Origin of the sequence: Paraburkholderia terricola (assembly GCF_900142195.1) — a bacterium.
Taxonomy (GTDB): Bacteria; Pseudomonadota; Gammaproteobacteria; order Burkholderiales; family Burkholderiaceae; genus Paraburkholderia; species Paraburkholderia terricola.
In genome coordinates this window covers 114,728-172,398 of the sequence record NZ_FRAB01000007.1, presented here as the reverse complement: position 1 = coordinate 172,398, position 57,671 = coordinate 114,728, and the positions used below count along the sequence as shown (strand labels likewise).

At 64.5% G+C, this 57,671-nt stretch carries 43 protein-coding genes (1 of these 43 cut by a window edge); 19 read left to right on the top strand and 24 right to left on the bottom strand.

Features of this window, described 5'->3' with window-relative positions; translation table 11 throughout:
- The 4 genes from BUE39_RS08715 to BUE39_RS08700 all read left to right on the top strand — a co-directional run.
- Positions 1 to 6,241 carry the 3' portion of a hemagglutinin repeat-containing protein gene (locus BUE39_RS08715; protein ID WP_073428243.1) on the top strand. Its footprint begins 2,789 nt before the window's first position, so only the last 6,241 of its 9,030 coding nucleotides appear in the window; the start codon falls outside the window, past its left edge; it ends in the stop codon at positions 6,239 to 6,241.
- Positions 6,238 to 6,471, top strand: a complete 234-nt coding sequence (locus BUE39_RS34095; protein ID WP_143031917.1) for a hypothetical protein — start codon at positions 6,238 to 6,240, stop codon at positions 6,469 to 6,471. Before BUE39_RS08715 ends, BUE39_RS34095 begins: the two co-directional genes overlap by 4 nt.
- A gap of 707 nt (positions 6,472 to 7,178) precedes the next feature.
- Positions 7,179 to 7,445 carry a hypothetical protein gene (locus BUE39_RS08705; RefSeq protein WP_073428242.1) on the top strand — a complete coding sequence of 89 codons (267 nt, stop codon included), beginning with the start codon at positions 7,179 to 7,181 and terminating at the stop codon, positions 7,443 to 7,445.
- 71 nt (positions 7,446 to 7,516) lie between these two features.
- Positions 7,517 to 9,271 carry a ShlB/FhaC/HecB family hemolysin secretion/activation protein gene (locus tag BUE39_RS08700; protein WP_073428241.1) on the top strand — a complete coding sequence of 585 codons (1,755 nt, stop codon included), beginning with the start codon at positions 7,517 to 7,519 and terminating at the stop codon, positions 9,269 to 9,271.
- Positions 9,272 to 9,714: 443 nt separating this feature from the next.
- Here BUE39_RS08700 and BUE39_RS08695 read toward each other — a convergent pair whose 3' ends face one another.
- The 5 genes from BUE39_RS08695 to BUE39_RS08675 all read right to left on the bottom strand — a co-directional run bounded on the left by BUE39_RS08695 (position 9,715) and on the right by BUE39_RS08675 (position 15,480).
- Positions 9,715 to 11,004: a THUMP domain-containing class I SAM-dependent RNA methyltransferase gene (locus BUE39_RS08695; protein ID WP_073428240.1), complete on the bottom strand. Its 1,290-nt coding sequence runs from the start codon at positions 11,002 to 11,004 to the stop codon at positions 9,715 to 9,717.
- 680 nt (positions 11,005 to 11,684) lie between these two features.
- On the bottom strand, positions 11,685 to 12,383 hold the full coding sequence (locus tag BUE39_RS08690; protein WP_073428239.1) for a PqiC family protein: 699 nt from the start codon (positions 12,381 to 12,383) through the stop codon (positions 11,685 to 11,687).
- On the bottom strand, positions 12,380 to 14,038 hold the full coding sequence (locus tag BUE39_RS08685; RefSeq protein ID WP_073428238.1) for a PqiB family protein: 1,659 nt from the start codon (positions 14,036 to 14,038) through the stop codon (positions 12,380 to 12,382). The genes BUE39_RS08690 and BUE39_RS08685 overlap by 4 nt, the downstream gene beginning before the upstream one ends.
- The gene (locus tag BUE39_RS08680; RefSeq protein WP_073428237.1) at positions 14,031 to 14,681 is read right to left on the bottom strand and encodes a paraquat-inducible protein A; all 651 of its coding nucleotides are present in this window, start codon (positions 14,679 to 14,681) and stop codon (positions 14,031 to 14,033) included. Before BUE39_RS08680 ends, BUE39_RS08685 begins: the two co-directional genes overlap by 8 nt.
- 7 nt (positions 14,682 to 14,688) lie before the next feature.
- Positions 14,689 to 15,480 (bottom strand): paraquat-inducible protein A, encoded by a 792-nt coding sequence (locus tag BUE39_RS08675; RefSeq protein WP_073428236.1) that lies wholly within the window; start codon positions 15,478 to 15,480, stop codon positions 14,689 to 14,691.
- A 418-nt stretch (positions 15,481 to 15,898) separates the two neighbouring features.
- Here BUE39_RS08675 and BUE39_RS08670 point away from each other — a divergent pair, with 418 nt between their 5' ends.
- From BUE39_RS08670 to BUE39_RS08655, 4 genes are all read left to right on the top strand, one after another.
- A complete protein-coding gene (locus BUE39_RS08670; RefSeq protein WP_073428235.1) occupies positions 15,899 to 16,459 on the top strand; it encodes a cytochrome b in 561 nt (186 codons plus the stop codon).
- Between the two features lie 8 nt (positions 16,460 to 16,467).
- Positions 16,468 to 17,031: a YceI family protein gene (locus tag BUE39_RS08665; RefSeq protein WP_073428234.1), complete on the top strand. Its 564-nt coding sequence runs from the start codon at positions 16,468 to 16,470 to the stop codon at positions 17,029 to 17,031.
- Between the two features lie 68 nt (positions 17,032 to 17,099).
- Positions 17,100 to 17,669: a YceI family protein gene (locus BUE39_RS08660; RefSeq protein ID WP_073428303.1), complete on the top strand. Its 570-nt coding sequence runs from the start codon at positions 17,100 to 17,102 to the stop codon at positions 17,667 to 17,669.
- A 281-nt stretch (positions 17,670 to 17,950) separates the two neighbouring features.
- Complete coding sequence (locus tag BUE39_RS08655; RefSeq protein ID WP_073428233.1) at positions 17,951 to 19,228, top strand: MFS transporter; 1,278 nt, start codon at positions 17,951 to 17,953, stop codon at positions 19,226 to 19,228.
- A 111-nt stretch (positions 19,229 to 19,339) separates the two neighbouring features.
- On the opposite strand, the gene secF is transcribed toward BUE39_RS08655, so the two are convergent.
- The 5 genes from secF to queA all read right to left on the bottom strand — a co-directional run bounded on the left by secF (position 19,340) and on the right by queA (position 25,492).
- Positions 19,340 to 20,290, bottom strand: coding sequence for a protein translocase subunit SecF (gene secF, locus BUE39_RS08650; RefSeq protein WP_073428232.1), 951 nt, complete (start codon positions 20,288 to 20,290; stop codon positions 19,340 to 19,342).
- A gap of 18 nt (positions 20,291 to 20,308) precedes the next feature.
- Positions 20,309 to 22,372 carry a protein translocase subunit SecD gene (gene secD / locus BUE39_RS08645; protein ID WP_073428231.1) on the bottom strand — a complete coding sequence of 688 codons (2,064 nt, stop codon included), beginning with the start codon at positions 22,370 to 22,372 and terminating at the stop codon, positions 20,309 to 20,311.
- Between the two features lie 118 nt (positions 22,373 to 22,490).
- Positions 22,491 to 22,820, bottom strand: a complete 330-nt coding sequence (yajC, locus tag BUE39_RS08640) for a preprotein translocase subunit YajC (RefSeq protein WP_073428230.1) — start codon at positions 22,818 to 22,820, stop codon at positions 22,491 to 22,493.
- A 206-nt stretch (positions 22,821 to 23,026) separates the two neighbouring features.
- Entirely contained in the window at positions 23,027 to 24,232 is a 1,206-nt protein-coding gene (gene tgt, locus BUE39_RS08635) for a tRNA guanosine(34) transglycosylase Tgt (protein ID WP_073428229.1), read from the bottom strand.
- A 204-nt stretch (positions 24,233 to 24,436) separates the two neighbouring features.
- Positions 24,437 to 25,492 carry a tRNA preQ1(34) S-adenosylmethionine ribosyltransferase-isomerase QueA gene (gene queA / locus BUE39_RS08630; RefSeq protein ID WP_073428228.1) on the bottom strand — a complete coding sequence of 352 codons (1,056 nt, stop codon included), beginning with the start codon at positions 25,490 to 25,492 and terminating at the stop codon, positions 24,437 to 24,439.
- A gap of 148 nt (positions 25,493 to 25,640) precedes the next feature.
- Here queA and recG point away from each other — a divergent pair, with 148 nt between their 5' ends.
- The 7 genes from recG to ubiA all read left to right on the top strand — a co-directional run bounded on the left by recG (position 25,641) and on the right by ubiA (position 32,980).
- Positions 25,641 to 28,028, top strand: a complete 2,388-nt coding sequence (gene recG, locus BUE39_RS08625) for an ATP-dependent DNA helicase RecG (RefSeq protein ID WP_073428227.1) — start codon at positions 25,641 to 25,643, stop codon at positions 28,026 to 28,028.
- A gap of 121 nt (positions 28,029 to 28,149) precedes the next feature.
- Positions 28,150 to 29,109: a hydrogen peroxide-inducible genes activator gene (locus BUE39_RS08620; RefSeq protein ID WP_073428226.1), complete on the top strand. Its 960-nt coding sequence runs from the start codon at positions 28,150 to 28,152 to the stop codon at positions 29,107 to 29,109.
- A 193-nt stretch (positions 29,110 to 29,302) separates the two neighbouring features.
- Positions 29,303 to 29,425, top strand: a complete 123-nt coding sequence (locus BUE39_RS35880) for a hypothetical protein (RefSeq protein ID WP_268801988.1) — start codon at positions 29,303 to 29,305, stop codon at positions 29,423 to 29,425.
- A gap of 102 nt (positions 29,426 to 29,527) precedes the next feature.
- Entirely contained in the window at positions 29,528 to 30,982 is a 1,455-nt protein-coding gene (locus BUE39_RS08615) for a catalase (RefSeq protein ID WP_073428225.1), read from the top strand.
- 86 nt (positions 30,983 to 31,068) lie between these two features.
- The gene (locus BUE39_RS35135; RefSeq protein ID WP_167363275.1) at positions 31,069 to 31,230 is read left to right on the top strand and encodes a hypothetical protein; all 162 of its coding nucleotides are present in this window, start codon (positions 31,069 to 31,071) and stop codon (positions 31,228 to 31,230) included.
- Between the two features lie 154 nt (positions 31,231 to 31,384).
- Positions 31,385 to 31,873, top strand: coding sequence for a Dps family protein (locus tag BUE39_RS08610; RefSeq protein ID WP_073428224.1), 489 nt, complete (start codon positions 31,385 to 31,387; stop codon positions 31,871 to 31,873).
- A 243-nt stretch (positions 31,874 to 32,116) separates the two neighbouring features.
- A complete protein-coding gene (gene ubiA, locus BUE39_RS08605; RefSeq protein ID WP_073428223.1) occupies positions 32,117 to 32,980 on the top strand; it encodes a 4-hydroxybenzoate octaprenyltransferase in 864 nt (287 codons plus the stop codon).
- 223 nt (positions 32,981 to 33,203) lie between these two features.
- On the opposite strand, the gene proC is transcribed toward ubiA, so the two are convergent.
- The 6 genes from proC to BUE39_RS08575 form a co-directional block, all read right to left on the bottom strand.
- On the bottom strand, positions 33,204 to 34,019 hold the full coding sequence (proC, locus tag BUE39_RS08600; RefSeq protein ID WP_073428222.1) for a pyrroline-5-carboxylate reductase: 816 nt from the start codon (positions 34,017 to 34,019) through the stop codon (positions 33,204 to 33,206).
- Positions 34,020 to 34,074: 55 nt separating this feature from the next.
- Positions 34,075 to 34,773 carry a YggS family pyridoxal phosphate-dependent enzyme gene (locus BUE39_RS08595; protein ID WP_073428221.1) on the bottom strand — a complete coding sequence of 233 codons (699 nt, stop codon included), beginning with the start codon at positions 34,771 to 34,773 and terminating at the stop codon, positions 34,075 to 34,077.
- Between the two features lie 28 nt (positions 34,774 to 34,801).
- Positions 34,802 to 36,028, bottom strand: coding sequence for a glycolate oxidase subunit GlcF (glcF, locus tag BUE39_RS08590; protein ID WP_073428220.1), 1,227 nt, complete (start codon positions 36,026 to 36,028; stop codon positions 34,802 to 34,804).
- A gap of 8 nt (positions 36,029 to 36,036) precedes the next feature.
- Positions 36,037 to 37,125 carry a glycolate oxidase subunit GlcE gene (gene glcE, locus BUE39_RS08585; protein ID WP_073428302.1) on the bottom strand — a complete coding sequence of 363 codons (1,089 nt, stop codon included), beginning with the start codon at positions 37,123 to 37,125 and terminating at the stop codon, positions 36,037 to 36,039.
- A gap of 163 nt (positions 37,126 to 37,288) precedes the next feature.
- Positions 37,289 to 38,782 (bottom strand): FAD-linked oxidase C-terminal domain-containing protein, encoded by a 1,494-nt coding sequence (locus BUE39_RS08580; protein ID WP_073428219.1) that lies wholly within the window; start codon positions 38,780 to 38,782, stop codon positions 37,289 to 37,291.
- Positions 38,783 to 38,866: 84 nt separating this feature from the next.
- Complete coding sequence (locus BUE39_RS08575; protein WP_073428301.1) at positions 38,867 to 40,282, bottom strand: FAD-linked oxidase C-terminal domain-containing protein; 1,416 nt, start codon at positions 40,280 to 40,282, stop codon at positions 38,867 to 38,869.
- Positions 40,283 to 40,523: 241 nt separating this feature from the next.
- Between BUE39_RS08575 and BUE39_RS08570 the strand changes: the two genes are divergently transcribed.
- The gene (locus BUE39_RS08570) at positions 40,524 to 41,078 is read left to right on the top strand and encodes a cob(I)yrinic acid a,c-diamide adenosyltransferase (protein ID WP_073428218.1); all 555 of its coding nucleotides are present in this window, start codon (positions 40,524 to 40,526) and stop codon (positions 41,076 to 41,078) included.
- Between the two features lie 84 nt (positions 41,079 to 41,162).
- Positions 41,163 to 42,368 carry an NO-inducible flavohemoprotein gene (gene hmpA, locus BUE39_RS08565; RefSeq protein WP_073428217.1) on the top strand — a complete coding sequence of 402 codons (1,206 nt, stop codon included), beginning with the start codon at positions 41,163 to 41,165 and terminating at the stop codon, positions 42,366 to 42,368.
- 58 nt (positions 42,369 to 42,426) lie between these two features.
- Here the strand turns inward: hmpA and BUE39_RS08560 are convergent, their stop codons facing one another.
- The 3 genes from BUE39_RS08560 to aroG all read right to left on the bottom strand — a co-directional run bounded on the left by BUE39_RS08560 (position 42,427) and on the right by aroG (position 44,375).
- A complete protein-coding gene (locus BUE39_RS08560; RefSeq protein ID WP_073428216.1) occupies positions 42,427 to 42,759 on the bottom strand; it encodes a helix-turn-helix domain-containing protein in 333 nt (110 codons plus the stop codon).
- Positions 42,760 to 42,761: 2 nt separating this feature from the next.
- The gene (locus tag BUE39_RS08555; protein ID WP_073428215.1) at positions 42,762 to 43,100 is read right to left on the bottom strand and encodes a type II toxin-antitoxin system RelE/ParE family toxin; all 339 of its coding nucleotides are present in this window, start codon (positions 43,098 to 43,100) and stop codon (positions 42,762 to 42,764) included.
- 201 nt (positions 43,101 to 43,301) lie between these two features.
- A complete protein-coding gene (gene aroG / locus BUE39_RS08550) occupies positions 43,302 to 44,375 on the bottom strand; it encodes a 3-deoxy-7-phosphoheptulonate synthase AroG (protein ID WP_073428214.1) in 1,074 nt (357 codons plus the stop codon).
- 56 nt (positions 44,376 to 44,431) lie between these two features.
- On the opposite strand from aroG, the gene BUE39_RS34820 reads away from it, so the two are divergent.
- Positions 44,432 to 44,665 (top strand): hypothetical protein, encoded by a 234-nt coding sequence (locus BUE39_RS34820; RefSeq protein ID WP_159442548.1) that lies wholly within the window; start codon positions 44,432 to 44,434, stop codon positions 44,663 to 44,665.
- A gap of 105 nt (positions 44,666 to 44,770) precedes the next feature.
- On the opposite strand, the gene tldD is transcribed toward BUE39_RS34820, so the two are convergent.
- The 3 genes from tldD to BUE39_RS08530 form a co-directional block, all read right to left on the bottom strand.
- On the bottom strand, positions 44,771 to 46,237 hold the full coding sequence (gene tldD, locus BUE39_RS08540; RefSeq protein ID WP_073428213.1) for a metalloprotease TldD: 1,467 nt from the start codon (positions 46,235 to 46,237) through the stop codon (positions 44,771 to 44,773).
- Positions 46,238 to 46,341: 104 nt separating this feature from the next.
- Positions 46,342 to 47,196, bottom strand: coding sequence for a carbon-nitrogen hydrolase family protein (locus BUE39_RS08535; RefSeq protein ID WP_073428212.1), 855 nt, complete (start codon positions 47,194 to 47,196; stop codon positions 46,342 to 46,344).
- A gap of 129 nt (positions 47,197 to 47,325) precedes the next feature.
- The gene (locus BUE39_RS08530; protein ID WP_073428211.1) at positions 47,326 to 51,510 is read right to left on the bottom strand and encodes a YhdP family protein; all 4,185 of its coding nucleotides are present in this window, start codon (positions 51,508 to 51,510) and stop codon (positions 47,326 to 47,328) included.
- Positions 51,511 to 51,696: 186 nt separating this feature from the next.
- Between BUE39_RS08530 and glnE the strand changes: the two genes are divergently transcribed.
- Entirely contained in the window at positions 51,697 to 54,489 is a 2,793-nt protein-coding gene (glnE, locus tag BUE39_RS08525) for a bifunctional [glutamate--ammonia ligase]-adenylyl-L-tyrosine phosphorylase/[glutamate--ammonia-ligase] adenylyltransferase (protein WP_073428210.1), read from the top strand.
- 229 nt (positions 54,490 to 54,718) lie between these two features.
- Here the strand turns inward: glnE and recN are convergent, their stop codons facing one another.
- Positions 54,719 to 56,389 carry a DNA repair protein RecN gene (gene recN / locus BUE39_RS08520; RefSeq protein WP_073428209.1) on the bottom strand — a complete coding sequence of 557 codons (1,671 nt, stop codon included), beginning with the start codon at positions 56,387 to 56,389 and terminating at the stop codon, positions 54,719 to 54,721.
- Between the two features lie 73 nt (positions 56,390 to 56,462).
- A complete protein-coding gene (locus tag BUE39_RS08515; protein ID WP_073428208.1) occupies positions 56,463 to 57,365 on the bottom strand; it encodes an NAD kinase in 903 nt (300 codons plus the stop codon).
- Positions 57,366 to 57,671: the final 306 nt, after the last annotated feature.

Here is a 57,671-nt window from a genome sequence, read left to right as displayed (position 1 = left end):
GGGCGGGTTGGATGTGTCGGTCAATGTCGCTTCGCTGTCGAACGCGGGCGGTGCGATCCGCGCGAATCGCGACATCGCGGCAAGCGGTACGCTAGCGGGCGACGGCGACATGGTCGCGGGCCGCAACCTGTCGCTCGCGGTCCTCGGCGACTACACCAACAGCGCGGCCAACAACCTGCACGCCGATGGCGACATGAGCGTGAGCGCGACCGGCACGCTGACGAACGCCGGCACGCTCGCGGCGGCGGGCGCATTGACGGCGACGGGCGCGAACGTCGTCAATTCGGCGGGCGCGGACATCAATTCGTCGTCCACGACCGTGAACGCAGTGGGCACGCTCACGAACGATGGACGCATCGAAGGCGACACGGTCACCACCTCCAGCGCGACGCTCGCGAACACCGGTACGGTCATCGGCAACAACGTCACCGTGAACGCGAACGACGTGCGGAATACCGGCGCCGCGGCCGTGATCGCGGGCGCGAACAGCGTCCGTCTATATGCGCAGAACTCCGTCACCAACGCCGACGGCGCGCTGATCTACAGCGCCGGCAATCTGGAGATCGCGAAGGACGGCACGCGCGACGCATCCGGCATGCTCGCGAACCAGACCGGCTCGCTCACGAACAGCGCCGCGACCATCGAGGCGGATGGCGATATCGACATCGCCGCCCGCACGGTGAGTAACGTGCGTACGGGTGTTGTCACGCAGGCGGGCACGCCGCAGGATGCGGGCTCGACTACGCTGACGCTCTGGACCGGGGGGATGTCCGTCGATGACCTCGGTTTCTACGACAGTTTCGACTATCCGCAGTGGAGGTGGAGCCCAGGGGCGATCGGCGGGGAGAGTATCGGCAAGTTAATGACGCCGATCACCGTCACGGTTCCGAAATCGCAGGTCGCCAATCTGGACGCAACCAAGCAGACGCTCTCGCTCACGCAGCCGCTGACCGACACGTACATCAGCGCCACTACGCCGCTCGTCGAGGTCTGCAACGCCCACGATTTCTGCAGCCAGCAACACGTCAAGGCGACGCGCACGATCACCAGCAACGCGACGCAGTATTACAACAGCATTACGGACAACGGCAGCACTTACACGATTACCTTGTGGCCGGACTACGATCCGAAGACGAACATCCGGCCTGACCAGGTGGTGGTGCGAACCGACCTCGGCTCGGACAGTCACGACTACGTGGAGATGTCGCGCACCTCGACGACGACCACGGCGACCGACCAGCTCGTCAGCGCGGGCAACGCGGCAACGCTCCGGGCCCAGGGCGCGATCCGTATCAACGCGGACGGCGGCAGCATCAGCAACCAGTCGTCCACGATGGCCGCGGGCGGCGATCTGGTTCGCCGCGCCACGGGCGGCAGCGTCAACGATACGGGCATCGTGCTTCAGCAGACCGTCACGCAAGACTCGCAATCGACGTTCTACTGGCACCAGAAAACCGGCGGCAGCAACGACACGCAGGTGATTGGCACCGGCATCACCCAGAGCACGACGAGCGTCGATGCACTGCCCGCGATTGCCACGTCGAACCAGACGGTGCAGACCGATGCGCGGGATATCAGCATCAATTCGGTCAACCGTCAGGGGCAGACGGTTGCAGGCTCGGGCGTTGCAGGCGGCAGCGCTGACGGCACGCAGACGGGCACCATCAGCGGTCAGTCGAGCCGGCCACAGACGGTCGGCGGCGCGACGGGCGGCATTCCGAACCTGAAACTGCCAGTCAGTGGCCTGTACACCTACAACACGGCACCGGGAGCCACCTATCTGGTGGTTACCGATCCGCGCTTCACGCAGTACGGCAGATTCATATCGAGCGACTACATGCTCGGACAGCTCGGGCTCGATCCGCAGAAGATCCAGAAGCGCCTGGGCGACGGGCTCTATGAAGAAAGGCTGATGCGCGATCAGGTCACACAACTGACCGGCCGCACGTTCCTCGCGGGCTACACGGATAATCTCGCGCAATATACGGCGCTGATGAACAACGGCGTCGCGTATGCGAAGGCGTTCGGGCTGGAACCGGGCATTGCGCTGTCGCCCGCGCAGATGCAGCAACTGACCACCGACATGGTGTGGCTCGTGTCGCAGGACGTGACCTTGCCGGACGGTTCGCACCAGACGGTGCTGGTGCCCCAGGTCTATCTCGCGCAGTCCAGCACGGTTGACTTGGCGCACAGCGGCGCACTTGTCGCGGGTAATGCGGTGAACCTGAACGCGAGCGGCGACGTGAATAACAGCGGCCACGTCAGCAGCAATCTCGCGACGACCATCATCGGCAACAACATCACGAACCGCGGCGTGATCGGCAGCGCGGGCGCGACGGCTGTCGCAGCGGTCCAGGACGTGCGCAACACGGGTGGCCGGATCGGCGGCGGGGACGTCGTCGTGCAGGCGGGGCGCGATGTCGTCAATGAGACGCAGACCTATGGTGTGTCGAAGTCGTTCGGCTCGAACACGCTGACGGGCAGCGTCACGGGAACCGGCGTTGACGCGATCGGCACGATCTCGGCGACGAACAGCGCCACGGTGATAGCCGGGCGCGACGTGAACCTGACGGGCGCGACGATCCAGGCGGGCGGCAACGCCGCCATTGCGGCGGGCCGCGACCTGACCGTCGGCACGATCACGCTGACCAGCACGCAGGACGTCCAGACACACGACGGGCTGAACGGCGGACACGACAGGGTCACGCAGAACCTCGGCAGCGCGATTGTCGCGGGCGGGAACCTCGCGACCGTGTCGGGGCGCGATACGACGTTCACGGGTGCGACGGTGCAGGCAGGCGGCGATGCCGCGATGGTCGCCGGTAACAACCTGACGGTGACGGCGGCGAAGGACACGCACGAGCATCGGGAGCAGTCGATGGGCGGCAGCCTGTCGCATCACACGAGTTCGTCCTATGACGAGTCGGTGCAGGGTTCGAATGTGAGCGCGGGCGGCAATGTGACGCTCGCGGCCGGCCAGAGCGGCGGCGGCAATCTCGCGATACTCGGCTCGAGTGTGACCACCGATGCGGCGGGCACGGGTGGCGTCAGACTCGTCTCGACGGGCGACGTGACGATCGGCAGCGTCGGCGAAACGCACGATTCGCAACGCTGGTCGCATGATGAACGTTCGGGCTTCCTGTCGAAACAGAAAACGACCGACGCGGCCAGTTCGCACCAGGTGATCGCGCAGGGCTCGACGGTATCGGGCGATACGGTCACGGGCGCGGCCGGTCACGACATGACGGTCAGCGGTTCGACGATCGCGGCCACGCACGACGTGACGCTCGCGGCGGGCAACAACCTGACCATCAACACCACGCAGGACACGAGTGAGAGCAGCCACTTCCATCAGGAGGTGAAAACCGGTCTGGGCAGTTCGGGCGGGGTCGGCATCTCCTACGGCAAGGTCGACCAGAAGGACACGACGCACGACAGTTCGGTGACGCAGAACGGGAGTCTCGTCGGTAGCACGGGTGGCAGCGTGAATCTGTCCGCGGGGGCGGACCTGCATGTGACGGGCAGCGATCTGATCGCGGCGCGCAACGTGACGGGGACGGGCGCGAATGTGATCATCGATGCGGCCACCGGTACTAGTCATCACGACGAGGTGCATGAGGTTAGCAAGAGCGGTTTTACGCTGGCTGTGAAAGCGCCTTTGCTCGATGCCATTTCGAACACCGTTGATCAGGCGCGCGCGGCGAGCCACGGTCAGGATGACCGTGCGGCAGCGCTGCACGGCATGGCAGCGGCGAGTAGCGCGATCGATGCATATGGCGCGGGCGGCGGCGCCGTGTCTGCGATTGCGGACGGCGGGAAGCCCGAAGCCAAGATCGAACTCAGTTACGGCAGCAGTCACAGCAGGAACACGTTCGCGGAAGATTCAACCACGAACCAAGGCTCGTCCGTTTCGGCGGGGGGCACGGCAGCATTCGTCGCGACCGGCAACGGCACGCCGGGAAGCGGCAACCTGACGATTGCCGGTTCGAACGTGAACGCGCATGATGTGATCCTCGCGGCGAAGAATCAGGTCAATCTCGTCAATACGACCGATACCGATTCGACGCGCAGCACGAACCAGTCGAGTAGCGCGAGCGTGGGTATCTCCTATGGCACGCAGGGCTTCGGCGTGTCGGCGTCGATGTCGAAAGCGCACGGCGACGCGAATAGCGACGCGGCGATGCAGAACAACACGCATGTAACGGCCGCGAATACCGCGACGGTCATTTCGGGCGGCGATACGAACATCATCGGCGCGAACGTGAACGGCCGGCAGGTGAACGCCGATGTGGGCGGGAATCTGAACATCGCGAGCGTGCAGGATACGATGACGAGCGCCGCGCATCAGGAAAGCACGGGCGGCGGATTCGCGATCAGCCAGGGCGGCGGCAGCGCGAGTTTCAGCCATACCAATGCCAATGCCAGCGGCAGTTACGCCGGCGTGAACGAACAGGCCGGAATCCAGGCCGGTGACGGCGGGTTCAACATCAGTGTCAAGGGCAACACGGACCTGAAAGGCGCGGTGATTGCCAGTGATGCGGAGGCGTCGAAGAACGTGCTTTCGACGGGAACGCTGACCTTTAGCGACATCGAGAATCAGTCGAGCTACAACGCGCACTCAGGAGGGTTCAGCGGGGGCGTAACGACCGGCGATGGAGGCGCGAACTACGGCACCCACGGCCCGGCGTCGAGCAAGAACGCGGGCGGCGGCGCGCCGATGCTGAGCCAGAACGACAGCGGCAGCGACAGCGCAACCACACGTAGCGGCGTCAGCGCGGGCACCATCAGCGTGACGGATGCGACCAACCAGACGCACGACGTCGCCGGCCTGAACCGCGACACGTCGAACACTAACGGCACGGTCGAGAAACTGCCGGACGTGAGCAACCTGCTTGACCGGCAGGCGGACATGATGGCGGCGGCGAGCGCGGCCGGCGAAGCGGTGTCGCGACGCATCGGAGACTTTGCGCAGTCGAAGTATGACGAGGCGAAGGCAAATGGCGATCAGACCGTTATGGATGCGTGGAAGGAAGGCGGCACAGCCCGGGCGGAAATGCAGGCTGCGGGCGCAGCGCTCGTGACCGGCCTCGCAGGTGGCAATGCGATTGGCGGCGCGGCGGGCGCGGGTATCGCGTCGATCGCTGGAGGCAGGCTGAATGAACTGAGCGAGGCGATCGCGGGTTCTAACCCGACTGGCAACGCCGATATGAATACGGCGCTGGGCAGCATTGTGGCGAACGTGATTGCCACGGGTGCAGGTGCTGCGGTTGGTGGCGATGCGGGAGCGTTCTCAGGATATAACGTGGACCGGTTCAACCGCCAGTTGCATCCGGATGAGCGCCAGTGGGCGAAGGATAACGCGAAGGCGTTTGCCAAGTTTTACTCGGATCAAATCGGTCAGACGATTACAGAAGATCAAGCGCAGACCATGCTGCTGGCGAACGGGTATCGGCTAGTTGATGCAGCGGCAAGCAAGGGGCCGGGCGGTAACGCGTTGGCGGCGGCCTATATCAACCAGAACGGAGGCAATCTGTTTACGGCGACGCCGGCCGAGTACAACAGTCCGTTCCTATACAGCAACAAGGATGGATCACTGACGCCGGAGCAACGGGCATTGCCGGGAGCCGTCGCTAATCCTAAACTCGGCCTCGCTATTGCGGGCGCGTTGGCGGCACCGGCAGTCCTTCCTGTACTGGCAGCGATACCGGGTGCGCCGATCTTCGGGATCGACGGGGCATTAGGTTCGGGGGCCTGGGCATCATCGACGGGAACCGGCGTAATTAGCGCGGGCATCAATGCGGGCTCACAGTATTACCAGAACGGGACGGTCAATCCCATTGACGTGGCCATTGCTGCGATATCGGGAGGTGTTGGCGCATCCGGCAAGCTGGGATGGAACGTATTCGTGAATGGCGTGGGTGGTGCGACAGGCACGGTGATCAATAATGCGGTGTATGGCAGAAATGACAGCATCATAGGTTCAGGTATTACGAGCGGCGCTCTGTCTGCGGTCGGTTACACAACCGGTAAGGCCGCTGAATCGTGGATTAACTCCTCCCTCCGGCCAACTATAAACAACGCCAATGGGTGGGCTACAAGTGGTATTTGGTCGGGAAGCGGATGGAACCTAATCCAGCCAAACGCAATGGGAGTGATCGGTGGTTCTATTGGCGGTGGCATTACACAAGAAGCTGTAACACCGCTAGTGCCCACCCCATCCATTGGGGGAAATAAGAAATGAGTCGTTGGGTTATTGCGTTTGTAGGTGCATGGGGAATCTGCCTTGCGGGAATGTATGTCGCATGGCTGGTTGGGCTAACCTTGAATTGCCTGTTTGCCACAGGATGCTTCGAGCAATTAAGCATTGGTAGCTTGGTTGCAGCAGTGAATCTGAAAAGCGTCTTTGCAAGAGGCACCCTTCTTGCCATTGCCTTTATTGTGATTGCCTGGATTAGTCGTCGAAGACAATAACAAACAGCAAACCCGGCCTTCGCGCAGGGTTTGCTGTTTGTGGAGTGTTTCAATCCGGCGTGATGACGAACGGGTTCACGCAGGACCATTGGGACGCACTGAAACGGCATGGTAGTGACTTTCAAAATTTGATCAATTCAAAAATCAATAGCCTTTTAAACAAGAAAAGCCAATGAAAGTTCGATTCATTGAAGATGGAAATGTTTCAGGATGGTTGCGTACGATGTTTGTCGTGATTGGTGTAATGCTGATTATACTTCCGACAAAGCTTATGGAAGCTTCCTGGCTATGCTTCTGCCTTTTGTTGAGTGGCTTGGTACTAATGGCAGTCGAAGGGTTCGCCGCGCGCGCATACGCTAGGGATTAAACCCTTCGACAACAGCTGCAAGAAGGCACGCGATAGCTACAAAACCGACGTTGACGAAGATAAAAAACAGTGAAAATCAAAAAATCTCCGGGTGCTTTATCGTAAATGATCAGATGGCTAATAGGGTTTCTACTTGTCTGGGGAATCTGCCTTGCCAGTGTCTTTATCGCGTGGCTGATCGGCTTATGCATTCATTGTGCTTTTATAGCCGGCTGTCTTGCCCGGTTGGATGTTCATAGTCTCTTCGCCGCAGTGAATGGTCACCAGCGGGCGTGGTACGAACACCAGTCTTTGAAAATTTTTTTAGTTATTTCGGATCTCAAACTTCCAAAGGGAAAACATGAAGGCCAGATTCATCGACAACGGCAACCTGGCTTCATGGCTTCGCTTGACGCTAATCGTTATTGGAATAGGGCTTGCCGCGGTCGCGCTTGAATGTCAACTTCCGGTTTTTTGGGCGAGAGTTTTTTTGTTAGTCGGCTTTTTCTCAGTGATTGTCGGCGGAATGACCAGTCGAGCTAAATTGCTCAATATCAAGCCGTTCGATAACAGCTACAAGAAAGCGCGCAATAGCTACAAGTCGAAAGACGACGGGAACGGCAAATGAGCTGCTGAGACAGCAGCGGGCTAACGACGCCCGCTGTTGCGTGTTGTATCGAATCACGGAATGAAACACCCATGAAACTTAGAAAGCGGCTGGCGGCGCTGCCGCTCACAGCCCTGGTATCACTCGCGTCCCACGCGCAACACCCGCCGACGCCAGCCGACGAAGCCGCCGCAGCCCGCGCCAACGCCGAGCAGAACCAGCAGGTCCAGCAACAGCGCGAATCACAGGAGCGCGCAAAAACCGTCAACGCGCCCTCGGTGCGTTCGACCGCGCCCGAGGCGGGCCCCTGGCCGGATCTTCCGACTGAGCAACCGTGCTTCCGCATCGAGTCGTTCAAGCTCGACGTCCCGGCGACCCTGCCCGATAGCGTGCGCAAGCACGGCGCGTCGGCGCTGCCGCTCGACCGCTTCGCCTTCGCGCGCGAATGGCTCGACCACTACCGGGGCCAGTGCGTCGGCAAGGGCGGCATCGACACGCTCGCGAAAGGATTGCAGCAGACGATCCTTTCACGCGGCTACATCACCACACGCGTACTCGTCCCACAACAGGACCTGTCAACCGGAACACTGGCCTTCGCACTCGTGCCAGGCGTCGTGCGCCAGATCCGCTTCGCCGATCCTGAGACGCGCGGCACATGGAAAACCGCATTCCCCGCGAACAACGGCGACCTGCTGAACCTGCGCGATCTCGAACAGGGACTCGAGCAGATGAAGCGCGTCGCCTCGCAGGACGTGGACATGAAAATCGAACCGACCGACATGCCGGGCGAAAGCGATGTCGTGGTGAGCGTGAAGCGCTCGAAGCCCTGGACGTTCGTCGCATCGGTCGATAACTCCGGCACGGAAGCGACGGGCAAATGGCAGGGCAACTTGAGCCTCGGCATCTACAACCCGCTCGGCCTGAACGACGTGTTCACGGTCGGCGCGAACCAGGACCTGTCGTTGCGTAACAAGTCGCTCGGTTCGCACGGCTTCAACGGTTCGTACTCGGTGCCGTGGGGCTACTGGACGGCGACCCTGTCGGGCAGTACGAACACCTACTACCAGCCTCTCGCCGGCGCGAACGAGACATTCGTGTCGAGCGGCAACGCGCAGACAACCGCGCTACGTCTCACGCGTGTACTGAGCCGCAGCCAGAACGACGTGTTCGGCGTCGAGTTCCAGCTTTCGAAACGCTTCGGCGAAAGCTTCATCAATGACGCGAGCATTCCGACGCAGCGGCGCAACAACACCTTCATCGAAGCGGGCCTAACCGATCGCCATTACTTCGGCGCATCGCAGTTCGACGGCACGCTCGCCTACCGTCAGGGTATCGACGGACTCGGCGCGACGCCGGACCCGTATCCGGGCGGCCCCACCTACCGCTTCCACATGACCGTGCTCGACGCGAACCTGTCGGTGCCGTTCTCCGTTGCGAAACAGAACTTCCGCTACGTGACGACGCTTCACGGCCAGTTCACGAACGACACGCTGTTCTACCTGGACGACCTGACCATCGGCAGCCGCTACACGGTGCGCGGCTTCGACGGTGAAACGATGCTGGCGGCGGAGAAAGGTTTTTACTGGCGCAACGAACTGCAGCTGTCGATCGGACAGACAGGACAGTCGCTGTACGCGGGCATCGATTACGGGCGGGTGTTCGGCCCGAACACGGCATTCCTGGCGGGAACGCAACTGGCGGGCGCGGTCATCGGTATCCGTGGCGGCATACCGGCGAAGTACGCGGGACTCGCGTATGACCTGTTCGCGGCAACGCCGATCTACAAGCCGTCCGGCTTTCCCACCGCGCGCGTGACGGTGGGCTTCCAACTCACCGCGCAGTTCTAACCGGCTCAGGCAGAACTCGCATCGACGAGCCCCGTCGCCCACCACCTCTCATCCAATAGCTCGCCCTACGTCGAGTACGACGGCGCAGTCCGCTATGGCGAATTGCTGACGGCGGGGGACATGCGCGACCGATTGCCCGCCGCATACAACCGCATCGCGGCAGATTTCAGCGCACAGGAAGAGCAGAGGATCGGCGCGTCGCAGCGACGGCGCTCCGCGGCGGCGTTAAAGAATGTCCTCGAGCCTCGAAGCCAACCCAAGAGCGAGCGTCGCCGGATTTGCTCATTGGATTCCACGACGGCAACGGCAGGGCGCCCGGCGAGACGGAAAGCAACAGGAAGAGCGGAGAGGAGCCGCGATCGTGAGCGCGGTCCTAACCGGAGTACCTCGAAAAAAACGCGGACCTAGGTCCGCGTTCGCTGGTTCGACGCGCAATCGCTGCGTCATTGCGCCGGCGTATCGCTTTGCGGCCGCTGCCGAACGCTGCCCGCGATCAAATCGAAACGGAACAGCCGGCATTCGAGCGCGCCGTTAAAGAGCGGCGTCTTGGTCGATTCACGCAGACGCAACTGCCCGGGCAGCTTGCGATCCGACGTGAGAATGAACGCATGCCAGCCGGTGAAGCGCTGCTTCAGCGCGTCGCCGAGCGACTGGAAAAACTCGCTGTCAGGTGCTTCTTCCTGGGCGCGACGGAAACCGTCGTCGTCGCGGTTCTCGCGATTACCGCGTTCGCGGATTTCGCCACGCGCATTGCGGCCGCGCACTTCGATCCGTTCGCCATACGGCGGATTCGCAACGAGGATGCCGGGCTCCGCGCTCGGCGGCGTCATGCCGCGCGCGTCGACCTGCTTGAGCGGAATGGTCGGCAAACCGGCGCGCTGGAAGTTCGCGCGCGCCTTGTCGAGCATGTCGCCGGAAATATCGCTGCCGTAGATCTGGATATCGGCGCGCGAATTGCGGGCCGCCTGCTTCGCGTCGAGCGCGGCGGCCTTCAGCGTTTGCCAGGTCCTGGCGTCGAATTGCTTGAGCTTTTCGAAGCCGAAGCGGCGTTCAGCGCCCGGTGCGATATTCAACGCCACTTGGGCGGCTTCCGCGAGGAAGGTGCCGCTGCCGCACATCGGATCGTAGAGCGGCGTGCCGGCGGTCCAACCCGTCAGACGCAGGATGCCCGCCGCCAGATTTTCGCGCAGGGGCGCCGCGCCCTTGTCGAGGCGCCAGCCGCGCTTGAAAAGCGGATCGCCCGAGGTGTCGAGGTAGAGCGTGCAATCGGTGGCCGTGAGGAACGCGAACACGCGCACGTCGGGCATGCCGGTGTCGATGCTCGGTCGCGCGCCGCTGACTTCACGCAGACGGTCGCAGATCGCGTCCTTGACGCGCAGCGTCGTGAATTCGAGGCTACGCAGCGGCGATTTGATCGCGGTGACGTCCACGCGCAGCGTTTCGTTCGCGGAGAACCACTGCTCCCAACGCTGTTCGACGGCAAGCGCGTACACGTCCTGCTCGCTGCGATAGGGCCGATGCGCGATCTTCAGCAGCACGCGGCTCGCGATGCGCGAATGCAAATTGGCGGCCATGCCGGCGGCCCAGCCGCCGCGGAAATGAAGGCCGCCCGGCACTTGCGCGCCTGCCGTAAACGGCGCGCCGTTCAGGTGTTGCGCGGCAATTTCGGCGAGTTCGGCCGCGAGCGAGGCTTCAAGGCCGCGTGGGCAGGGGAGGAAGAAATCGAAGGACATTGAGTTGCCGGAAGGCGTTAGATAAGGCGCCATTGTACGCGGTCGGGGTGGGACCGGCGGCGCGCCGGCTGCGCGGTTTCCCGCGGATGCCGGAACACGCCGCCGGAACTCGCGCTGCCAGATCGCGCAACGCGACGGCGAGCGCACCGCATCGCGCGACAAACAAGTCCCGCGATTTGACCGCCCTACAGAAGACGAACGCAAAACACATGGCCGCGCGAGTTTCGCGACGCGCGCCGACGCCACGACCGAAATAAAAGTGCCCAGTGTTGTAAAGCACCGCGACGGCCGACCAGAGTGCCGGGTATCGCAAAGTGCCGCGACGGCCGACCAGAGCGACAGGTGTTGCAAAGTGTCGCGACGGCAGACCAGGGTGTAGGTGTTACGAAGCACCGCGACGGCGCGCGCAGCGCCGCCGGAAGAATGATTGCCTTGTCACGAACGCGGAGTGCGCGAGAACACGGATTCCAGATGCACCACTACGCTTTCCAAGCCAGGGGACCCGCTTCAGAACTGGCGGTGTGAGCCGCTTTCTTTGCCTACTTTCTTTGCGGCGGCAAAGAAAGTAGGTGCCGCCCCGCACAGGGGCAACGCTAATAGACCATTAACAACACAAGGAGAGGCCAACCAGCAACAGCACAACCACCACCCAAACCGCCGAGCAGGCAAAAAAAAAAGCCTCAACCCCCACCCCCCGAAGGGCACCCCGGCACACCCACACCCCCCCCTTTCCCCCGCGAAACAGAACCAGCCATAGCCTTTACAGCAGCCCCAACCTGCAAGGAAACCTGCTCCAACGCCTGCCGATGCCCCTTCACCAGAGAATCATACCCACCGCCAACCGGTTCACTAACCACACTCCGGCAAGTCATCACCACCGCACTCCGCACAGCCCGCACACTCCACACCGCATCGATCAACGCATGCGACCCAGGCCACGACTCGAACCGCTGCACGTTCATGCTGACTCGATAAACCGGCGTCGCATCCGGATAAGCGGTGCCGTACACATCGATGGTATCGAGCTGCTGCGTCAGAGTGGTCGACAAAGCCCGGCGAATCTCGTCCCCCGGCAGGGACGCCCAACGCTCCTGTTCGAGCACGCTGACTTGCGTCGGCGCCGTCTGCACGACCAACTGATTTCTTGCCACTTGCGGCGGCACGTTGATCGGCGCGACTTCGATCAGCCACGCGGGCGCAGCCGAAGTCCGCGTGCCGACAGAAGCCGCGGCGCCGGTCACGCCGCCATCGCTCAATGTATAGAAGCGGCTCGAAGGCGACGAACAGGCCGTCATCGCCAGTAATCCGGCCAGGGCGCCAGCGTAAACGGCGCCGCGCACGGGCCCGCGCGGCAGGCGAGGGAGCCGGGCAAACATCATGGTTTATCTCCTGATTTACCGCGCAACAGCGATTCGGGATGACGCTCCAGATAATCCGACAGCGCGTTCAACGATTGCAACGTGCGCGTGAGTTCCTGCAACGCCTGATGCACATCCGACTGCAACGGCGAGTCCTGCTGCAACGTCGCCTCGGCCGAGCCGAAGGTCTGTTTCGCGGCTGCCAGCGTGTCGCGGGCCTGCGGCACGACTTCCTTGTCGAGTCGGGTGAAGAGCTGATCGGCGTTCTTCAACGCGCTGTTCAGGTTGGCACCGATCTGGTCGAACGGCACCTTGTCGAGCTTCTTCGCAATGTCGGCGACCTGCAGCTGCAATTCGTCGAGCGTGTTCGGAATGGTCGGCAATTCGAGCGGATCGCTTGCGACGTCGACGGTGGCCGGCGGCGCTTTCGGGAAGATGTCCAGCGCCACATACAACTGGCTCGTGATCAGATTGCCGGTACGCAACTGACCGCGCAGGCCATGCTTGACGAGCTGTTGCAGCATGGTTTGCCCCGCGATGCTGCCCGGCACCGGAGCCGTTTCGCGGAAGCGCTTGCCGAGCCGGTCGGGGTACAGGTTCATCGTCACCGGCATGGTGAAGCTGCGTTTCTGCGGATCGTAATCGATGCCGATGTTGGTCACCTGGCCCAGCACGATGCCGCGGAAATCCACCGGCGCGCCGACCGACAAACCACGCAGCGACTGGTTGAAGTTCATCACCACGCGCAGCGGCACGCCGTCCGGCTCGCGCATCGCGTCGGCTTCGTCGGAGCCGAGGCGGAACGTCATGTTGTTCGGCGCCTGCGCGCCCACCCCCTGGCCGGGCGGCGACTCGAACGACAAGCCGCCGACGATCACCGTCGCGAGCGACTGCGTGTTCAGCTTGAAGCCGCTCGAGTCGAGCCGCAGATCGACGCCGCTCGCATGCCACCAGCGCGAATTGGTGCCGACGTACTGGTCGAACGGCGCGGACACGAACACCTGCATGGTGACGCCCGTGCCGTCCTTGTCCAGCGAGAAGCCGACCACCTGGCCGACCTGCACGCGCCGGTAGAAGATCGGCGAACCAATGTCGATCGAGCCGAGCGACTCGCCGTGCAGAATGAATTGATGGCCCTTCTGGTCGCCGGTGATCGGCGGCGGCGTTTCGAGGCCGACGAAGTTTTTCTCGGTCTCCGACGAATGACCCGCGTCCGCGCCGATGTAGGCGCCCGAGAGCAGCGTGGTGAGCCCCGAGACACCGCTTGCGCCGACGCGCGGGCGCACCACCCAGAAGCGCGAATCCTTGACCGCGAAGTCCTCGCCTTCCTTGGTCAACTGCACCTGAACCAGAACGTGCGAAAGATCCTTCGACAGCGTGATGGTCTTGACCGCACCGACGTCGACGTCCTTGTACTTGACCTTGGTCTTGCCCGGTTCGAGGCCCTCGGCGCTGGTGAAGCTGAGCGTGATCGTGGGGCCTTTCTCGGTCACCGATTTGATCACGAGCGCGATGCCGATCAGCGCGGCGATCAGCGGAATCACCCAGACGAGCGAAGGCAGCCAGCGGCTGCGGGGCTCGATCTCGGGGTCGGGCAGTTGGGGCGGCAGCGTGGGTCCGTTCGAATCGTTGCGCGGCGCCTCGGAGGCGGGCGTCGGTCCTTGCGGGCTAGTCATGGTCTGGATCCTGAGGTTCTTTGGTATTGCCTTCCACGTGATCCCAGATGAGCCGTGGATCGAATTGCATGGAGGCCATCATCGTCAGAATCACGACGGAACCGAAGGCGATTGCCCCCGGCCCGGCGGTGATGACGGCGAGCGATTTGAAGCGCACCAGCGCGACAGTCAGCGTGACGACGAAAATATCGAGCATCGACCAGCGGCCGATCCGCTCGACCATCCGGTAAAGCGTGGTGCGTTGCCCCGGCCGCCAGCGCGAGCGGCGCTGCGCGGTGACGGTGAGCAGCACCAGCACGCTCAGCTTGAGCATGGGCACCATGATGCTGGCGACGAACACGATCACGGCAAGCGGCCAGTCGCCCGAGGTCCAGAAATAGACGACGCCGCTCATGATGGTGTCTTCTTCGGAACCGAGCAGCGACGAGGTGTGCATCACCGGCAGCAGGTTGGCGGGAATATACAGCAGGGCCGCGGCGATCAGCAGCGCCCATGTGCGCATGAGGCTGTCGGGATTGCGCGAGTGAAGGCGCGCGCCGCAGCGCCCGCAGTGCTGCGCGGTGACCGAGCGGATGCGGGGTTCGACTCTTCCGCAGGCATGGCAGGCGACGAGACCCGCGCGCTTCGCGGTGACGTATTTCATCGTGCGCTCACCCGTGACGCGGCTTCGGCGGCGCGCCGCGCGGCGAAGCGGGGGACGCCGGCGTTTGTGCCGCGCTTTGCACCGCGCTTCGCCCGGCATTGTGCATGCCGGGCGGCGCGGGTGGCCCGGCAACCGAACTGACGGCCGCCGCCGCGCTGTCGGCGGCGGTACGCGGTCGCGGCCGCCGCGTGCCGGCGCCCAGCTCGTCGGCGAGATCCCACAGAATGCGCGGATCGAACGTCACGACCACCGCGAACATCAGCGTGAGCGCGCCGAACGCAAAGAGCGCCGCCTCGGGAATCACGCGCGCGAGACTCACCATCTTCACGATCGTGATCAGCACGCCGAGCATGAAGACCTCGATCATGCCCCACGGGCGCACGAATTGAATCGCGCGCAGCACCTGGTTGAAGGCGGGCGGCACGTGGCCCGCGCGCAGCGGGATCAGCACGTAGAGCAGCGCGACCAGTTCGGTGAGCGGAAACAGCACGGTCGAGCAGAACACCATGACGGCGACGATCTGCATGTCCTCGTTCCACAGCGCGACGAGCGCGCCGAACAGCGTGGTTTGCGAGGTGATGCCGTTGGCTTCGAGTTCGACGATGGGAAAGCCCTGAGCGATCAGGAAGGTGATCAGCGCGCCGAGCGTCATGGCGCAGATGCTGTCGAGCTTGCGGGAGACCCCGCTGTAGAGCGTTGCGCCGCAGCGCGGACAGCGCGCGACCTTGCGCCCGACAAGCGTTGGCTTGCGGAACAGCGTATCGCATTCGTGGCACGCGATCAGGTTCTCATGGTCCATGCGGCAAAAGGCCTACGGTGTGAGGGGGAGCGTGCAATACCGGTTCTTGTCGCGCGGGTCTGCAAAATTTGCAGCAATAGTACCAAAACGCGCCCGGGCGTCGCGCCGGCCGCACCCCGAATACAGTTGCGACGCGGGCTGCGTCGCCGTTCGACTGGTTTCTAACGGAATCGCCGTGGCTCTGACAACCTCCGTCCCTAATTGTTCAATAGGGATGCACAGCGATTGAAAGCTTCCAGCGGCGCACTCGACACGAGCCGCAGCCAGCTTTTTCCGCTTGGGGTAGCATGGCGGCCTTGGCGTGTGCCGCATGGCATGTTCCGGTGAAATGTTCCCGTTGGATGCACGGTTTGCATCCGCATGGGGAATAGCGGGGCCGGCCGCGCCGTTAACCTTTATTGGCTCGTGCTGATCTGTCATGGCAATCAATCCTTCCTTCGGCGAACAGGAGTCGTACACGCGCACCGCGATCGCCTTTCACTGGCTGATCGCGCTCCTGATCGTGTGCGGCTTCGCGCTCGGCTGGGTGATGACCGACATCCCCGGCTTCACGCCCACCAAGCTGCGCTACTTCTCGTGGCACAAGTGGATCGGCGTGACGGTGTTCGCGCTCGCGGTGCTGCGCATTCTCTGGCGCGCCACGCACGTCGGCCCGCCGATGCCGCGCCGCATGCCGGCCTGGCAGCGCGGCGCCGCGCATCTCACGCATGTGTTGCTGTACGTGCTGATGATCGTGATTCCCCTGTCGGGCTATCTGTACAGTTCGGCGGCCAACGTGCCGGTGGTGTACCTCGGGCTGATTCCGCTGCCGCGCCTGATCGCGCCTGATCCGCATCTCAAGGAACTGCTGAAGAACGTGCATATCGCGCTGAATTACATGTTGCTCGTGCTGGTCGCGCTGCACGTCGCGGCCGCGCTCAAGCATCAATGGCTGGACCGCGACGGTCTGCTGTCGCGCATGCTCCCTTTCATCAAATAAGGACGACCATGAAAGTTTCGTTTTACCGCTACATGCTCGCCGCGTTCGCGGCGGCCTCGTTGACCGCGGCCGGCAGCGCGCTCGCCCAGGTCGACGTCGCGAAGAGTTCGGTGACGGCCACCTCGAAGCAGATGAACGTGCCGGTCGAAGGCAAGTTCGGCAAGTTCACGGCGCAGGTCAAGTTCGATCCGGCGAAGCCCGCCGAGGGCAGCGCGCAGATCAACATCGACGTCGCCAGCTACGATCTCGGCGACGAAAGTTATAACGAGCAGGTGCGCGGCAAGGACTGGTTCGACGCCAGGACCTATCCGAGCGCCACCTTCGTTTCGAGCGCGATCGCGCCCGCCGGCGGCAACCAGTTCAAGGTGACCGGCAAGCTGACCATCAAGGGCAAATCGCAGACGGTGGTGGTGCCGGTCACGGTCACGCAGCAGGGCGGCACGGAAACCTTCGACGGTGCGCTGCCGATCAAGCGTTCGCAATTCGACATCGGCACCGGCGAATGGAAAGACACGTCGGTGGTCGCCGACGAGGTGGTGATCAAGTTTCATATCGTTGCAGCACGCAAGTGACGTTCGCTGCGCTGTTCCGGCGCAGCCGCTTTTTTTCAAAGACCAAGGAGCATGAATTGAAAACATCCATGTTGATCGCCGTTGGCGCATTGGCTTCCTCGCTCTCGCTCGGCGCGTTCGCCGCCGCCGACACCTATCAACTCGATCCGACTCACACGTATCCGAGCTTCGAGGCGGATCACTTCGGCGGCCTCTCGGTGTGGCGCGGCAAGTTCGCCAAGAGCTCCGGCACGGTGACGCTCGACCGCACGGCGAAAACCGGCACGGTGGAGGTGACGGTCGATCCGGCGTCGGTTCAGACCGGCAACGGCAAGCTCGACGAGCACCTGCAGGGCTCGGATTTCTTCGACGTGGCCAAATTCCCGTCGGCGACTTACAAAGGCACCGACATCAAGTTCGACGGCGACAAGCCGGTTGAAGTGGTCGGCAGCCTGACGATGCACGGCGTGACCAAACCGCTGAATCTGAAGATCGAATCGTTCAAGTGCATGCCGCATCCGATGCTCAAGCGGGAAGTGTGCGGCGTCGAGGCGAGCGGCCATTTCAGCCGCGCCGATTACGGCATGGATTCCGGCGTGAAGTACGGCTTCAATATGGATACCAAGCTGCATATTCAGGCCGAGGGCATCAAGCAATAAGCGCCTCGACACGCCTTTTTGCCTGATCGCATTGAATGGCGTCCACGTTACGCCGCAACAAAAACCGCTTCCATTCGCTTTGGCGAGGAAGCGGTTTTTTATTGCCTGTCTGAAGCGCCGCAGACCTGAGGTAGCGGCTCGCCGTCATTTGGCGATAGCATCCGTTTAATTTTTAAGATACATAGAGCGCTGAGGCCGGTTGGCTGCGCGCGCAGCCAGTCGGCCATATCGGGCGTAAAAGAGCCCGAATCAATAACAGCTCGCGCGAATTGGAGATCTTCATGGACGCAACGACAGCCGTCAGCCGGGCGGGAACCCGGCAGAACTCGTGGCGAGCGGTGGTCGCCGCCTCGATCGGCAACGCGCTCGAATGGTTCGACCTCGTGGTGTACGGTTTTTTCGCGGTGATCATCGCGAAGCTGTTTTTCCCGGCCGGCAATGAGACGGTCTCGCTGCTGCTCACGCTCGGCACCTTCGGCGTGTCGTTCTTCATGCGGCCGCTGGGCGCGGTGGTGATCGGCGCTTACGCGGACCGCGCCGGGCGCAAGGCGGCGCTCACGCTGTCGATCGTGCTGATGATGGGCGGCACGCTGATCATCGCGGTCTTGCCGACCTACTCGAGCATCGGCCTCGCCGCGCCGGTGATCCTCGTGATCGCCCGTTTGATGCAGGGTTTCTCGGCGGGCGGCGAGTTCGGCAGCGCGACGGCGTTCCTCGCCGAGCATGTGCCGGGCCGGCGCGGTTTCTTCGCCAGCTGGCAGGTGGCGAGCCAGGGGCTGACCACGCTGCTCGCCGCCGGTTTCGGCGCGCTGCTGACCGGCGAACTCTCGCCGCAACACATGGCGTCGTGGGGCTGGCGCGTGCCGTTCGTCTTTGGTCTCCTGATCGGGCCGGTCGCCTGGTACATCCGCACCCGGCTCGACGAGACCCCCGAGTTCCTCGCGGCGGAAACCACCACCACGCCGCTGCGCGACACGTTCACGAGCCAGAAGCTGCGCTTGCTGATCGCAATCGGGGTGGTGGTGCTGGGGACGGTCTCCACCTATCTGGTGCTGTACATGCCGACTTACGGCGTCAAGCAACTGGGGCTCGCGCCCTCGGTCGCCTTCGGGGCGATCGCGTTGACCGGCGTGATCCAGATGCTGTTCGCGCCGCTGGTCGGCCATCTGTCGGACCGCTACGGGCGCACCACGATCATGCTGGCGCCGGCGCTGCTGCTGCTCGTCCTGATCTATCCGGCCTTCGTGTATCTGATCGCGCATCCGAGCTTCGGCACGCTGATCGCGCTGCAGATCGTGTTCGGCTTTCTGATGACGGGTTACTTCTCGGCGCTGCCGGGTTTGCTCTCGGAGATGTTCCCGGTGCAGACGCGTACCACCGGCATGTCGCTCGCCTATAACATCGCGGTGACGATTTTCGGCGGCTTTGGGCCGTTCATCATCGCGTGGCTGATCGGCTTCACGGGTTCGAAGGCGGCGCCGAGCTACTACCTGATTTTTGCCGCCGTGGTGAGTCTCGTCGCGTTGATGGCGGCGCGGCGCAAGCTCGGGTTTCGCTGAGGCGCGAAGTTTTTTCGCCGCGCCTCGGCGAGCGCGGCGGTAAACGCAAAAGGCCGGTTCGAGAGAACCGGCCTTTTGCATGGAGCTGCGAAGTCTGCGGCTACAACCGGCTCAGACTTGCGCGCCCGCGTTCGGATCGTTTGGATCGGTGCCGACCTTCTTGTCCTTCAACAGATCTTCACGCTTCACGCCGAACCACATGGCGAGCGCCGCCGCGACGAACACCGACGAGTAGATACCAAACAGGATACCCACCGTCAACGCGAGCGCGAAGTAGTGCAGCGTGGGGCCGCCGAACAGGAACATCGACAGCACCATCATTTGCGTACAGCCGTGCGTGATGATCGTGCGCGACATCGTGCTGGTGATCGCGTGGTTGATCACCTCGATCACGGTCATCTTGCGTTCGCGGCGGAAGGTTTCGCGAATCCGGTCGAAAATAACCACCGACTCGTTCACCGAATAGCCGAGCACCGCGAGCACCGCGGCCAGCACCGACAGCGAGAACTCCCACTGGAAGAACGCAAAGAAGCCGAGAATGATGATCACGTCGTGCAGGTTCGCGATCACGCCGGCCACCGCGTACTTCCATTCGAAACGGAACGACAGGTAGATCACGATGCCGATCACCACGCAGGCGAGCGCGAGCAAGCCGTCCGTGGCCAGTTCCTTGCCGACCTGCGGGCCGACGAACTCGACGCGCTGCAATTGCACCTGCGGCGTCTCGGTTCGCAGCGCGCCCATCACCTGGTCGCTCTGTTGCGCGGACGTAAAGCCCTGCTTGAGCGGCAAGCGGATCAGCACGTCGCGCGAGGTGCCGAAGTTCTGCACTTGCGCGTCGGCATAGCCGAGTCTCGCGAGCGTGCCGCGCACCGGTTCGAGCGGCGCGGCGCCCGGATACTGCACTTCGATGACGGTGCCGCCGGTGAACTCCACCGACAGATGCAGCCCGCGATGCAGCAGGAAGAACACAGCGGCAAGGAACGTCAACAGCGAGACTGCGTTGAAGATCAACGCACGCTGCATGAACGGAATGTCTTTGCGAAAACGGAAAAATTCCATGGTCTTGTTCTCCGGGACTCAGCGGGATGAACCCGGTTTCTGCGGCGTGTTCGACGCATTCGGCGACGCATTCGACGCATTGCGGCGGCGCACGGTCGGCTTGCCGGCACGCGCTTGCGCGCCAGCGTTGGCCTTCGGCTTCGCGGTGACGGCAGCGACGGCTTGTGCGGTATCCGTTGCGGCGTCTTCGTTACCGAGGTAAGCGGCGGCACCGTCGATACCTTCCGCTTGCGGACGCCACACCTGGCCGATCGCCAGCGACTTGAGCTTCTTCTTGCCGCCGTACCAGAGGTTGACGAGGCCGCGCGAGAAGAACACGGCCGAGAACATCGACGTCAGAATGCCGATACAGTGGACCATCGCGAAGCCGCGCACCGGGCCCGAGCCGAACGCGAGCAGCGCGAGACCGGCGATCAGCGTGGTGACGTTCGAGTCGAGAATCGTCGCCCATGCGTGCGCGTAGCCGTTCTGGATCGCCAGTTGCGGCGGCGCGCCGTGGCGCAGTTCCTCACGCACGCGCTCGTTGATCAGCACGTTCGCGTCGATCGCCATACCGAGCGCGAGCGCGATAGCGGCGATACCCGGCAAGGTGAGCGTGGCCTGCAGCATCGACAGCACGGCGACCAGCAGCAGCAGGTTGACCGACAGGCCGATCATCGAAATCACGCCGAACAGCATGTAGTACGCGATCATGAAGACGGCGATTGCCGCGAAGCCCCACACCACCGAGTGGAAGCCCTTGTTGATGTTGTCCGCGCCGAGGCTCGGACCGATCGTGCGTTCCTCGATGATCTCCATTGGGGCCGCCAGCGAACCGGCGCGCAGCAGCAGCGCGAGGTCGGCGGCGCCTTGCGGCGTGGCCTGGCCGGTGATCTGGAAGCGGTCGCCCAGTTCCGACTGGATGGTCGCCACCGTCAGCACTTCGCCCTTGCCCTTTTCGAACAGCACCATCGCCATCGGCTTGCCGATGTTGTCGCGCGACACGCTGCGCACCGCGCGCCCACCCGCCGAATCGAGGCGGATGTTGACCGACGGACGCTGATGTTCGTCGAACCCGGCCGACGCGTCGATAATCCGGTCGCCCGTGAAGATGATCTGCTTTCTCAGCAGCACCGGCGTCTGGTTGCCTTGCGTGAACAGTTCGTCGCCCGGCGGCACCGGGTCGGACGGATTCGGGTGCGTGTTGACCGGGTCGGCCAGACGCGCTTCGAGCGTTGCCGTGCGGCCGATGATGTCCTTCGCCTTCGCCGTGTCCTGCACGCCCGGCAGTTCGACCACGATGCGATCCGCGCCTTGCTGCTGGATCACCGGCTCGGCCACGCCGAGTTCGTTCACGCGGTTATGCAGCGTGGTGATGTTCTGCTTGAGCGCCGCATCCTCGACGGTTTTCTGCACCGCGGGCGTGAACGTGCCGACGAGTTGCACGCTGCCGTCGGCGCTGGCTTGCGAGGCCCACTGGAGTTCGCTGATGCCGCGGCCCAGTTGCTTGAGCGCCGCGTCCGCCGTGGCCTGGTCGGCGAAATTGATCACCACCGTCTGGTTGACGCGATTCACGCCGCCGTCGCGGATGTTGTTGTCGCGCAGGAGCGTGCGCGCGTCCGAGGCGTCCGAGTCGAGCTTCTTGTTGAGCGCGCCGGCCATGTCGACCTGCAGCAGGAAGTGCACGCCGCCGCGCAGGTCGAGACCGAGATACATCGGCAGCGCGTGCAAGGCGGTCAGCCAGCGCGGCGACGCGCTTTGCAGGTTCAGCGCGACGATGAACTGCGGGTCGGTGGGGTCGCTGTTCAGCGACTTCTGCAGCAGGTCCTTCACGCGCAATTGCGTGTCGGTGTCCGTCAGGCGCACGCGAATGTTCGCGTTGGCCGACGTGTTGTCGAACGTGACGTCGGCCGGCTTGATCTGACTGGCCGCGAGCGCGGCTTCGACCGCCGACAGCGTGGTCGAGTCGAGCTTGACCGTTGCCTTGCCGCTCGACACCTGCACCGCCGGCGCTTCGCCGAACAGATTGGGCAGCGTGTACACGAGGCCGATGACCAGAGCCACCAGCATCACGGCGTATTTCCAGAGGGGGTAACGATTCATGAGTGGTCCAACGGGAAGGTTGGCTTGGAAGCGATGCGCCCGGCGATGAGCGCGGGCGGTTCAGCGTTGCGTTGCATGAACCGCCGGCGAGGCCGCGCCGGACGCGAGAGAGCAGGCCTTACAGCGACTTGATCGTGCCCTTCGGGAGAATCGTCGTGACCGACGCTTTTTGCACGGTGATTTCCGTGCCTTCCGAGATTTCGATGCCGACGTAAGCTTCGCCCACCTTGGTCACCTTGCCGACGATGCCGCCATTCGTCACTACCTCGTCGCCCTTGGCCATCGCGGCGAGCATGCTGCGATGTTCCTTCTGGCGCTTCATTTGCGGGCGAATCATGATGAAGTACAGCACGCCGAACATCAAGATCAGCGGCAGGAAGCTCATCAGATTCGATTCAATGCCACCAGTTGCTGTGCCTTGAGCGAAGGCATTGGAAATGAACGACACGTTGGTCTCTCCGTTATAAGTCAAAAACGATCAAAAAAATCAGCCGGTTATTCTACCACTGGCCCTATGCGCGTCGGCGCGGCGAATCGGCTTTGCGATCAATCGGTTAAAGCCTGTTTACCTCGCGCGCGAAAGTGGATTGTAAGGTTTTCCGCGTGACGCCGACGGAATCCTCATGCAAATCCTTCGGCGCGCGCACCGTCTGTCTAGTCGATACCGCGCGCGCGGTTCTCCTGGAAGCGCCGGCGGAACGGCTCGAACATTTTTGCGTCGATGGCGTCGCGCATTTCCTGCATCAGTTCGAGGTAGTAGTGCAGGTTGTGGATCGTGTTGAGCTGCGCGCCGAGGATTTCCCCCACGCGATGCAGATGGTGCAGATAGCCGCGGGTGAAGTTTCGACAGGTATAGCAGCCGCATTGCTCGTCGAGCGGGCGCAGCGAATTTTTGTGCGCCGCGTTGCGGATCTTGATGTCGCCGAAACGCGTGAACAGCCAGCCGTTGCGTGCGTTGCGGGTCGGCATCACGCAGTCGAACATGTCGACGCCGGCTGCGACGCCCGCCACCAGATCCTCCGGCGTGCCGACGCCCATCAGGTAGTGCGGCTTGTCGGCCGGCAGCTTCGGGCCGATGTGGTTCAGCACGCGCATCATGTCTTCCTTCGGCTCGCCGACCGACAACCCGCCGATCGCCAGCCCGTGGAAATCCATTTCCGCGAGACCCGCCAGCGATTCGTCGCGCAGATCCTCGAACATGCCGCCCTGGACGATGCCGAACAGCGCATTCGGATTGCCGAGCCGGTTGAATTCGTCGATCGAGCGCTTCGCCCAGCGCATCGACATGCGCATCGAATCGGCGGCTTCCTGGTGCGAGGTCGGCACATTGTTGGTGGCGTACGGCGTGCATTCGTCGAACTGCATGACGATGTCCGAGTTCAGCACCTTCTGGATCTGCATCGATACTTCCGGCGACAGGAACAGCTTGTCGCCGTTGATCGGCGAAGCGAACGTGACGCCGTCCTCGGTGATCTTGCGCAGATCGCCGAGCGAGAACACCTGAAAGCCGCCGGAGTCCGTCAGGATCGGCTTCTTCCAGCCCATGAAGCCATGCAGGCCGCCGTGCGCCTCGATCGTTTCCAGCCCCGGACGCAACCACAGGTGGAAGGTGTTGCCGAGAATGATCTGCGCGTGCATTTCCTCGAGCTCGCGCGGCTGGACGGCTTTCACCGTGCCGTACGTGCCGACCGGCATGAAGATCGGCGTTTCGACCACGCCGTGATTCAGCGTGACGCGCCCGCGGCGCGCCTGGCCGTCGGTGCCGAGCAGTTCGAATGCGAGGCCGTTATCGGGGCGCGGGGCGGTGTTCCCGCCGGTATTGCCGCTGCCGCGTGTATCGTGGGTATGACCTTCGGTCATGGAGACTCCTGTGCCACCGGAGAACAGTCCGGCGCGGTATCGAACGCCGCCGGGTCAGCCACGGCGGCAGGGTAATAAAACTCGAGATGCGGGCATGCCCGCTCAGGAGCGGGGCAAGCACCGCCGCCACATCAACGCGGCAAGGAGCGGCAGACTACCGCGCACATGGCCGGCGCGCAACGCCATTGGCGCGATACGACGGTCTCAGCCGTCCCGCCGCGTAAGCAGCATGGCGTCGCCGTAGCTGAAGAAGCGGTAACGCTCGTCGATCGCATGGCGATACGCTTTGCGAATCGTCTCGACGCCGGCGAACGCCGAGACCAGCATCAGCAGCGTCGACTTCGGCAAATGGAAATTGGTCACCAGCCGGTCGACCACGCGGAATTTGTAGCCCGGCGTGATGAAGATGTCGGTTTCCGTGCTGGCGGCGGCAAGCGGCCGGCCGGCGGCTTCGGCGTCGCGCGCGGCGGCTTCGAGCGCGCGCATCGAGGTCGTGCCGACCGCGATCACGCGGTTGCCGCGCTCGCGTGTGGCCGCGATCTTGTCGGCGAGCGATTGCGGCAGGTGATACCACTCGCTGTGCATCTTGTGCTCGGCCAGGTTCTCGACCCGCACCGGCTGGAACGTGCCCGCGCCGACGTGCAGCGTCAGCGTCGCGCGTTGCACGCCTTTGGCGTCGAGCTTCGCGAGCAGCGCGTCGTCGAAATGCAGGCCGGCGGTGGGCGCGGCGACCGCGCCCGGATTTTGCGCGAACACCGTTTGATAACGCGTTTCGTCGGTTGCGTCGGGATCGTGCTCGATGTACGGCGGCAACGGCAGGCGGCCGTGTTGCTCGATCAGCGTCAGGCAGTCGTCCGGGAAATGCAGCGTGTAGAACGGCTCGACGCGTTCGCCGACGGTGACGTCGAACGCGTCGGCCAGGCGGATCGTGGTGCCCGGCTGCGGGCTCTTGCTCGCGCGGATTTGCGCGAGCGCCGTGCGCTCGCCGGTGAGGCGCTCCACCAGCACTTCGACCTTGCCGCCGCTGGCCTTCTGGCCGAGGAAACGCGCCTTCAGGACTTTGGTATCGTTGAAGACGAGCAGGTCGCCCGCCGCGATGCAATCGGGCAGTTCGGCAAAGCGGCGGTCGATCAGGCGCGCGGCGCCCGCATCGAGCGGGTTGTCCACCTCGAGCAGACGGCTCGCGCTGCGCTCGGGCAGCGCGACTTGCGCGATCAGCTCGGGTGGCAGATCGAAATCGAAATCGGAAAGCGTAAACATGCGGACGACTGGAAGCGAATTGGGACGGAATTGAGCCGAAGCCGGAGCCGGGCGGCTATGATTGCGGGACGCCTGAGCGGCCCGCGAGCCCGCGCGCTGATTGGCGGCGACATCTTTGACAGCCGATATTGTACTTGCGAAGCAACCCATGCCTTTGTCCGAACGCCGATTGCCCTCCGCTACCGACGAAGTGAGCGCCGAGCCCAAGCGCCGCGTCTCGCGGGGCAGGCCGGCGGCGGGTGCGGCCGATGCGGTTGGCGCGGGCGGCGCGATGAGCGGCGCGAGCGGTGCCACTAACGCCACCAACGCCAAAGTCGCACCGGACCCGGCAACTCCCAGCGGCGCCAAAGCCGCACCTGACTCAGCCCCCGCGAGCAACGCCAGATCCGCATCCGAATCGGCAACCTCGAACAGCACCAAAACCGCCGCCGCGCCGGACAAAAAGAAAGCCGCGTCCCCGGCGGCCAAACCCGCCGCCAAACCCGCCGACAAACTCGCCAAGCTCGGCCTCACGCGCGACATCGACCTCGTGCTGCATCTGCCGATGCGCTACGAAGACGAAACCTCGCTGACGCCGATCGGCCACCTGCTGCCGGGCGGCGTCGCGCAAACGGAAGGGGTGGTGTTCGACAACGAGATCGCCTATCGTCCGCGTCGCCAGTTGCTGGTGAAGTTGCGCGACGACGCCGGCGACGAGCTCGTACTGCGCTTTCTGAATTTCTACGGCTCGCAGGTCAAGCAGATGGCGATCGGCGCGCGGCTGCGGGTGCGCGGCGACGTGCGCGGCGGTTTCTTCGGTCTGGAAATGGTGCATCCGGCGGTGCGCGTGGTCGACGAGGACACGCCGCTGCCGCAGGCGCTGACGCCGGTGTATCCGAGCACCGCGGGCGTGACCCAGGCGTATCTGCGCAAATCGATCGACAACGCGTTGTCGCGCACCGCGTTGCCGGAATTGCTGCCCGAGCCGATCGCGCGCGCCTATCTGCAGCCGCTCGGTGTGCCGACGCTGATGGACGCCGTGCGCACGCTGCATCATCCGGGCGTGCAGTCCGATGAAACCGCGTTGATCGACGGCACGCATCCGGCGTGGGTGCGCATCAAGTTCGAGGAATTGCTCGCGCAGCAGATGTCGCTCAAGCGCGCGCACGAAGAGCGCCGCAGGCGCGCGGCGCCGGCCATGCCGCGCCGCAAGCTGGGCGACGAATCCGCGCTGGTGGCGCGTTTGCTGAAGGCGCTGCCGTTTTCGCTGACGGCGGCGCAGGAGCGCGTCGGCGGCGAGATCGCGCTCGATCTGACGCAGCCTCATCCGATGCAGCGGTTGCTGCAGGGCGACGTCGGCAGCGGCAAGACGATCGTCGCCGCGCTGGCGGCGGCGCAGGCGATCGACGCCGGCTATCAGGCCGCGCTGATGGCGCCTACCGAAATCCTCGCCGAGCAGCACGCGCGCAAGCTGCGCGGCTGGCTGGAGCCGCTCGGCGTGAGCGTCGCGTGGCTGGCCGGCAGTCTCAAGACCCGCGAAAAGCGCGCCGCGCTCGAAGCCGCCGCGCTCGGCACGGCGCAGCTCGTGATCGGCACGCACGCGATCATTCAGGACGCGGTCGAATTCGCGCGGCTGGGGCTCGTGATCGTCGACGAACAGCATCGCTTCGGCGTCGCGCAGCGGCTCGCGTTGCGCGCCAAGGCGCCCAAAGCCGCCGACGGCGCGCGCGAGTTCCAGCCGCATCAGTTGATGATGTCCGCCACGCCGATTCCGCGCACGCTCGCGATGACCTATTACGCCGATCTCGACGTCTCCACGATCGACGAATTGCCGCCCGGACGCACGCCGATTCTCACCAAGCTGGTGTCCGATGCGCGCCGCGAGGAAGTGATCGGCCGCGTGCGCGAAGCCGCGCTGACGGGGCGCCAGGTGTACTGGGTGTGTCCGCTGATCGAGGAAAGCGAGACCTTGCAGTTGCAGACTGCGGTGGAAACCTACGAGACGCTGGTAGCCGCGTTGCCCGAACTGAACGTGGGCCTCGTGCATGGCCGGCTCGCGCCGGCCGAGAAGGCGGCGGTGATGGACGCCTTCACCCGCAACGAGGTGCAGTTGCTGGTCGCGACGACGGTGATCGAAGTGGGGGTCGACGTGCCGAATGCGTCGTTGATGGTGATCGAGCACGCCGAGCGGTTCGGCCTCGCGCAATTGCACCAGTTGCGCGGCCGGGTGGGGCGCGGGAGCGCGGCGTCGGTTTGCGTGCTGCTTTACACCGGGCCGCTGTCGATGACGGCGCGCGCCCGCTTGCAGACCATGCGCGAGACCACCGACGGCTTCGAGATCGCCCGAAAGGACCTCGAGATCCGCGGGCCGGGGGAATTCCTGGGCGCCCGGCAGTCGGGCGCGGCCATGCTGCGCTTCGCGGATCTGGAGAACGATCAGTGGCTGATCGAGCCGGCGCGCGAAGCCGCGGCGGCGTTGCTCGAGCAATACCCCGAGGTCGTGATGCAGCATCTCGCGCGGTGGCTCGGGGCGCGCGAGCACTATCTGAAAGCGTGATGCCGCCTTGACGGACAAACGGCACCCTTCGGGAAAGCCGGGGGGATCAAAAGGTTGGCGAACCGACCCTATAGGTGTATAACTAGAACCTATCGAATTCACCGCACTGATTGGTCCCCTAATGACGCTCACCGAATTGAAATACATCGTCGCGGTTGCCCGCGAGCGGCACTTCGGCCGGGCCGCCGAAGCGTGTTTCGTTAGCCAGCCGACCTTGTCGGTGGCGATCAAGAAGCTCGAAGACGAGTTGAACGTGCAGATTTTCGAGCGCGGCACCAGCGAGGTCAGCGTCACGCCGATCGGCGAACAGATCGTCACGCAAGCGCAGCGCGTCCTCGAACAGACGCTCGCCATCAAGGAAATCGCCAAGCAGGGCAAGGACCCGCTGGTCGGGGCGCTGCGCCTCGGCGTGATCTATACGATCGGGCCGTATCTGCTGCCCACGCTCGTCAAGCAGATGATCAAGCGCGTCCCGCAAATGCCGCTGATGCTGCAGGAAAATTACACGCTGAAGCTGATCGAGCTGCTCAAGCAGGGCGAAATCGACGTCGCGATCATGGCGTTGCCTTTCCCGGAAACGGGCCTGATGCTGCGCCCGCTGTACGACGAGCCGTTCGTCGTCGCGCTGCCCTCGGGCCACGCGTGGGAAAACCGCAAGGAAATCGACGCCGACGATCTAAAGCAGGAAACCATGCTGCTGCTCGGCAGCGGCCATTGCTTCCGCGACCACGTATTGGGCGTGTGCCCGGAATTGATGCGCTTTTCGCAGAACGCGGACGGCATCCAGAAGACTTTCGAAGGTTCGTCGCTGGAAACCATTCGCCATATGGTGGCGAGCGGCGTCGGCATTACCGTGCTGCCGCGCATGTCGGTGCATGAAGTGAAGGCGCATGCGGGCGGCATCGACTCGGGCCTGCTCAGCTATGTTCCTTTCGGCGAGCCGGTGCCGGATCGCCGCGTCGTGCTCGCCTGGCGCAAGAGTTTCACCCGCATGCCCGCCATCGAGGCCATTTGCGACGCGGTCAGCGCCTGCGATCTGCCAGGCGTCAAGAAGCTGGACCTGCCGGTCGCCGTCAACTGATTTTCACCCGCTGATTTTTACCCGTTTCGCGCCGAAGCCGGCTCGCCAAGTATCCTGGCGGCCCGGCCAGCGCCCAAGGCGCCGTTGGTCCCGCGCCTATCAAATAGATTAAATTAATTAACCACGGAAGTTCGATAGGGTTGATATAGTTTCTCCAACGGATCACCCGATCCCATAAGACCCGGAGGACATCATGACCCAACCGAATTCGCAGCAAGCCCAAGCCGTCGCCACGCCCCGCGCGTTCGCCGCGTCGATGCTGAATATGCGCACCGTCGCGTTCTCGTTGCTGGTCGACCGGGCTCTGTCCGCTTAGTGCCCACTTAGCATTCGCTCGATATCGGCTCAAGTTTCCGGCATCAGTGTGCCGCGCCTCTCCCCACATTCAGTTTCGATACAAGACACCCAGGAGTCACGCATGTCAGAACGCAAGCTCACCAATGCCGCCGGCGCACCCGTCGCCGATAACCAGAATTCGATGACCGCCGGCACGCGCGGCCCGGTCGTCCTGCAAGACGTATGGCTGCTCGAAAAACTCGCCCACTTCGATCGTGAAGTGATTCCGGAGCGCCGCGTTCACGCCAAAGGCTCGGGCGCATTCGGCACGCTGAAAGTGACGCACGACATCTCGCGCTACACGAAGGCGAAAGTGTTCGCCGAGGTCGGCAAGGAAACGCCGCTCTTCATGCGGTTTTCCACGGTGGCGGGCGAGCGCGGCGCGGCCGACGCGGAACGCGACGTGCGCGGTTTCTCGATCAAGTTCTACACGGAAGAAGGCAACTGGGACGTGGTCGGCAACAACACGCCGGTGTTCTTCATCCGCGATCCGCTGAAGTTCCCGGACTTCATCCACACGCAAAAGCGCGACCCGTATACCAACATGCGCAGCAACGTCGCGGCGTGGGACTTCTGGTCGCGCCATCCCGAGTCGCTGCACCAGGTGACGATTCTGATGAGCGATCGCGGTATTCCGAAGAACTATCGTCAGATGCACGGCTTCGGCTCGCACACGTACTCGTTCGTCAACGCGAACAACGAGCGTTTCTGGGTGAAGTTCCACTTCAAGTCGCTGCAGGGCGTTGAAAATTTCACCGATGCCGAAGCGGCGCAAGTGGTCGCGCAGGACCGTGAAAGCGCGCAGCGCGATCTGGTCGCGAACATCGACGCGGGCAATTTCCCGAAATGGCGCTTCGCGATTCAGGTGATGCCGGAAGCGGAAGCCGCGGCGTATCGCTTCAATCCGTTCGATATCACGAAGGTGTGGTCGCAGAAGGACTATCCGTTGATCGACGTCGGCACGATCGAGTTGAACCGCAATGCGGCCAACTATTTCGCGGACGTGGAGCAGGCGGCGTTCACGCCGGCCAACGTGGTGCCGGGCATCGGCTTCTCGCCGGACCGTCTGTTGCAAGGCCGTTTGTTCTCGTACGGCGACACGCAGCGCTATCGCCTCGGCATCAACCATCACCAGATTCCGGTGAATGCGTCGCGCGTGCCGAACCCGCATTCGTTCCATCGCGACGGCGCGATGCGCACCGACGGCAACCTCGGCGGTAACGTGAACTACGAGCCGAACCGTTTCGGCGACTTCGCGCAGGACGCGAATGCGTCCGAGCCGCCGCTCGCGGCGGGCGCGGTGGATCGCTACGATCATCGGCTGGACGACGACTACTACACGCAGCCGGCGATGCTGTTCGCGCTCTTCGACACCGCGCAGCGCGAGCGTCTGTTCGGCAATATCGCGCGCCATATCAACGGTGTGCCGCAGGAGATCGTCGCGCGTCAGATCGAGCATTTCCGCCGCATCGATCCGGCCTACGCCGAAGGCGTGACCGCCGCGCTGGCCGCGCTTGCGGAAGCCGGCAAGAAGTAAGCGGTCGAAGTAATCGGGAAGTGATGCGGCAAAGCGGGGCGCGTCGGCGCCCCGCCGGTATTGAGACGAATCGAGGAAGCACGATCATGATCCAGATGATGATGGCGACCATCGGCGGCACGCCGTCGACGCGCGGCGCGCAACAGCGGCAGGCATGGATGGCGCGCAAGACCGTGGGTTTCGCGATCTTCACGAGCGGACTGGCGGTGATCGTCGCGCAAGCGCTTCGGCACGCGTTAGGCGGCTGATTCAAGCGCTTGCCGCAAGGGCGGCAAGTGACCACGCGTCACACGAACGCGGCACCTTTCTAAGATAAACTGTCGAGCGTTCGATGTTTCCGGTTTGTCATTCGCAAACCGTTAGTTTGCCGACCGGTTCGTATCACTCTTCAAAGGAGTCGTCATGGCCAAGAAAGAAGCCGTACAGCATGTCAACATCGGGATCAGCGACAAGGATCGCAAGAAGATCGCGGAAGGTTTGTCGCATCTGCTCGCCGACACCTACACGCTGTATCTGAAGACCCACAACTTTCACTGGAACGTCACGGGTCCGATGTTCAACACGCTGCACCTGATGTTCGAAACGCAGTACAACGAGTTGGCGCTGGCGGTGGATTCGATCGCCGAACGTATTCGCGCGCTGGGTGTGCACGCGCCGGGCAGCTACAAGGATTTCGCCAAGCTGTCGTCGATTCCCGAAGCGGACGGCGTGCCGGCTGCCGAGGAAATGATCCGCCAGTTGGTGGAAGGTCAGGAAGCCGTGGTGCGTACCGCGCGCGCGATTTTTCCGTCGACGGAAGCCGCCAACGACGAGCCGACCGCCGACCTGCTGACGCAACGCATGCAAACGCATGAGAAAACCGCGTGGATGCTGCGTTCGATGCTGGCTTGAGCGGTTGATCCGCTTGAGCATCGGCGTGCGGATTCATCGACCGGCGCTTCGGCGTGTGTGATGAATCCAGACGGAGCCTCCCTTTACGGGAGGCTTTTGTTTTTTACGGGGCGGATTTCGGCTTCGACGCTGGCGTTTGCTCTTGCGTCGGCGCCGAGCGCGTGACCGTCGTCCTGCCCGAAGCTCCACGCAGCCCGCATCCCGTAAAATAGCCGCACATCTCCGCATTCCACCGAATCCGCCATGTTCGCCCGACTTCCCCTGTATTTGCGCCTCGTGCGCATGGACAAGCCGATCGGCAGCCTGCTGCTGCTGTGGCCCACGCTCAACGCGCTGTGGATCGCCTCCGACGGTCATCCGTCGTGGCCGCTGCTGGTGATCTTCACGGTGGGCACGGTGCTGATGCGCTCGGCCGGCTGCGCAATAAACGACTATGCGGATCGCGATTTCGACCGCTACGTGAAGCGCACCGAAAACCGTCCGATCACCTCGGGCAAGATCAAGGCATGGGAAGCGGTGGCGCTCGCGGCGGGCCTGTCCCTGCTGGCCTTTCTGCTGATCCTGCCGCTCAATACGCTGACCAAGGAACTGTCCGTCGCCGCGTTGTTCGTCGCCGGTTCGTATCCGTTCACGAAGCGTTTCTTCGCGATTCCGCAGGCATACCTCGGCATCGCGTTCGGCTTCGGCATTCCGATGGCGTTCGCCGCGATTCAGGACCACGTGCCGATGCTCGCCTGGGTGATGCTGTTGGCCAACGTGTTCTGGTCGGTCGCGTACGACACCGAATACGCGATGGTCGATCGCGACGACGACATCAAGATCGGCATCCGCACCTCGGCGCTGACCTTCGGGCGCTTCGACGTGGCCGCGATCATGCTGTGCTATGCGGCAACGCTGGGGATTTACGTCGGCATCGGCGTGCTGCTCGGTTTCGGCGTGCTGTACTGGCTGGGATGGGCTGCGGCGGCGGGCTGCGCGATCTATCACTACACGCTGATCCGCAAGCGCGAGCGGATGGCCTGCTTCGCGGCGTTCCGGCATAACAACTGGCTGGGCGGCGCGCTGTTTGCCGGCATCGCCGCGCATTACGCGGCGGCTTCGTTCTAGTTTTTCAGGGCTGTGTTCGCGTTGCCTTTGTGCCGCGCACGCCGCCTCGGTTCGAATCCACTTCTGTTCTAACTGCTCGTCGGCGCGGAGCGCGACGACCGCGCTAACCGCTCTGATTGCCGGCCGAATTCGTCAGCTATTTTCGAGGCGCCGCGTCCCGCGGCGCACTTTTCCTGATTGACTGCCCGATCCGCGCTTAACGCGTCGAGCGCACTGAACGCGCTTACTGCTTGCCGAACTCGTCGCCCATTTCCTTGGCACGCGCATCGGCGGCCAGCACACCGCGCACGATTGCATCCTTGATGCCGCTCGCGTCGAACGACGCCAGCGCGGCTGCGGTGGTGCCGCCCTTCGACGTCACACGTTCGCGCAGCACGGACGGCGGCTCGTCCGAGTTCGCGGCGAGTTGCGCCGCGCCGGTGAAGGTCGCCACCGCCAGCGCGCGGCCTTGCGCTTCGTTCATGCCGAGCTGGCGCGCGGCTTCCTGCAATGCTTCGATGAAATAGAACACGTAGGCCGGGCCGCTACCCGAGATGGCGGTGACCGCGTCGATCTTCGCTTCGTCGTCGAACCAGACGGTTTCGCCCACCGCGCCGAGCACCTGCGACGCCAATGCGCGGCCCGCTTCGTCGACGCTGCGCGTGGCGGTGAGACCGGCCACGCCCATGCCGATCAGCGCCGGCGTGTTCGGCATCACGCGCACGATGCGGCTGTGACCGTTGAGCCAGCGCGACATATCGTCCATGCGAATCCCGGCGACGATGCTGATCGCCAGTTGCGACGCGTTCAAGTGCGGCGCCAGCGCCTCGGCGACGCTCTTCAGGATCTGCGGCTTCACCGCCAGCACGACGGCGTCATACGACGCGAGCGCGGCGTCCGCCGCGGCGCCGGTCCGGATGCCGAACTGCTGCTCGTTGCGCTTGCGCGCGTCCTCGTTGGGATCGATCGCGTAGAGATCGGCGGGCGCGACGCCACGTTTGATGAGGCCGCCGATCAACGCCGCAGCCATGTTGCCGCCGCCGATAAAAGCAATTTTCATGATGGTCCGAAAGAAGTTCCGTTGAGAGCTCGCCTGGGCTCGAACAAGGCAAGGGTCAGTGAGAGTAATCCCGCGCGCCGAAGATCGCGGTGCCGACGCGCACGATCGTCGCGCCTTCCAGCACGGCCGCCTCCAGGTCGCTCGACATGCCCATCGAAAGCGTATCGAGCGGCAGACCGTTCTCGCGCAGACGCTCGAACAGTTCGCGCAAGCGGCGATGCGGCACACGTTGCTCGTCGATGCCGCCAGCCGGTTCCGGAATCGCCATCAAGCCGCGCAAACGCAGCTTCGGCAGCGCGGCGATCGCCTGCGCGACTTCCACCGCCTCGGCCATGCTCACGCCGCTTTTCGACGCCTCGCCGCTGATGTTGACTTGCAAGCACACGTTCAGCGGCGGCAGATTGTCCGGCCGCTGCTCCGACAAGCGTTGTGCGATCTTCAAGCGGTCGACCGAATGCACCCAGTCGAAATGCTCGGCGACCGGCCGCGTCTTGTTCGATTGCAACGGTCCGATGAAATGCCATTCGAGCGCGGCGCGCAAATCGGCCAGCGCTTCGATCTTCGCAATGGCTTCCTGCACGTAGTTCTCGCCGAACGCGCGCTGGCCCGCGTCGTAGGCGGCGCGCACGTCTTCGGCGGGAAAGGTCTTGGAAACCGCGAGCAGGTCGATGGTGCGCGCGTCGCGTCCGGCCGCGTGCGCGGCGGCCGCGATGCGCTGCCGCACCGCTTCGACGTGGTGAATCAGATCGGACATGGAACGGATCCGGAGGGCGATGACCGGATTATACGGACAGCATGTGCTCGACCAGTTCGATCCAGTGCGCGACCGGCGTGGACGTGCCGCTTTGCAGATGCGCGATGCAGCCGACGTTCGACGACACGATCACCTGCGGTTCCTGCGCATGGAGCCGCTCGAGCTTCTGGTCGCGCAACGCATACGAGAGCTTGGGCTGCGTGAGCGAGTAAGTGCCGGCCGAGCCGCAGCACAAGTGGCTATCCGTGGGAAGACGCACTTCGACGCCGAGCGCCGTCAGCAGATGCTCGACCTTGCCGCGCACCTGCTGACCGTGCTGCAACGTGCAGGGCGGATGAAACGCCACCGTGTGAACCGAGCGGCGCCTCGTGGCCGCGATCAGGCTTTCCTCGAACTCCGGCAAGATCTCCGCGATGTCGCGCGTCAGTTCGACGATGCGGCGCGCCTTCTCCGCGTAGGCCGGATCGTGGCGCAACAGGTGCGCGTATTCCTTGACCGTCGCGCCGCAACCGGACGCGTTCATCACGATCGCTTCCACGCCGTTTTCAACGTGGGGCCACCATGCGTCGATGTTCGCACGCAGATCGTCGAGCGCTTCGTCGTTGTAGCCGAGATGCAGGCGGATCGCGCCGCAGCAGCCGGCCTCGGGCGCGACCACGGTCTCGATGCCGAGCGCGTCGAGCACCCGCGCGGTCGCCGTATTGACGTTCGGCATCATCGACGGTTGCACGCAGCCCGCCAGCATCAGCATCTTGCGCGAATGTTTCGCGCTCGGCCATTCGAGCGGACGCTGCCGCGCGGGCACCTTGTCGCGCAGCTTCTTCGGCAGCAGCGGGCGGACATGCTGACCGAGCCGCATGGCCGGCGTAAACAGCGCGCTGTTCGGCACGAAGCTCGCGAGGAACCGCCGCACCACCCGCTGACCGAACGGTCGCGTGACTTTTTCCTCGGTGAGCTTGCGGCCGATTTCCACCAGCCGGCCGTATTGCACGCCCGACGGGCACGTGGTTTCGCAGTTTCGGCAAGTGAGGCAGCGGTCCAGATGAACCTGCGTGCTGCGCGTGACCGGCGCGCCCTCGACCATCTGCTTGATCAGATAAATGCGTCCGCGCGGGCCGTCGAGTTCGTCGCCCAGCAACTGATAGGTCGGGCAGGTAGCCGTGCAGAAACCGCAGTGCACGCAATTGCGCAGGATGGCGTCGGCTTCGTCGCCGTCGGGCGTATTGCGAATGAAGTCCGCGAGGTTGGTTTGCATCGCGTCGCTTAGAAGTCGGGGTAGAGACGGCCGCGATTGAAGATGCGGGCTGGATCGAAGGCCGCTTTCAGGCCGCGATGGATTTTCATCAGCGGCGCGGGCAGCGGCGTGAACACGCCGGTGCTGCGGTCGTAGCCGTGGCCGGTGCGGAAAATGGTGGCGTGGCCGCCCGCCTGCTTGGCGCTGATGCGCACGGTCTGCGCGTCGGTGTCGGTGATCCACCAGCGCTGGGCGCCGCCCCATTCCATCAACTGCGCGCCCGGCAACTGCATGGGCTCGGTGATCGACGGCAGCGCGAGGCGCCACAGCGCGGCTTTCGGCGGAATCGCCGAGAAAAACAGGTCGGTCTGTTCGCGCAGGCCCGCCCAGAAGCGTTCCGCCTCGACCGCATCGACGACTTCGCCGCCGAGCGTCGTGCGCGCTGTCTTGACGGCGCTTTCCGCGCCGGCCAGCCGCACGGCCAAGGTGCCGTGACGCCATGCGCTCGCGGTGATCGGCAGCGGCCGGCCGCCCCATTCGTTGAGCTTGCGGACCGCGTCGGTGCCGTTCATATCGAACTTGAGGGTCGTTTCGGCCTGCGGCAGCGGCAACACCTTGACGGACAATTCGAGGATCAGCCCCAGCGTGCCGAGCGAGCCCGCCATCAGGCGCGAGACGTCGTAACCGGCGACGTTCTTCACCACTTGCCCGCCGAAACGCAGCGTCTGCCCCTGGCCGTTCATGACGACGGCGCCGAGCACGAAGTCGCGCGCCGCGCCCGCAGCCGGGCGGCGCGGACCGGCGATGCCCGCCGCGATGCAGCCGCCGAAGGTGGCCTGCGGCCCGAAGTGCGGCGGCTCGAACGCGAGCATCTGATGGTGTTCGGCGAGCGCCGCCTCGAGCTCCAGCAAAGGCGTGCCCGCGCGCGCGGTGATGACCAGTTCGGCCGGATCGTACGCGATGATGCCGCGATAGGCGCGCGTGTCGAGGATCTCACCTTCCAGCGCCTGACCGTACCAGTCCTTCGTGCCGCCGCCACGGATGCGCAACGCGCGTCCCGCGGCGCTGGCCGAACGCACGCGTTCGGACCAAACGGCGACGATGTCGTCCTCTTCCATGGTGTCCTGCTTCATTGTGTTTCGTTTGATTGTACCGGCCGGGAGCGCGCTGACAACCCGGAGCGGACCCGCATCGGGTAATCAGGGTGAACGCCGGAAAGCCCCGTCAGAGCGGGCTATGCGCGCTGCGTCAGTTCGCCATGGGTGAGCGGAAACTCATGAGTTAAAACCGCGGAATGTCGGGATGCGGCAGCAAGCCGCCGCGCACGTGCATCTTGCCGTATTCGGCGCAGCGCGCTCGGGTGGGAATGCCCTTGTCGGGGTTGAGCAGGCCCGGCGCGTCGAAGGCGCGCTTGACCGCGTGGAACGTGTCGCGCTCCTCGGGCGAGAACTGCACGCACATCGAGTTGATTTTCTCGATGCCGACGCCGTGTTCGCCCGTTATCGTGCCGCCGAGTTCGACGCAGGTTTCGAGGATGTCGCTACCGAACGCTTCCGCGCGGTGCCACTCGTCCCGGTCGTTGCCGTTGAACAGGATCAGCGGATGCATGTTGCCGTCGCCGGCGTGAAACACGTTGATGCAGCGCAGGCCGTACTTCTTCTCCATCGCTTCGATGCGCGCGAGCAGCGGGCCGATACTGCGGCGCGGCACCGTGCCGTCCATGCAGTAGTAGTCCGGTGAAATGCGGCCCGCGGCCGGAAACGCATTCTTGCGCCCGGACCAGAAGCGCAGCCGCTCGTTCTCCGAGCGGGAAATCTGGATGCGGGTGGCGCCCTGTTCACGCAGCACCGCCGTCATGCGCACGATTTCGTCGGCGACTTCTTCGGGCGTGCCGTCCGATTCGCAGAGCAGGATCGCGGCTGCGTCCAGGTCGTAGCCGGCATGGACGAATTCCTCCACCGCGCGCGTGGCCGGTTTGTCCATCATTTCCAGGCCCGCCGGGATGATGCCCGCGGCGATGATGCCGGCCACCGCGTCGCCGCCTTTCACCACGTCGTCGAAACTGGCCATGATGACCTGCGCCGTTTGCGGCTTCGGGATCAGCTTGACGGTGACCTCGGTGACGATCGCGAACATGCCTTCGCTGCCGATCAACACCGCGAGCAGATCGAGGCCGGGCGCGTCAGGTCCGAGCGAGCCGAATTCGACGATCTCGCCTTCCATCGTCACGGCGCGAACGCGCAGCACGTTGTGCACCGTGAGGCCGTACTTGAGGCAGTGCACGCCGCCGGAATTCTCGGAGACGTTGCCGCCGATCGTGCAGGCGATCTGCGACGACGGATCCGGCGCGTAGTACAAGCCATAGGGCGCGGCGGCCTCGGAAATCGACAGATTGCGCACGCCCGGCTGGACCGTGGCGGTACGCGCGTAGGAGTCGACCTCGACGATCTTGCGAAAGCGCGCGAGCGACACCACCACGCCGTGGCGAATCGGCATCGCCCCGCCGGACAAACCGGTGCCCGCGCCGCGCGGCACGATCGGCACGTCGAGGCGGTGGCAGATCTGCACGATGCGCTGCACCTGCGATTCCGTCTCCGGCAACGCGACCGCCAGCGGCAGACGCCGGTAGGCGGCAAGCCCGTCGCAGTCGTAGGCGACGGTGTCTTCCTCGCGATATAGCAGACAGTGGGTCGGCAACACGGCCATCAGCGCCTGCACGACTTCGCGCTGGCGCTGGGCGAGTACGTCGGCCGTCAGTTCAGCGGGTGCGTTCATGTGGGTTGTCTCCTCGTGTCGCTCACCCGGCGTGCTCGTCGGGTTCGATGCGGCGGCGGCGCCGCTGCCGCGCCTGGAAATGCCTCAAGCCGCCCAGGAAAAGATCTTGCCGGGGTTCATGAGATTGCGCGGATCGAGCGCGTGTTTGATCGAGCGCATGGTATCCACCGCGACTTCGCCGTGTTCCTCGAGCAGGAAGCCCATCTTGTGCAGGCCGACGCCATGCTCGCCCGTGCAGGTGCCGTCCATGCGCAGCGCGCGTTGCACGATGCGCTGGTTCAGACGCTCCGCTTCGACGAGTTCTTCGGGCTTTTCCGGATCGATCAGGATCGCCACGTGGAAGTTGCCGTCGCCGACATGGCCGACGATCGGGCACGGCAGCGGCGACGCCTTCAGATCCTGCTCCGTCTCCACCACGCATTCGGCGAGGCGCGAGATCGGCACGCAGACGTCGGTCGTGACCGCGCGGCAACCGGGCTTCAGTTGCAGCATCGCGAAATAAGCGTTGTGGCGCGCGTTCCACAGGCGGCTGCGGTCTTCCGGCCGGGTCGCCCATTCGAAACCCTCGCCGGCATTCTGCGCGGCGATTTCCTGCACCAGCTCGGCTTGCTCCTTGACGCCGGCCTCGGTGCCGTGGAATTCGAAGAACAGCGTGGGCGCCTCGCGCAGCGTCAGATTCGAATGGCGATTGATCGAGCGGATCGCGAGCGAGTCGACGAACTCGACGCGCGCGATCGGCACGCCGATCTGGATCGTTTCGATGACCGCGCGCACCGCGTCGCCCATCGACGGGAATGCGCATACCGCGGCGGACACCGCTTCCGGCAGCGGATAGAGACGCACGGTGATTTCGGTGATCACGCCGAGCGTGCCTTCCGAGCCCACGAACAGACGCGTGAGGTCGTATCCGGCCGCCGACTTGCGCGCCCGCGTGCCGGTCTTGATCACGCGGCCGTCGGCCAGCACCACGGTCAGCCCGAGCACGTTCTCGCGCATCGTGCCGTAGCGCACGGCGTTGGTGCCCGAGGCGCGCGTGGCCGACATGCCGCCGATGCTCGCGTCCGCGCCGGGGTCGATGGGGAAAAACAGCCCTGTGTCGCGCAGCGCTTCGTTCAGTTGCTTGCGCGAGATGCCGGGCTCGACGGTGACGGTGAGGTCTTCCGCGTTGATCGACAGCACGCGGTTCATTTCCGACAAGTCGATCGACACGCCGCCTTGCACCGCCAGCAGGTGCCCTTCGAGCGAGGAGCCGTTACCGTAGGGGATGATCGGCACGTCATGCTGCGCGCATAGCTTGACGATGGTCTGCACTTCCTCGGTCGTGCGCGCGAATACGACGGCGTCGGGCAACTGGGGATCGAAGGGTGATTCATCGCGGCCATGATGGGCGCGCACGGCTTCGGCAATCGACACGCGTTCGCCGAAAGCGGCGTTCAGCGCGCTCAGCAACTCAGCGGGAAACGGCCGGCGCAACGGAGCCGATGGCTCGGGATGGTTCACGCATGTCTCCTGATATATGGTGGCAGAGCTGGTTTGCAGCAGGCGTTTCATTTTACGCCGATCGCCTTCTGGCCGGCGTCGGGACCGGCTTGCGCTTCTATAATGGCGGCGACCTCGCGATGCGCGCAATATGGATAAACGCGGTGGCTTGTCCGCTGGCTTATCCGGCCGGGTGGCCGATGCGCCGGATGGAATGGCCGGCGCCGCGCGGACGCATCGTTACTAAATGCACGGAGACATCATGGGCAACCGCTTGGGCAAGATCGCCACCCGCACCGGCGACGACGGCACCACCGGTCTCGGCGACGGCCGCCGCGTGCGCAAGGACTGCGCGCGGATCGCGGCGATCGGCGACGTCGACGAACTCAATTCGAACCTCGGTGTGCTGCTGTGCGAGACACTGCCGGACGAAGTGCGAGCGGCGCTCGTCGCGATTCAGCACGATCTGTTCGATCTGGGCGGCGAGCTTTGCATCCCCGGCCACACCATGATCACCGACCAACATCTCGGCCAGCTCGACGATTGGCTCGCCGACTACAACGCGACGCTGCCGCCATTGAAGGAATTCATTCTGCCGGCGGGCTCGCGCGCGGCCGCGCTCGCGCACGTGTGCCGCACGGTGTGCCGGCGCGCGGAGCGGGCGATCGTCGCGCTGGGCGAAATCGAAGCGATCAATCCGGCGCCGCGCCAGTATGTGAACCGCTTGTCCGATCTGCTGTTTGTGCTGGCGCGCGTGCTGAATCGCGCGGACGGCGGCGCGGACGTACTGTGGCAGCACGACCGCGGGGCCGGATAGGCGCATTGGTGGCCCTGTGACAATCTGTCCGGGCAAGTCTTTTCTTAAAGAGGTATTCTACGCGCATCTTTAGGAGAAAGCCTGATGACCACGCTCACCGCTGACCAGATCGCCCGCGTCAAAGCCACTGTTCCCGTGCTCGCCGAACACGGCACCATCATCACCAAGCACTTTTACAAGCGCATGTTCGCGCACCACCCCGAGTTGAAGAACGTGTTCAACCAGACCCACCAGAAGAGCGGCAATCAGCCGGAAACGCTGGCGAAAGCGGTGTATGCGTATGCAGCCAATATCGACAATCTCGGCGCCCTCGGCCCGACGGTCTCGCGGATCGCGCATAAGCACGCCAGCCTGAATATCCGCCCGGAGCAGTACCCGATCGTGGGCCGCCACCTGCTCGGCGCGATCGTCGATGTGCTCGGCGACGCGGTCGATCAGGAAACGCTCAGTGCATGGCAAGCCGCGTACGGGCAGTTGGCCAATATCTTCATCGGCACCGAGGCGAAGCTGTACGACGGCGCCGCGTGGACCGGCTTCCGGCCGTTCAAGGTCGCCCGCAAGGAAGTGGAGAGCGACGAGATCACGTCGTTCTATCTGACTCCCGCCGACGGCTCGCCGGCCTGCGGTTTCGAACCCGGTCAATATCTGAGCGTGAAGCGCTTTGTCGATGAACTGGGTGTTGACCAGCCGCGGCAATACAGTTTGTCGGACGCGCCCAACGGCAAGTGGCTGCGCATTTCGGTGAAGCGCGAAGCCGGCCGCGAGGACACGGCGCCGGGCCATGTATCGAACCTGATGCACGACGGCGTGGAAGTGGGCGAGGTGGTGCATGTGAGCGCGCCGATGGGCGACTTCACGCTCGACCGCAAGAAGACGACCCCGGTGGTGCTGATGAGCGGCGGCGTGGGCGTGACGCCGATGACCTCGATGCTGTCCACGTTGTTGGCCGAGAAGAGCGAGCGTAGCGTGACCTTCGTGCATGCGTGCCGCAATGGCCGGGTACACGCATTCCGTCAGTGGCTTAACGATACGGTTACAGCGCACCCGAACGTGACCCGGGCAGTGTTCTATGAAGCTGTTGAAGCAACCGACCGCCTCGGCGTCGACTACGATTTCGAAGGCCGTCTCGACGTGACGAAAATCGCCGACAAGGTGATCGTGCCCGATGCGGATTACTACATCTGCGGGCCGCTGCCATTCATGCGCGCGCAGTGCGATGCGCTGGCCGCGCTCGGCGTGGACGCTGCGCGAATCCACACCGAAGTGTTCGGTTCAGGCGCCGTTCAGTAAGGCAAGACGCATGGCAAACCGCTCCGGGCGAAAGCCCGCCGCGCAGCTTGCCATGCTCTTACCCGACCGCCAGCGTGACTGGCTTGCCGATCCGGCTCATCATTTCAACGAGCGTGTCGATGGTGAACTTGGTGGTCTTCTTGTTCACCACGTCGGACACACGCGGGCGCGACACCATCAGAATCTCGGCGGCCTCGGCCTGCTTCAAATGATGCTGTTCGATCCAGCTTGAGAGCTCGGTCATCAACTGCTCCTTGAGCAGCCGCGTGTCGTTGATCTGTTTCTGCGATGCCGCGTGCAGGCGCTTCGCCTCTTCGGCGGAGAAGCCGAGTTCGAGGAACAGATTGGCACCGGGCTTTGTTACGTGACGGACTTTGGCATCGATCGTCATTTTCAAATTTTCCTCTCAGTCATGATGGCGCGATAACGCGTCTCGGCAATCTGTTTATCGTGCGGACTCAGCTTCTGCGTTTTCTTCTGGAAGCAATGCAACACATAGAGCGCTTCCACGAACTTGGTCACATACATGACGCGATAGATGCCGTCCGCTTCCTTGATGCGAATCTCGCGGGTTCCTGCGCCGATCGAATCAAATGGCTTCCAGTCGTCAGGGTCGAGCCCTGCCTGGATCTTGCCCAATTGAAACCCTGCCCGCCGACGCGGCTCTTCGGGAAAAGCGAGTAAATCGCGGTAGCTGGAGCCCATCCAGCGAATTTCTTTTTCCTGCTCCATAGCCGCCTTTCATGTACAAAATTGTATACACAACACCTCGGCCCGGTCAAGTCAATTTCGACCCGGCGGCGAGCCCGGCAACGCGTTGTTACGGTACAGAGGCGGCAGGCGGCGCACCATTCGTCCGTTCGGCTAAAAAAAAAGCCCGGCTCGATTGAGCCGGGCTTTCTAAACTAACTTGCAGCGATCGAGCGGGTTTTCTCAGTTGCCGCTGCCGCGCGCAATACGCCGTTGCTTGACCGCGTCGGCGAGACCTTCCAGCACGGCTACGCTTTCGTCCCAGCCGATGCATGCATCGGTAATGCTTTGTCCGTACGTCAACTGGCAGCCTTCCTGCAGATCCTGGCGGCCCGCCACGAGGTGCGATTCCACCATCACGCCGACGATCCGTTCGTCACCCGAAGCGATTTGCCGGCCGATGTCCACGCACACCGGAATCTGATTCTCGTGCTTCTTCGAGCTGTTCGCGTGGCTCGCGTCGATCATCAGGCGCGCGGCGAGACCGGCCTTGCCGATGTCGGCGCACGCGGCATTGACGCTGTCCGCGTCGTAGTTCGGCGTCTTGCCGCCGCGCAGGATGATGTGGCAGTCCTCGTTGCCGGCGGTCGAGACGATCGCCGAGTGGCCGCCCTTCGTGACCGACAGGAAATGGTGCGGCTGCGAGGCGGCCTTGATCGCGTCGACGGCGATCTTCACGTTGCCGTCGGTGCCGTTCTTGAAGCCGACCGGGCACGACAGTCCCGAAGCGAGTTCACGGTGCACCTGCGACTCGGTGGTCCGCGCGCCGATCGCGCCCCACGAGATCAGATCCGCGATATATTGCGGGCTGATCATGTCGAGGTATTCGGTGCCGGCCGGCAGACCGAGTTCGTTGATGCGCAACAGCAGTTCGCGCGCGGTGCGCAGACCGTCGTTGATCTTGAAGCTGTTGTCCATGTGCGGGTCGTTGATGAGACCCTTCCAGCCCACGGTCGTGCGCGGCTTTTCGAAGTACACGCGCATCACGATTTCGAGCTCGCCGGCGAAGCGCTTGCGCTGTTCGACGAGACGTCCCGCGTATTCGAGCGCCGCCTTCGTATCGTGAATCGAGCACGGTCCGATGACGACGATCAGGCGGTCTTCCATGCCGTGCAGAATGCGATGCATCGCGTTGCGCGAGTTGTAGATGACGTCGGACACCGTTTCATCGCAAGCGAATTCGCGGATCAGATGAGCGGGGGGCGTGAGTTCTTTCAATTCGCGAATGCGGACATCGTCGGTGTTGTGCGGGGGCATGTTGTTCTCCTGAATCGGTTCGTAGCGTGTTCGCGCGGGTAACGAGGGCTGCGGCAATGAGCAGCGATGCACGCGCGGACGACAATCAAAAAAGTCGCAACGACAAAAGTTCTAACGGCATGGGGCGAAAAAAAACCGCCAGACTCGCTGGCGGTTTTTCGGGAATTCTCGGTGTCTTGCGTGCACTAACACCCCTCTCGATCCGCCAGCGGTCTGAGATGCCAAAAAAAGTAAAAGTAAAACTTGGCGGACATGGCGAAATGAGGTCGCTGGTCAAAAAGGGTGAGTGACTTTATAACCCCTACAGGCTCGACTGGCAAGCCGGAAGGCGTAAAAATGCGGAAATTCCGCATACTTCGCGCATTTTATGCACGAAGTATGCGTTTTATCTGGATTCAGGCGGTGCCGCCGACGGTCATGCGGTCGATGCGCAGCGTCGGCTGGCCGACGCCGACCGGCACGCTTTGGCCTTCCTTGCCGCACACGCCCACGCCCGAATCGAGCTTCATGTCGTTGCCGATCATGCTGACGTATTTGAGCGACTCGGGGCCGCTGCCGATCAGCGTCGCGCCCTTGACCGGGTAAGTGACCTTGCCGTTTTCGATCATGTACGCCTCGGAGGCCGAGAACACGAACTTGCCGTTGGTGATGTCGACCTGGCCGCCGCCGAAGTTCACCGCGTACAAACCGTTTTTCACGGAGGCGATGATTTCCCGCGGGTCCTTGTCGCCGTTGAGCATGTACGTGTTGGTCATGCGCGGCATCGGCAGCGCGGCGTACGATTCGCGGCGCGCGTTGCCCGTGACCGGCATTTTCATCAGACGCGCGTTCAGCGTGTCCTGAATGTAGCCTTTCAGGATGCCGTCCTCGATCAGCGTCGTGCATTGCGTCGGATTGCCCTCGTCGTCGATATTGAGCGAGCCGCGGCGGTTCGGCAGCGTGCCGTCGTCGACCACCGTGACGCCCTTGGCCGCAACCTGTTCGCCGATCCGCCCCGCGAACGCCGACGAACCCTTGCGGTTGAAGTCGCCCTCCAGCCCGTGGCCGATCGCCTCGTGCAGCAGCACGCCGGGCCAGCCCGGTCCGAGCACCACGGTCATCGCGCCGGCCGGGGCCGGGCGGGCGTCGAGGTTCACGAGCGCTGCGTGCACCGCGTCGTCGACATAGCCCGACAGCACTTCGTCGGTGAAATAGCCGTAGTCGAAGCGGCCGCCGCCGCCGCCGCTGCCGATTTCGCGGCGGCCGTTCTGTTCGGCGATCACCGTGACCGACACGCGCACCAGCGGACGGATGTCGGCCGCGAAGCCGCCGTCGCTGCGCGCGACCAGCACGACGTCGTATTCACCGGCAAGGCCCGCCATGACTTGCTGAATACGCGGATCGCGACCGCGCGCCATCTGTTCGACGCGCTCGAGCAGCTTGACCTTGGCGGTGGCGTCGAGCGAATGAAGCGGGTCGGACGGCAGATACAGGTCGCGGCCGGCGATGCCCGTCAGCGACGACGCCACCTTGATCTTCTGCTTGCCGCCGCCGGCCTTGGCGATTGCGCGTGTGGCGATGGCCGCCTGGCGGATCGCTTCGGGCGAGAGGTCGTCCGAATAGGCGAAAGCCGTGCGATCGCCCGACACGGCGCGCACGCCGACGCCCTGGTCGATGCTGAAACTGCCCGACTTCACGATGCCCTCTTCGAGACTCCACGCTTCGCTGCGCGTGGCCTGGAAGTACAGGTCGGCGTAGTCGATCTTGTGCGTGAAGATTTCGGCGAGCGTGCGGGTGAGCAGGGACTCGTCGAGGCCGTAGGGCGTCAGGAGGATGTCCTTGGCGGTGGCGAGATTACGGATACCGGGTTCGATGATGTTCATGCGAAGTATGTTCTGCTCGATACGAAGGATTCGGTTAGCGCCACGCTCGCTATATGAGTGGCAGGCGCCGCAGTTTCAACGTCTTGATGCGTCAGGTCAGTGAGTCAACTCAGCACGCGGTGACGCCAGGCGGGCAAGCTTTGCCGCACTTCGTCGATGCGCGCACGCTCGAGATCGCCGGCGACCACGCCCGCGCCCTCGTCGCGCACCGCGACGATTTCGCCCCACGGGTCGATCAGCATGCTGTGGCCCCAGGTACGGCGGCCGTTTTCATGTTTGCCGCCTTGCGCGGCGGCCAGCACGTAGCACTGGTTCTCGACCGCCCGGGCGCGCAGCAGCATCTCCCAGTGCGCGCGGCCGGTGGTGTAAGTGAACGCGGACGGCACCACGATCAGCGCGCAATCGCCCATGCGGCGGTACAGCTCGGGAAAGCGCAAATCGTAGCAGACCGACAGGCCGACCCGGCCGAACGGCGCCTCGAAGGTGCGGACCTCGCCGCCGGGACAGATGGTGCGCGCCTCGTCGAACGATTCCTCGCCTTTTTCGAAGTTGAACAGATGGATCTTGTCGTAGCGGGCGGCTTCGTTGCCTTGCGGATCGAACACCAGCGTGGTGTTCAGCACGCGCGACGCTTCGGGTGCCATCAGCGGCAGCGTGCCGCCGATCACCCAGAGCTGGTGACGGCGCGCGGCGTCGGCGAGAAAGCGCTGGACCGGACCGTCCTGATAGGCTTCGCGCACGGCGAGCTTGTCCGTGTCCTTGAAGCCCATGAAGCAGAAGTATTCGGGGAGCAGGACGAGCTGCGCGCCGTCGGCGGCGGCCTCGGCGATCAACCGGTCCGCTTCGGCCAGATTGCGCTCGCGCTCGGGCGTGCTCACCATTTGCAGCGCGGCGACGCGAAAGACGCTTGCGGAAGATCCGCTGGACGACGGCAATGAAGAGACGTGTGTTTCGCTCATGAGCGTTTCGAGAAACTCCCGGCAAGGCGGCGGCGCGAATCGCTCGGGCCGCGGACGTCGTTCAAGGCTGGCTGCGGCCGGGCGGCGCGGCGCCTGGTTTTTTCGGCCGAACGAGGGGTCGAATAAAGCTCAATGCGCTTGCACGGCCGAAGCCGGAGCGTCCATCTTACCGCGATCGCCCTTCACCCGCTCGATGTGCGGTTTCGACCACGAACCGGTGATCGCGTACTCCCGCGAAAACGCGTGCGAGATCGACTGGCTGAACGCGAGATCGGCCACCAGCGCGCCCAGGCCGAGCAGCGGATTGATCACGGTCGCGGCGATCACGGCGGCGCCGGCGCTGACCGTCGGCACGATCTGGACGTGCAGATTCTGCGTCTCCTGGGCGAGATCGACCGAGCCCTTCATGTCGACGCGAGCCGGCGCCGTCACCATCTCGAAGTTCTCCGTGCGGCCAATGCCGTTGCGGACCTGGGCGGTCCCGGTCACGTGTTCGAACGGCAGACCTTCGCCGATCACGTCGCGGAAATTCAGCGTGGCGAAGCGCGCGAGGCTTTGCAGACTCAGCACGCCCAGCAGCTTGGCGACGCCCGGGTCGACCTTGAGAATCTGCCCGTGGCGCAGATCGACGGCCAGGTTGCCGTTGAGCGTCGGATAGTCGATGGCGGTCGGGCCGCCGCGCCACACCATCTTGCCGGAGAGCGAACCGCTGCCCGACTTCAGCGTGCGCGGCTGGCCGAAGCGTTCGAGCAGCGCGCCCGCGTCCTTGATGTCGAGCTTGAAATCGAACACCGTGCGGCGCGGCGTCGTTTCGTCGGCGGCGCTGCCGAGGCCCGTCGAGGTGCGCCAGTTCGCGGTGGCGGTCAGCGTGGCGGCGGCGTTGGTGATGCCGAGCTTGTCGAGTTGCCAGACCGGCACGCCGTCCTCGTCGAAGTTGTGCGCGTTCACTTCGAGACGGCCGACGTTGCGATCGCGGAAGATCAACTCGTTGACCACCAGATCGATCGACGGCATGTTCTGCGCGGGAGCGGAGATCGCCTGGCCGAGCAGGTCCTTGTCGGCGACCGAAGGAATCACCACGCGCGCGAAGCGCGCCTGCAGCGTGCCCGGCGATTCCTTGCTGGGGCCCGGCAGCCACGACACGTGGCCGGATACCTGATTCGACGCGATGTTGGCCTGCCATTTGCCGTCCGCATGCGACGCGCCGACGATCACGCTGTCCCAGTGGCGCTTGAGCAGCGTCAGCGTGCCGATGTGCAGCGCGAAGCGGTTGGGCAGGAACTGCGTGAGGATCGGGTTCGGCGCGGCCGGCGGCGCGGCGGCCGGTGCTTCCTTGTTGCGCATCTGCGCCACGAGCGCGCGCCAGGCGTCGGCGTCGAATGCCTCGACGTCGACGGCCGCGATCACGCCTTCGGACGGCAACTCCGCAGGCTTGTTGACGCCGATCGCGCCGCGCACGACGGTGGGCGCCGCCTTCGGCTGGTAGCCCAGCAGGTAGGCGGCGGCGACCGGGCCGAACGTGAGATCGGCGCGTTCCAGGCCGGTCTCGCCCGGCGCCGCCGACGGCCTGACGGCAAAGCGCAACGGCATCGGCGTGCCGACCGGCTTGTTGAACGGCGCGGGGAAGTCGAGCGCGAGACCGGTGAGGTCGGAGTTCGCCGTCACGTCCGGCAACCGGCCTTTCGCGCCGCGCACGGTCAGCGCATACGGCGCGCTGCCGCTCATGCGCGCGAGCACCTCGGCGGCCGGACCATGCAGATTCAGATCGCGCGCCGCATCGACGGCAATGTGGCCGCCGAGGTCGAGCGCATAGGTGCCGTCCTTTTTCAGCCCGCCGCTCGCATGCACGTCGCCGCCGAGGAACTGGCCGGAGAGCCGATCCGCCTGAGCCGTATATTCGGTGAAGCGCACCTTGCCGTTCAGTCGCGACAGCGGCGGCACGTTTTCGACCGTCAGCCGGTTGTTCTGGAAACCGACCGCGCCTTCCACGGCGATATGCGGCTTCGGCGTGCGCGGCACCGTCAGCTTGAGCGCGAGCGACGCCGGCCCTTCGGCGCGCACTTTCTCGGTTTCGTGCTTCGCCATGATGCCGAGCGAGCTTTCGTTGACGTAGTCGAGCATGTCGGCGAGCGGCCCGCGGCCGTCGCCCTGAATGACCAGGTTCGACGCCTTGGTGCCGAGATCGTCGATCTTGCCGTTGACGCCCATCAGCGCGACCTGCTTGTAATGCGCGCGGTCGATGTCGAAGCGCAACATGTTCTGGCTCAACTCGAACACGCCGTCGATGCCGTCGAGCGGCGGCCACACGTTCGGCGTGCCGTTTTTCATCGTGCGCGGCGGGTACGGCGAGGGATCGAACTTGCCGCCCTTGAACGGCGCGACGATATGAAAGATGCCGGCCTCCGGGTCGCGCGAGTAGGGGAACCTGGTCAGATCGCCGTGCACCTCGATGGTCGCGCCCTTCGATACGCCCGCTTGCAGCCCATGGCCGAGATAAATGCGCAGCTTCTCGCTGATGCTGGTCGGGAGATAGCGGACGATGCGCGTCACCTGCGCGCGCTCGAAGTCGGCTTTCAGGTCGAGTGCGCCGCGGCCGTGGCCGGGGTTGCTGTAGTCGGCGGTGGCGCTGGCCGCGACGTCCGCATTGGCGACGCTGAGATGGGCCACCTTCACGGCAAAGGCCGGGTGGTTTTCGCCGGGCGCCTTCGGCGTGATGGTCCAGTCGGCGCGGCCTTGCAGACGGTCGAACTTCAGGCGCGGATCGTCGAACACGCCCGGCAGCGTGATCGCGACGTTGGATGTGTCGAGTATCGCGGTGCCGCGCTTTTCGTCCGCATCGACGCTGCCCCACAGGTTTTCGATGCCCGGTATGCCCGCGCGCGGGTGATTGCGCAGCGTGAGCCCCGGCGGCGGTTCCTGCGCGGCCACGCTGATGCCTTGCAGGTCGCCCTTGAAACGATAGCGTTCGATCGGCTCGGTCCCGCTCGCGAGATGGTCGCTGCCCGCCTCGCCGGATTCGGGTTTGCCGCGCTCGACCTCGATCACATAATTGGCGACCAGCCCGCGCGGATTGAAGCGCACGAGACCGTTCAGCAGGCGCCGCGGCAGCGGCAGCGCGCGGCTGAATTCGGCGAGGATGCCCAGGTCGACGCGGTCGCCGCTCACGCTGAGCAACTGGCCGCGCTGCTGCGTGGCGGTGCGAAAGCGTCCGCTCAACGTCGACAGCGCGAGGATGCGGGTGAGCGAGGTGCCGTCGTCGAGCGGCGGCTGGCCGAGCTCGGCGTGCAGGTCGTTCAATTGCAGCTGGTAGTCGCCCTGGTCGGCTTCGAGGCGCCATGAAAAATGAGCGACCGGCAGCAGCAGCTTGGGCTGTGTGGGACGCACCCGCAGGGCGACGTCCGTGCCGGCCAACTGCCCGCTCGCCGCCTTCATGCGGCCGTCGGCGAAGTCGGCCCAGATCGCGTTGTCGATGCGGCCGGCAAACGTCTCGATCGGGAATTTGACATAGCGCGCGAGCATCGGCAGATCGACCGGGCCCGTCGAGACATACACCTGGCCCTTCCAGTTGACGGGCGCGCCGATCTCGGAGAGACGCGCGTGTTTGAAGTTCGTGCGGAAGTCGATCGGGCCGCGCAGGAGCTGGCCGTCGGCGGGAGCCTGCAACGCCAGCCGGTGATCGTAGCCGTCGTTGAGAATCGCGATGCGGATGTCGCGCAGCGCGAGTTCCGGTGCGTCGCGCTGGGCATCGCGCCAGCGCAGCACGCCGCCGCGCACGACGATCGCCTGTTGCCGCAGTAGCCAGGTCGTCAACGTGGCGTTGCCGCTATGCCGGGTCGGCACGGGCACGCCCGCCACCGACAGCACGCCGTCGCCGGCGCGCGAGACCAATACGTCCGGCTTGTCGACGATCAGGCTGGAGAGCGCCGGACGAAACTGCCAGAGCGACTTCCACGAGAGCGTGGCGGTGGCGTGCGGAATCGTCAGCGCCGGTTTGCCGTCGCGGTCGCGAATGACGAGATCGGTGATGTCGAGGCCGGGCTGAAAGCCGCTCCAGAAAGGCGCGAGCTTGCCGATGGTGAACTGCGCATGCAGCTTCTCGGAGACGGTGGCTTCGATGCGCGGCCGGAACGAATCGGCACGCGGCAACACCACATAGCGCAAACCGAGGAAGAGACCCGTCGCAATGAAGTAGAGAACGAGGGCGAGCGCAAGGACGACATGCAAGGTCCGGCGCAGCACGACGTGATCGCTTCCGCTCGCAGGCCGGACCTGCCCGGTTTCGTGCGGGTCGGCGGATTCGTTTCGCTCGGGCATGCTGCGGCGGGTGGGCGTATGGTAGTTTTGCGAATTAACGACGAAATGTAACACACGGGCAAGCGTCGGCAGTACTTCCTGCAAAGCCAGTCTGCATGCGCCTCGCGACGTTCGCAAGGACGCCGGAACCGTGTGCCGCGATGAACTGAACCACGCTAATCAAGCAACGAGCGAGCCAGATCCTTGATGACTGACGCCACACTACTGAGTTCCAACTATTCGCATTACGCGGCGCGCGCGGTGGCGGCCCGTCCGCGACACGCGGCGCACGTGGCGGCGCTTGCCGCCATGCCGCTGACCCGTGAGCGCATCGACGCGCGCTTTGACGCGCTGTGCGCCGAAGCCGCCGGCGCGAGCGGCGCTCCGTTGAGCGAGGACGCGCTCAAGCGGGCCTTGCGGCAGTTGCGCACCGAGGTGTTCTGCGCCGTGATGGAGCGCGATCTGACCGGCGAGGCGGACGTCGCCGAAGTCACAGGGGCAATGACCGATCTGGCGGAGACGACGATCCAGCGCGCGCTCGCGGTGTTGTCCGCCGAACTGGAAACGTTGTACGGCGAGCCGCGCGGACCGCAAGGCGAGCGGCTTGCGCTCGGCGTCGTGGGCATGGGCAAGCTCGGCGGGCGCGAGTTGAATGTGTCGTCGGACATCGATCTGATCTTCGTCTACGAAGAGGACGGCGAGACCGCGGGCGGCCAGCGCGCGCCGATCGCCACTCAGGATTTTTTCACGCGCCTCGGCAAGCGCCTGATCGGCGCACTCGCCGAAGTCACCGCGGATGGTTATGTGTTCCGCGTCGACATGCGCTTGCGGCCGAACGGCGACTCGGGGCCGCTCGTCTCCAGTCTCGGCATGCTCGAAGAGTATTTCTACGTGCAGGGCCGCGAGTGGGAGCGCTATGCGTGGATCAAGGGCCGGCTCGTGTCCGAAGGCGCGAGCGACGCGGCGCGGCGATTGCAGAAGCAGCTCGACGCGATCGTCACGCCGTTCGTCTATCGGCGCTATCTCGACTTCGGCGTGATCAGCGCGATTCGCGCGCTGCATCTGCAGATTCGCCAGGAGGCGCAGCGCCGCGCGTCGATGCGGCCGGACAAGGCCGACGACATCAAGCTCGGGCGCGGCGGCATCCGCGAGATCGAATTCAGCGCGCAGGTGTTTCAGTTGATTCGCGGCGGCCAGGACGCCGGTTTCCGGGTGCGGCCGACGCTTGCCGTCTTGCGCTATGCGGCCACGCATGGGCTGATCGACTCGGCGGTCTGCGTGAAGCTCTCGCAGGCCTATCGCTTCCTGCGCGAGCTCGAGCATCGGCTCCAGTACCGCAACGATGCGCAGACCCACGCGATGCCGGTCGACGCCGAGGAGCGCGTGGCGCTCGCTCGCGCGATGGGTTGCGATAGTTATGCCGCGCTGATGACGAAGCTCGACGCGCACCGCGAATTCGTCGAGCAGCAGTTCGACCAGATTTTCGCCGACAAGGTGAGCGGCCGCGACGGCTGCGGCGCACCCGAAGACGGCGCCGCCGCATGGGTGTGGAGCAGCGCGCTCGCCGACGACAGCGCGGAAGATGCCCTGCGGGCGCGCCTCACCGAACTCGGCGTTGCCGAGCCGGGCGAATTGCTCGCGCGGCTGCGCGGGGTGTGGCAGTCGTCGCGTTACGCGGGGCTGGCCGAGCGCAGCCGGCAACGCTTCGACATCGTCGCGCAGCGCGCGCTCGATGCCGCTCGCACGCTGGAGCCGCCCGAGCGGCGCGGCGACACGGTGGCGCGCCTGTTCGATCTGCTCGAGGCGGTGGGCCGGCGCGGCGCGTATCTGGCGTTGCTAACCGAATATCCGCAAGCGCTGCATCAGGTGCTGTCGGTGCTGGGCGCCTCGCGCTGGGCCGCGGGCTACCTGATCCGGCATCCCCAGTTGCTCGACGAACTGCTGGACGACGAGGCGATCAACAGTCCGTTCGACTGGCCCGAGTTCAAGCGCTCGCTGCGCGTGCGCCTCGCCGCCGCCGACGGCGTCGAGCAGCAGATGGATCTGTTGCGCCACGCTCACCAGGCCGAGGTGTTTCGTATCCTGCTGATCGACCTCGCGGGCAAGCTGAGCGTCGAGCATGTGAGCGACCGCCTGTCCGAACTCGCCGACGCGGTGCTCGACGTCACGCTCGAAGCGGTCTGGAAGCAGTTGCCCAAACGCCACCGCGAGGCGCCGCGCTTCGCGGTGATCGCCTACGGCAAGCTGGGCGGCAAGGAACTGGGCTACGCGTCCGACCTCGACGTGATCTTCCTTTACGACGATCCCGACGATGCCGCGGCCGACGTCTATTCCACCTATACCCGCCGCCTCATCACATGGCTCACGACCGCGACCGGCGCCGGCACGCTATTCGACGTCGACTTGCGCTTGCGGCCGAACGGCGAGTCGGGTCTGCTCGTTACCGATCTGGACGCGTTCCGCCGCTACCAGCTGCGCGAGGGCGACGCGGCGAATACCGCCTGGGTCTGGGAGCACCAGGCATTGAGCCGCGCGCGGTACTGCGCGGGCGATGCCGAGATCGGCGCGAAGTTCGAGGCGATCCGCGAACAGGTGCTCACGACGCAGCGCGAAGCCGCGCCGCTCGCGAACGAGATCGTGGAGATGCGTGAGCGCGTCGAGGCGGGGCATCCGAACCCTACGCCGCTGTTCGATCTGAAGCACGACCGGGGCGGCATGGTCGATATCGAATTCGCCGTGCAGTACTGGGTGCTGTTGCACGCGGCGAGCGATCCCGCGCTGATCCGCAATACCGGCAACATCGCGCTGCTGCGCGAAGTGTCGGGCCTCGGCTTGATGAGCGAGGCGGAAGCGGAGACGGTCGGCGCGGCTTATCGCACTTACCGCAAGTTGCAGCACAAGCTGCGGCTGGACGGGATGGAGAAGGCGCGGGTCGATCCGGCGTTGGTTGCCGCCGAACGGAAGGCGGTGCTGGCGCTGTGGAAGCGGGTGTTCGGGTGAGGGGGGAGGCGCTGCGTTGGCTGGGGGGGGCGCGGTTCGGGGTGGCGGTTCTTGTGGCGGTTGTTTTGGCGATTCGCGGCGGCGTTTCGTTGCCGCGGTTCATTGTGGCGGTTTCGTCGGACAGTGCTGCCGCGCCGGCGCTTCAGCACGGTAGCAGTCACAGTCACCGTTGCAGCCGCAGCGCCTGAACGTTGCGCCGCTGCGATTCCCCTGTCCTCGCACAACTACGCTACGCCGCCAGCATTTCCTTCGCGTGCTTGCGGGTGGTCGCGGTGATTTCCAGGCCGCCAAGCATGCGCGCGACTTCTTCCACGCGGCTCGCCTTGTCGAGCGAGATCACGCTGCTGACCGTGCCGCCCTTTCCGTTGCCCGCCTTCGCCACCTGGAAATGATGGTCGCCGCGCGCCGCGACCTGCGGCAAGTGCGTCACGCACAACACCTGGCGCGCTTGCCCGAGTTGATGCAGCAAACGCCCGACCACTTCGGCGACGCCGCCGCCGATTCCGGTATCCACTTCGTCGAAGATCAGCGTGGGCGTCGGGCTGGCGGCGCTCGCGATCACCGCCAGCGCGAGGCTGATGCGCGCCAGTTCGCCGCCTGAGGCAACCTTCGCGAGCGGCCGCAGCGGCACGCCGGCATGACCGGCGACGCGGAACTCCACCTGCTCGAGTCCATGTGCGCCGCCTTCGGGTAGCGGCACCAGCGCCACCTCGAAGCTGCCGCCTTTCATCGACAGTTCCTGCATGCCGGTGGTGACCGCCGCGCCGAGCGCCTTGCCGGCTTTGGCGCGCGCTTTCGACAGTTTTTTCGCCTCGGCCAGGAAGGCTTCGCGGGCCTGGGCTTCGGCGGCGTGCAGGCTGTCGAGATCGGCGGCGGCGTCGAGCGCGGCCAGTTGCGCGCGGCGCGCTTCGTGTTCCTCGGGCAGCGTTTCGGGCTGCAAGCGGAATTTGCGCGCGGCCGAATGCAATGCGTCCAGACGCTTTTCGACTTGCGCGAGACGGTCCGGGTCGAGTTCGAGCTTTTGCGCGTAATGGCTCAGCGAATACGCCGCTTCCTGCAACTGGATCTCGGCCGGTTCGAGCGCGGCCAGCACGTCGTTCAGCGCCGGATCGATCTCGGCCAGGTCGCGCATCTTCGAGATGATCGACGCAAGGTGCGTGATCATCGCCTCGTCCGATTCGGACAGCGCGGCGAGCGCGCCTTGCACGCCGTCGATCAGATTGGCCGAATGCGACAGCCGCCGATGCTCGCTGTTGACCTCCTCCCATTCGCCCGGCTGGGGTGCGAGCTTGTCCAGTTCGGCGAGCTGCCATGCGAGGCGCTCGCGCTCCAGTTGCAACTCGCGGTCGCGCGTTTGCGCATGCTCGACTGCCTGAACCTTCTCGCGCCACGTGCGCCACGCCCGCGTTACCGCCGCGGCGGTCTCGGTCAAACCCGCGTGCGTGTCGAACAGTTCGCGTTGCGCGTCCGGGCGCATCAGCAATTGATGCGCGTGCTGACCGTGGATATCCACCAGCATTTCGCCGACTTCGCGCAGTTGCGCCAGCGTCGCCGCCGTGCCGTTGATGAACGCCCGCGAGCGGCCGTTCGCGTCCACCACGCGCCGCAGCATCACCGTGCCGCCGTGCTGGCCGTCGTCGGCGGTGGCCCCGAGCGCCTGCTCGTCGAGCCACTGCTCGACTTGCGCATGCGTCTCGAACTCGGCGGTGATGTCGGCGCGGCTCTCGCCGGTGCGCACCACGCTCGCATCGGCGCGCGCGCCGAGCGCGAGCGCCAGCGCGTCGATCAGGATCGACTTGCCGGCGCCGGTTTCGCCGGAGAAAACGGTAAAGCCGCTGTCGAATTCGAGATCGAGCGCGGCGACGATGACGAAGTCGCGTATCGAGAGATGGCGAAGCATGGAGGTCGTCTGGTGAGCGTGAGATTCAGGGTTCGGCAGCGGCGGCGTTCGCGTTCCAGTGATTGCCGGCCGCTCAGGGTTTGTCGTCTTCTTCGTGTGACGGGTATTCGTTCCAGTGCAGCTTCTTTCGCAGCGTCGCGTAATGGCTGTAGCCGACCGGATGCAGAATCGGCACGGTATGGCGCGAGCGGCGCACTTCGATCGTGTCGCTCAGTTCCAGCGAGGTGAACGACTGCATGTCGAAATTGACGTTCACTTCGCGGCCCGAGACGATCTGAATGCTCACCTTTGAATCGTCCGGCAGCACGATCGGCCGGTTCGACAGCGCGTGCGGCGCGATCGGCACCAGCACGATGCCCTGCAACTGCGGATGCAGGATCGGCCCTTGTGAAGAAAGCGCGTAAGCGGTCGAGCCGGTCGGCGTGGCGACGATCAGGCCGTCGGAACGCTGGTTGTACATGAAGCGCCCGTCCACCGAGACATGCAGTTCCGCCATGCCCGAGAAGCCGCTGCGGTTCACCACCACGTCGTTGAAGGCCAGCGCGTGATAGATCGGGTTGCCGCCGCGCATGATGCGCGCTTCGAGCAGCATGCGTTCCTCGCGCTCGAAGTTGCCGCACAGCATTTGCGGCACGGTCTCGCGCATGTCGGAGATCGGAATGTCGGTAATGAAGCCGAGCCGCCCGTGGTTGATGCCGATCAACGGCGTGCGGTAAGGCGCGAGCTGACGGCCGATGCCGAGCATGGTGCCGTCGCCGCCCAGCACCACGGCGACGTCGGCGCGCGCGCCGATCTCGGCGGGACGCAACGCCGGGTAGTCGGTGATGCCGATTTCAGCGGCCGTCTCGGCTTCGAACACGACGTCGAAGCCGCGCTTCGCGATGCACGCGGCGAGCTCGGTCAGCGGCTCGCCGATGCCCGGCGTGTTGTTCCGCCCGACGAGCGCAACGGTCTTGAACTGGCTGGTTACTTGCATGCCGGCATTACACCATAGGTGGGGCCTGAAAAGAACCGCAGACAGACCCGGTGGCGGGCCGGCTGGAGCGGGCTGTCAGCGTATCGCGGGATTGTCGTTAGAATGGTGAAGCCTTGATGACATGCGCGCCGGGTAAAGTGCGGCGGCGCGCTGCCGTCGGATTCGTCGGACTGGCGGCCGGCGAGGCGCTGTACCGAGCGATGGACTTCGCGCCGCCACTGGATCGCGCGGGCGTAAGAACGCTGGACGAAGCGCCGAACCGCGGGCTGGCACGCGCGCCGGAGCGAATGCGAAACGCCGTCCCGC

Excerpts from the sequence above, each read along its gene's own strand:
- BUE39_RS34095 (WP_143031917.1), top strand. The coding sequence starts at position 6,238 with ATGAGTCGTTGGGTTATTGCGTTTGTAGGTGCATGGGGAATCTGCCTT.
- BUE39_RS08705 (WP_073428242.1), top strand. The coding sequence starts at position 7,179 with ATGAAGGCCAGATTCATCGACAACGGCAACCTGGCTTCATGGCTTCGC.
- BUE39_RS08700 (WP_073428241.1), top strand. The coding sequence starts at position 7,517 with ATGAAACTTAGAAAGCGGCTGGCGGCGCTGCCGCTCACAGCCCTGGTA.
- BUE39_RS08695 (WP_073428240.1), bottom strand. The coding sequence starts at position 11,004 with ATGTCCTTCGATTTCTTCCTCCCCTGCCCACGCGGCCTTGAAGCCTCG.
- BUE39_RS08690 (WP_073428239.1), bottom strand. The coding sequence starts at position 12,383 with ATGATGTTTGCCCGGCTCCCTCGCCTGCCGCGCGGGCCCGTGCGCGGC.
- BUE39_RS08685 (WP_073428238.1), bottom strand. The coding sequence starts at position 14,038 with ATGACTAGCCCGCAAGGACCGACGCCCGCCTCCGAGGCGCCGCGCAAC.
- BUE39_RS08680 (WP_073428237.1), bottom strand. The coding sequence starts at position 14,681 with ATGAAATACGTCACCGCGAAGCGCGCGGGTCTCGTCGCCTGCCATGCC.
- BUE39_RS08675 (WP_073428236.1), bottom strand. The coding sequence starts at position 15,480 with ATGGACCATGAGAACCTGATCGCGTGCCACGAATGCGATACGCTGTTC.
- BUE39_RS08670 (WP_073428235.1), top strand. The coding sequence starts at position 15,899 with ATGGCAATCAATCCTTCCTTCGGCGAACAGGAGTCGTACACGCGCACC.
- BUE39_RS08665 (WP_073428234.1), top strand. The coding sequence starts at position 16,468 with ATGAAAGTTTCGTTTTACCGCTACATGCTCGCCGCGTTCGCGGCGGCC.
- BUE39_RS08660 (WP_073428303.1), top strand. The coding sequence starts at position 17,100 with ATGTTGATCGCCGTTGGCGCATTGGCTTCCTCGCTCTCGCTCGGCGCG.
- BUE39_RS08655 (WP_073428233.1), top strand. The coding sequence starts at position 17,951 with ATGGACGCAACGACAGCCGTCAGCCGGGCGGGAACCCGGCAGAACTCG.
- secF (WP_073428232.1), bottom strand. The coding sequence starts at position 20,290 with ATGGAATTTTTCCGTTTTCGCAAAGACATTCCGTTCATGCAGCGTGCG.
- secD (WP_073428231.1), bottom strand. The coding sequence starts at position 22,372 with ATGAATCGTTACCCCCTCTGGAAATACGCCGTGATGCTGGTGGCTCTG.
- tgt (WP_073428229.1), bottom strand. The coding sequence starts at position 24,232 with ATGACCGAAGGTCATACCCACGATACACGCGGCAGCGGCAATACCGGC.
- queA (WP_073428228.1), bottom strand. The coding sequence starts at position 25,492 with ATGTTTACGCTTTCCGATTTCGATTTCGATCTGCCACCCGAGCTGATC.
- recG (WP_073428227.1), top strand. The coding sequence starts at position 25,641 with ATGCCTTTGTCCGAACGCCGATTGCCCTCCGCTACCGACGAAGTGAGC.
- BUE39_RS08620 (WP_073428226.1), top strand. The coding sequence starts at position 28,150 with ATGACGCTCACCGAATTGAAATACATCGTCGCGGTTGCCCGCGAGCGG.
- BUE39_RS35880 (WP_268801988.1), top strand. The coding sequence starts at position 29,303 with ATGACCCAACCGAATTCGCAGCAAGCCCAAGCCGTCGCCACGCCCCGC.
- BUE39_RS08615 (WP_073428225.1), top strand. The coding sequence starts at position 29,528 with ATGTCAGAACGCAAGCTCACCAATGCCGCCGGCGCACCCGTCGCCGAT.
- BUE39_RS35135 (WP_167363275.1), top strand. The coding sequence starts at position 31,069 with ATGATCCAGATGATGATGGCGACCATCGGCGGCACGCCGTCGACGCGC.
- BUE39_RS08610 (WP_073428224.1), top strand. The coding sequence starts at position 31,385 with ATGGCCAAGAAAGAAGCCGTACAGCATGTCAACATCGGGATCAGCGAC.
- ubiA (WP_073428223.1), top strand. The coding sequence starts at position 32,117 with ATGTTCGCCCGACTTCCCCTGTATTTGCGCCTCGTGCGCATGGACAAG.
- proC (WP_073428222.1), bottom strand. The coding sequence starts at position 34,019 with ATGAAAATTGCTTTTATCGGCGGCGGCAACATGGCTGCGGCGTTGATC.
- BUE39_RS08595 (WP_073428221.1), bottom strand. The coding sequence starts at position 34,773 with ATGTCCGATCTGATTCACCACGTCGAAGCGGTGCGGCAGCGCATCGCG.
- glcF (WP_073428220.1), bottom strand. The coding sequence starts at position 36,028 with ATGCAAACCAACCTCGCGGACTTCATTCGCAATACGCCCGACGGCGAC.
- glcE (WP_073428302.1), bottom strand. The coding sequence starts at position 37,125 with ATGGAAGAGGACGACATCGTCGCCGTTTGGTCCGAACGCGTGCGTTCG.
- BUE39_RS08580 (WP_073428219.1), bottom strand. The coding sequence starts at position 38,782 with ATGAACGCACCCGCTGAACTGACGGCCGACGTACTCGCCCAGCGCCAG.
- BUE39_RS08570 (WP_073428218.1), top strand. The coding sequence starts at position 40,524 with ATGGGCAACCGCTTGGGCAAGATCGCCACCCGCACCGGCGACGACGGC.
- hmpA (WP_073428217.1), top strand. The coding sequence starts at position 41,163 with ATGACCACGCTCACCGCTGACCAGATCGCCCGCGTCAAAGCCACTGTT.
- BUE39_RS08560 (WP_073428216.1), bottom strand. The coding sequence starts at position 42,759 with ATGACGATCGATGCCAAAGTCCGTCACGTAACAAAGCCCGGTGCCAAT.
- BUE39_RS08555 (WP_073428215.1), bottom strand. The coding sequence starts at position 43,100 with ATGGAGCAGGAAAAAGAAATTCGCTGGATGGGCTCCAGCTACCGCGAT.
- aroG (WP_073428214.1), bottom strand. The coding sequence starts at position 44,375 with ATGCCCCCGCACAACACCGACGATGTCCGCATTCGCGAATTGAAAGAA.
- BUE39_RS34820 (WP_159442548.1), top strand. The coding sequence starts at position 44,432 with ATGAGCAGCGATGCACGCGCGGACGACAATCAAAAAAGTCGCAACGAC.
- tldD (WP_073428213.1), bottom strand. The coding sequence starts at position 46,237 with ATGAACATCATCGAACCCGGTATCCGTAATCTCGCCACCGCCAAGGAC.
- BUE39_RS08535 (WP_073428212.1), bottom strand. The coding sequence starts at position 47,196 with ATGAGCGAAACACACGTCTCTTCATTGCCGTCGTCCAGCGGATCTTCC.
- BUE39_RS08530 (WP_073428211.1), bottom strand. The coding sequence starts at position 51,510 with ATGCCCGAGCGAAACGAATCCGCCGACCCGCACGAAACCGGGCAGGTC.
- glnE (WP_073428210.1), top strand. The coding sequence starts at position 51,697 with ATGACTGACGCCACACTACTGAGTTCCAACTATTCGCATTACGCGGCG.
- recN (WP_073428209.1), bottom strand. The coding sequence starts at position 56,389 with ATGCTTCGCCATCTCTCGATACGCGACTTCGTCATCGTCGCCGCGCTC.
- BUE39_RS08515 (WP_073428208.1), bottom strand. The coding sequence starts at position 57,365 with ATGCAAGTAACCAGCCAGTTCAAGACCGTTGCGCTCGTCGGGCGGAAC.